At 26.9% G+C, this 57,671-nt stretch carries 59 protein-coding genes (2 of these 59 cut by a window edge); 55 read left to right on the top strand and 4 right to left on the bottom strand.

Features of this window, described 5'->3' with window-relative positions:
* Both AELL_RS11975 and AELL_RS11970 read left to right on the top strand, forming a co-directional pair.
* Window positions 1-1,786: the 3' portion of a methyl-accepting chemotaxis protein gene (locus AELL_RS11975; RefSeq protein WP_118918176.1), read on the top strand. The gene continues 89 nt to the left of window position 1, outside the view; the window shows 1,786 of its 1,875 coding nt (coding positions 90-1,875); its start codon lies beyond the left edge, outside the window; its stop codon occupies window positions 1,784-1,786.
* Between the two features lie 34 nt (window positions 1,787-1,820).
* Complete coding sequence (locus AELL_RS11970; RefSeq protein ID WP_118918175.1) at window positions 1,821-2,636, top strand: DUF2971 domain-containing protein; 816 nt, start codon at window positions 1,821-1,823, stop codon at window positions 2,634-2,636.
* A 1-nt stretch (window position 2,637) separates the two neighbouring features.
* On the opposite strand, the gene AELL_RS11965 is transcribed toward AELL_RS11970, so the two are convergent.
* Entirely contained in the window at window positions 2,638-3,789 is a 1,152-nt protein-coding gene (locus tag AELL_RS11965) for an MFS transporter (protein ID WP_118918174.1), read from the bottom strand.
* Window positions 3,790-4,027: 238 nt separating this feature from the next.
* On the opposite strand from AELL_RS11965, the gene rpsL reads away from it, so the two are divergent.
* From rpsL to rimM, 19 genes are all read left to right on the top strand, one after another.
* Window positions 4,028-4,411 (top strand): 30S ribosomal protein S12, encoded by a 384-nt coding sequence (gene rpsL / locus AELL_RS11960; RefSeq protein ID WP_014475127.1) that lies wholly within the window; start codon window positions 4,028-4,030, stop codon window positions 4,409-4,411.
* 16 nt (window positions 4,412-4,427) lie between these two features.
* Window positions 4,428-4,895 (top strand): 30S ribosomal protein S7, encoded by a 468-nt coding sequence (gene rpsG, locus AELL_RS11955; RefSeq protein ID WP_014475126.1) that lies wholly within the window; start codon window positions 4,428-4,430, stop codon window positions 4,893-4,895.
* 9 nt (window positions 4,896-4,904) lie between these two features.
* Entirely contained in the window at window positions 4,905-7,010 is a 2,106-nt protein-coding gene (fusA, locus tag AELL_RS11950) for an elongation factor G (RefSeq protein ID WP_118918173.1), read from the top strand.
* Window positions 7,011-7,150: 140 nt separating this feature from the next.
* Window positions 7,151-8,017 carry an NAD(+)/NADH kinase gene (locus tag AELL_RS11945; RefSeq protein ID WP_118918172.1) on the top strand — a complete coding sequence of 289 codons (867 nt, stop codon included), beginning with the start codon at window positions 7,151-7,153 and terminating at the stop codon, window positions 8,015-8,017.
* A 3-nt stretch (window positions 8,018-8,020) separates the two neighbouring features.
* A complete protein-coding gene (locus AELL_RS11940) occupies window positions 8,021-9,550 on the top strand; it encodes an AAA family ATPase (RefSeq protein ID WP_118918171.1) in 1,530 nt (509 codons plus the stop codon).
* A 66-nt stretch (window positions 9,551-9,616) separates the two neighbouring features.
* Window positions 9,617-12,490, top strand: coding sequence for a cache domain-containing protein (locus AELL_RS11935; RefSeq protein ID WP_118918170.1), 2,874 nt, complete (start codon window positions 9,617-9,619; stop codon window positions 12,488-12,490).
* Window positions 12,491-12,617: 127 nt separating this feature from the next.
* Complete coding sequence (locus AELL_RS11930; protein WP_118918169.1) at window positions 12,618-13,907, top strand: peptidase U32 family protein; 1,290 nt, start codon at window positions 12,618-12,620, stop codon at window positions 13,905-13,907.
* Window positions 13,908-13,920: 13 nt separating this feature from the next.
* Complete coding sequence (locus tag AELL_RS11925; RefSeq protein WP_118918168.1) at window positions 13,921-15,180, top strand: glycosyltransferase family 9 protein; 1,260 nt, start codon at window positions 13,921-13,923, stop codon at window positions 15,178-15,180.
* A gap of 39 nt (window positions 15,181-15,219) precedes the next feature.
* Window positions 15,220-15,714: a 5-(carboxyamino)imidazole ribonucleotide mutase gene (gene purE, locus AELL_RS11920; protein WP_118918167.1), complete on the top strand. Its 495-nt coding sequence runs from the start codon at window positions 15,220-15,222 to the stop codon at window positions 15,712-15,714.
* Window positions 15,714-15,944, top strand: coding sequence for a glutaredoxin domain-containing protein (locus AELL_RS11915; RefSeq protein ID WP_014475118.1), 231 nt, complete (start codon window positions 15,714-15,716; stop codon window positions 15,942-15,944). Before purE ends, AELL_RS11915 begins: the two co-directional genes overlap by 1 nt.
* A complete protein-coding gene (gene glyQ / locus AELL_RS11910; RefSeq protein WP_118918166.1) occupies window positions 15,945-16,826 on the top strand; it encodes a glycine--tRNA ligase subunit alpha in 882 nt (293 codons plus the stop codon). It begins immediately after the preceding gene.
* A 2-nt stretch (window positions 16,827-16,828) separates the two neighbouring features.
* On the top strand, window positions 16,829-17,584 hold the full coding sequence (locus AELL_RS11905; protein ID WP_118918165.1) for a Nif3-like dinuclear metal center hexameric protein: 756 nt from the start codon (window positions 16,829-16,831) through the stop codon (window positions 17,582-17,584).
* Window positions 17,577-18,296 (top strand): zinc ribbon domain-containing protein, encoded by a 720-nt coding sequence (locus tag AELL_RS11900; protein ID WP_118918164.1) that lies wholly within the window; start codon window positions 17,577-17,579, stop codon window positions 18,294-18,296. Before AELL_RS11905 ends, AELL_RS11900 begins: the two co-directional genes overlap by 8 nt.
* 1 nt (window position 18,297) lies before the next feature.
* The gene (waaA, locus tag AELL_RS11895) at window positions 18,298-19,446 is read left to right on the top strand and encodes a lipid IV(A) 3-deoxy-D-manno-octulosonic acid transferase (protein ID WP_118918163.1); all 1,149 of its coding nucleotides are present in this window, start codon (window positions 18,298-18,300) and stop codon (window positions 19,444-19,446) included.
* A complete protein-coding gene (locus AELL_RS11890; RefSeq protein WP_118918162.1) occupies window positions 19,437-20,192 on the top strand; it encodes a pseudouridine synthase family protein in 756 nt (251 codons plus the stop codon). Before waaA ends, AELL_RS11890 begins: the two co-directional genes overlap by 10 nt.
* A 154-nt stretch (window positions 20,193-20,346) precedes the next feature.
* A complete protein-coding gene (gene ffh / locus AELL_RS11885; RefSeq protein WP_118918161.1) occupies window positions 20,347-21,699 on the top strand; it encodes a signal recognition particle protein in 1,353 nt (450 codons plus the stop codon).
* Window positions 21,700-21,782: 83 nt separating this feature from the next.
* Window positions 21,783-22,010, top strand: a complete 228-nt coding sequence (gene rpsP, locus AELL_RS11880) for a 30S ribosomal protein S16 (RefSeq protein ID WP_004511333.1) — start codon at window positions 21,783-21,785, stop codon at window positions 22,008-22,010.
* An 18-nt stretch (window positions 22,011-22,028) separates the two neighbouring features.
* The gene (locus AELL_RS11875) at window positions 22,029-22,268 is read left to right on the top strand and encodes a KH domain-containing protein (RefSeq protein ID WP_118918160.1); all 240 of its coding nucleotides are present in this window, start codon (window positions 22,029-22,031) and stop codon (window positions 22,266-22,268) included.
* 4 nt (window positions 22,269-22,272) lie between these two features.
* On the top strand, window positions 22,273-22,806 hold the full coding sequence (rimM, locus tag AELL_RS11870) for a ribosome maturation factor RimM (RefSeq protein WP_118918159.1): 534 nt from the start codon (window positions 22,273-22,275) through the stop codon (window positions 22,804-22,806).
* Window positions 22,807-22,808: 2 nt separating this feature from the next.
* Here rimM and AELL_RS11865 read toward each other — a convergent pair whose 3' ends face one another.
* The 3 genes from AELL_RS11865 to flgG are packed head-to-tail and all read right to left on the bottom strand — an operon-like array spanning window position 22,809 to window position 25,005.
* The gene (locus AELL_RS11865; protein ID WP_118918158.1) at window positions 22,809-23,807 is read right to left on the bottom strand and encodes a hypothetical protein; all 999 of its coding nucleotides are present in this window, start codon (window positions 23,805-23,807) and stop codon (window positions 22,809-22,811) included.
* A 2-nt stretch (window positions 23,808-23,809) separates the two neighbouring features.
* Window positions 23,810-24,193 carry a hypothetical protein gene (locus AELL_RS11860; protein ID WP_118918157.1) on the bottom strand — a complete coding sequence of 128 codons (384 nt, stop codon included), beginning with the start codon at window positions 24,191-24,193 and terminating at the stop codon, window positions 23,810-23,812.
* A gap of 23 nt (window positions 24,194-24,216) precedes the next feature.
* On the bottom strand, window positions 24,217-25,005 hold the full coding sequence (gene flgG, locus AELL_RS11855) for a flagellar basal-body rod protein FlgG (RefSeq protein WP_118918156.1): 789 nt from the start codon (window positions 25,003-25,005) through the stop codon (window positions 24,217-24,219).
* Between the two features lie 164 nt (window positions 25,006-25,169).
* Here flgG and AELL_RS11850 point away from each other — a divergent pair, with 164 nt between their 5' ends.
* The 34 genes from AELL_RS11850 to AELL_RS11685 form a co-directional block, all read left to right on the top strand.
* Window positions 25,170-25,541, top strand: coding sequence for a response regulator (locus AELL_RS11850; RefSeq protein WP_118918155.1), 372 nt, complete (start codon window positions 25,170-25,172; stop codon window positions 25,539-25,541).
* Window positions 25,542-25,555: 14 nt separating this feature from the next.
* On the top strand, window positions 25,556-26,518 hold the full coding sequence (locus AELL_RS11845) for a hypothetical protein (protein ID WP_118918154.1): 963 nt from the start codon (window positions 25,556-25,558) through the stop codon (window positions 26,516-26,518).
* A gap of 15 nt (window positions 26,519-26,533) precedes the next feature.
* On the top strand, window positions 26,534-27,253 hold the full coding sequence (locus tag AELL_RS11840) for a flagellar hook-basal body protein (protein WP_118918153.1): 720 nt from the start codon (window positions 26,534-26,536) through the stop codon (window positions 27,251-27,253).
* On the top strand, window positions 27,253-27,660 hold the full coding sequence (gene flgB, locus AELL_RS11835) for a flagellar basal body rod protein FlgB (protein WP_118918152.1): 408 nt from the start codon (window positions 27,253-27,255) through the stop codon (window positions 27,658-27,660). Before AELL_RS11840 ends, flgB begins: the two co-directional genes overlap by 1 nt.
* A 16-nt stretch (window positions 27,661-27,676) precedes the next feature.
* On the top strand, window positions 27,677-29,395 hold the full coding sequence (gene fliF / locus AELL_RS11830) for a flagellar basal-body MS-ring/collar protein FliF (protein WP_118918151.1): 1,719 nt from the start codon (window positions 27,677-27,679) through the stop codon (window positions 29,393-29,395).
* Window positions 29,396-29,405: 10 nt separating this feature from the next.
* Window positions 29,406-30,413: a flagellar motor switch protein FliG gene (gene fliG, locus AELL_RS11825; protein WP_118918150.1), complete on the top strand. Its 1,008-nt coding sequence runs from the start codon at window positions 29,406-29,408 to the stop codon at window positions 30,411-30,413.
* Window positions 30,413-31,072, top strand: a complete 660-nt coding sequence (locus AELL_RS11820; RefSeq protein ID WP_118918149.1) for a FliH/SctL family protein — start codon at window positions 30,413-30,415, stop codon at window positions 31,070-31,072. The genes fliG and AELL_RS11820 overlap by 1 nt, the downstream gene beginning before the upstream one ends.
* Before the next feature lie 75 nt (window positions 31,073-31,147).
* On the top strand, window positions 31,148-31,435 hold the full coding sequence (locus tag AELL_RS11815) for a FliM/FliN family flagellar motor switch protein (protein WP_118918148.1): 288 nt from the start codon (window positions 31,148-31,150) through the stop codon (window positions 31,433-31,435).
* Window positions 31,436-31,444: 9 nt separating this feature from the next.
* Entirely contained in the window at window positions 31,445-32,125 is a 681-nt protein-coding gene (locus AELL_RS11810; RefSeq protein WP_118918147.1) for a flagellar hook capping FlgD N-terminal domain-containing protein, read from the top strand.
* A gap of 9 nt (window positions 32,126-32,134) precedes the next feature.
* Entirely contained in the window at window positions 32,135-33,604 is a 1,470-nt protein-coding gene (locus tag AELL_RS11805) for a flagellar hook-basal body complex protein (RefSeq protein WP_118918146.1), read from the top strand.
* 78 nt (window positions 33,605-33,682) lie between these two features.
* A complete protein-coding gene (locus AELL_RS11800) occupies window positions 33,683-35,776 on the top strand; it encodes a flagellar hook-basal body complex protein (protein WP_118918145.1) in 2,094 nt (697 codons plus the stop codon).
* A gap of 53 nt (window positions 35,777-35,829) precedes the next feature.
* A complete protein-coding gene (locus AELL_RS11795; protein ID WP_118918144.1) occupies window positions 35,830-36,159 on the top strand; it encodes a hypothetical protein in 330 nt (109 codons plus the stop codon).
* A gap of 9 nt (window positions 36,160-36,168) precedes the next feature.
* On the top strand, window positions 36,169-38,166 hold the full coding sequence (locus AELL_RS11790; RefSeq protein WP_226805987.1) for a tetratricopeptide repeat protein: 1,998 nt from the start codon (window positions 36,169-36,171) through the stop codon (window positions 38,164-38,166).
* 77 nt (window positions 38,167-38,243) lie between these two features.
* Window positions 38,244-38,558, top strand: coding sequence for a flagellin (locus AELL_RS11785; RefSeq protein ID WP_118918143.1), 315 nt, complete (start codon window positions 38,244-38,246; stop codon window positions 38,556-38,558).
* A 9-nt stretch (window positions 38,559-38,567) separates the two neighbouring features.
* The gene (locus tag AELL_RS11780) at window positions 38,568-39,443 is read left to right on the top strand and encodes a FliM/FliN family flagellar motor switch protein (RefSeq protein ID WP_118918142.1); all 876 of its coding nucleotides are present in this window, start codon (window positions 38,568-38,570) and stop codon (window positions 39,441-39,443) included.
* 3 nt (window positions 39,444-39,446) lie between these two features.
* A complete protein-coding gene (locus tag AELL_RS11775; RefSeq protein ID WP_118918141.1) occupies window positions 39,447-40,202 on the top strand; it encodes a motility protein A in 756 nt (251 codons plus the stop codon).
* A 9-nt stretch (window positions 40,203-40,211) separates the two neighbouring features.
* On the top strand, window positions 40,212-40,991 hold the full coding sequence (locus tag AELL_RS11770) for an OmpA/MotB family protein (protein ID WP_118918140.1): 780 nt from the start codon (window positions 40,212-40,214) through the stop codon (window positions 40,989-40,991).
* On the top strand, window positions 40,991-41,290 hold the full coding sequence (locus AELL_RS11765) for a hypothetical protein (RefSeq protein WP_118918139.1): 300 nt from the start codon (window positions 40,991-40,993) through the stop codon (window positions 41,288-41,290). Before AELL_RS11770 ends, AELL_RS11765 begins: the two co-directional genes overlap by 1 nt.
* 11 nt (window positions 41,291-41,301) lie before the next feature.
* Entirely contained in the window at window positions 41,302-41,679 is a 378-nt protein-coding gene (locus tag AELL_RS11760) for a hypothetical protein (RefSeq protein WP_118918138.1), read from the top strand.
* Window positions 41,663-42,058 carry a hypothetical protein gene (locus tag AELL_RS11755; RefSeq protein WP_118918137.1) on the top strand — a complete coding sequence of 132 codons (396 nt, stop codon included), beginning with the start codon at window positions 41,663-41,665 and terminating at the stop codon, window positions 42,056-42,058. The genes AELL_RS11760 and AELL_RS11755 overlap by 17 nt, the downstream gene beginning before the upstream one ends.
* The gene (gene flhF, locus AELL_RS11750; RefSeq protein WP_118918136.1) at window positions 42,055-43,206 is read left to right on the top strand and encodes a flagellar biosynthesis GTPase FlhF; all 1,152 of its coding nucleotides are present in this window, start codon (window positions 42,055-42,057) and stop codon (window positions 43,204-43,206) included. Before AELL_RS11755 ends, flhF begins: the two co-directional genes overlap by 4 nt.
* Before the next feature lie 2 nt (window positions 43,207-43,208).
* Window positions 43,209-44,027: a P-loop NTPase gene (locus AELL_RS11745; RefSeq protein WP_118918135.1), complete on the top strand. Its 819-nt coding sequence runs from the start codon at window positions 43,209-43,211 to the stop codon at window positions 44,025-44,027.
* A 63-nt stretch (window positions 44,028-44,090) separates the two neighbouring features.
* Window positions 44,091-44,426 carry a hypothetical protein gene (locus AELL_RS11740; RefSeq protein WP_118918134.1) on the top strand — a complete coding sequence of 112 codons (336 nt, stop codon included), beginning with the start codon at window positions 44,091-44,093 and terminating at the stop codon, window positions 44,424-44,426.
* A 10-nt stretch (window positions 44,427-44,436) separates the two neighbouring features.
* Window positions 44,437-44,733: a flagellar hook-basal body complex protein FliE gene (gene fliE, locus AELL_RS11735; protein ID WP_118918133.1), complete on the top strand. Its 297-nt coding sequence runs from the start codon at window positions 44,437-44,439 to the stop codon at window positions 44,731-44,733.
* A 12-nt stretch (window positions 44,734-44,745) separates the two neighbouring features.
* On the top strand, window positions 44,746-45,210 hold the full coding sequence (gene flgC / locus AELL_RS11730) for a flagellar basal body rod protein FlgC (protein WP_118918132.1): 465 nt from the start codon (window positions 44,746-44,748) through the stop codon (window positions 45,208-45,210).
* Window positions 45,211-45,216: 6 nt separating this feature from the next.
* Window positions 45,217-47,238 carry a flagellar hook-length control protein FliK gene (locus AELL_RS11725; RefSeq protein ID WP_118918131.1) on the top strand — a complete coding sequence of 674 codons (2,022 nt, stop codon included), beginning with the start codon at window positions 45,217-45,219 and terminating at the stop codon, window positions 47,236-47,238.
* Window positions 47,238-47,987, top strand: coding sequence for a flagellar biosynthetic protein FliR (locus AELL_RS11720; RefSeq protein ID WP_118918130.1), 750 nt, complete (start codon window positions 47,238-47,240; stop codon window positions 47,985-47,987). Before AELL_RS11725 ends, AELL_RS11720 begins: the two co-directional genes overlap by 1 nt.
* A 15-nt stretch (window positions 47,988-48,002) precedes the next feature.
* Window positions 48,003-49,052, top strand: a complete 1,050-nt coding sequence (gene flhB / locus AELL_RS11715; RefSeq protein ID WP_118918129.1) for a flagellar biosynthesis protein FlhB — start codon at window positions 48,003-48,005, stop codon at window positions 49,050-49,052.
* Between the two features lie 3 nt (window positions 49,053-49,055).
* Window positions 49,056-51,050, top strand: coding sequence for a tetratricopeptide repeat protein (locus AELL_RS11710; protein WP_118918128.1), 1,995 nt, complete (start codon window positions 49,056-49,058; stop codon window positions 51,048-51,050).
* Complete coding sequence (gene fliI / locus AELL_RS11705; protein WP_164967256.1) at window positions 51,050-52,354, top strand: flagellar protein export ATPase FliI; 1,305 nt, start codon at window positions 51,050-51,052, stop codon at window positions 52,352-52,354. The genes AELL_RS11710 and fliI overlap by 1 nt, the downstream gene beginning before the upstream one ends.
* Window positions 52,351-53,484, top strand: a complete 1,134-nt coding sequence (gene flgL / locus AELL_RS11700; protein WP_118918126.1) for a flagellar hook-associated protein FlgL — start codon at window positions 52,351-52,353, stop codon at window positions 53,482-53,484. Before fliI ends, flgL begins: the two co-directional genes overlap by 4 nt.
* Before the next feature lie 17 nt (window positions 53,485-53,501).
* The gene (gene flhA, locus AELL_RS11695) at window positions 53,502-55,613 is read left to right on the top strand and encodes a flagellar biosynthesis protein FlhA (protein WP_118918125.1); all 2,112 of its coding nucleotides are present in this window, start codon (window positions 53,502-53,504) and stop codon (window positions 55,611-55,613) included.
* A 2-nt stretch (window positions 55,614-55,615) separates the two neighbouring features.
* On the top strand, window positions 55,616-57,064 hold the full coding sequence (locus AELL_RS11690) for a BatD family protein (protein WP_118918124.1): 1,449 nt from the start codon (window positions 55,616-55,618) through the stop codon (window positions 57,062-57,064).
* Between the two features lie 8 nt (window positions 57,065-57,072).
* Window positions 57,073-57,671: the 5' portion of an efflux RND transporter periplasmic adaptor subunit gene (locus tag AELL_RS11685; protein ID WP_118918123.1), read on the top strand. 109 nt of this gene lie beyond the right edge of the window; only the first 599 of its 708 coding nucleotides appear in the window; it begins with the start codon at window positions 57,073-57,075; its stop codon lies beyond the right edge, outside the window.

Raw genomic sequence — 57,671 nt, 5'->3', positions numbered from 1 at the left:
TTCTAATAACGCACTAAAATCAGATAAAGAAACATTAAAAAATATTGTTGATGTAAAATTTGAACTTTATAAATCAAGTAGTAAATTATTGAGTGATATAAATCTTTTCAATTCAATTTTATACAAGATTTTTAGTTATGCAACAGATAAATATGAACAATCATTAATTGATGAACAAATTACATTGTTAAATAATCTAAAAGCAAAAATAGAAAAAGATATGGAAATATTTTTAAAAGAAGAGTATTTAACTGCTGATGATAAAAAAAGTATAGAAGCTGTTAACAAAGAGTTAAAAGAGTATAACTTAACAGTTAGAGATGCAGTTGATATGTTAAGTGTTGATTTAGGTATGGCAACACCAATGTTATCCGTTGCTGATGAGGTTTTTTTGGTTATTAATGAAAAATTAAATGCAATAAATAAAACAGCAGATGAACAAAATAAGTTAAGTTATAAAAATGCTTTAAGTAAAATTGATTCAACTTTATACACTTTATACTCTTTGATTATTATTGTTTTGATTACAGTATTTTTTGTGACAGTTCTAATTACAAACTCGATTAAAAAACCTTTGGAAAAATTTAATGAAGGTTTATTGGAATTCTTTAAATATTTAAACCAAGAGACTAAAGAATCAAAACTTATAGAGATAAATTCAACAGATGAATTGGGAATTATGGCAAATGAAGTTAATAAAAATATTTTGGTTGCAAAAAAATCTATTGAAAAAGATAAAGAGATTGTAAATAGTGCAATAAAATGTGCAAATGAAGCAAAAAAAGGTTTATTAAATACAAGAATTGAAGGTGAAACAAACAATCCTTCTTTAAATGAGTTAAAAAATGTAATAAATCAAATGTTAAGTGCTGTTGAAAATAACATCAAAAATGTAATGAAAGTTTTATCTTTATATGCAAATTATGATTATAGAGAAAAAATAAATGTTGCAGGATTAGATGGAGATTTAAAAGCTTTATGTAATGATGTAAATAAACTTGGTTTAGCAATTACATCAATGTTGCTTGAAAATAAAGAGATGGGATTGATTTTATCTTCAAATGCAGAAAGATTATCAAGAAATGTTGAAAATTTAACAACATCGGCAAATTCTCAAGCAGCTTCTTTAGAACAAACGGCTGCTGCAATAGAAGAGATTACAGCAAATATGCAAAATAGTTCACAAAATATTGTAAAAATGACCTCTTATGCAAATGAGGTTTCTGATTCAGTTATAGTTGGACAAGAGTTAGCCTCAAAAACAGCTTTATCAATGGATGAAATAAATGCCCAAACACAAGCAATTGCTGATTCAATTACAATTATTGACCAAATTGCATTTCAAACAAATATTTTATCTTTAAATGCAGCTGTTGAAGCTGCAACTGCTGGTGAAGCTGGAAAAGGATTTGCTGTTGTTGCTCAAGAGGTGCGAAATCTTGCAAGTAGGTCTGCTGATGCTGCTAAAGAGATTAAAACTTTGGTTGAAAATGCGACTTTAAAAGCAAATGAAGGTAAAGTAATTTCAGCTGAAATGATACAAGGTTATGAGAGATTAAATACAAATATTCATAATACTTTATCTTTGATAAATGAAGTTTCAAGCTCTTCAAAAGAGCAGTTTAATGCAATGGAACAAATCAACGATACAGTAAATAACTTAGACCAAGTGACACAAAAAAATGCAACATCTGCTGATGAGGCAAATAAAGTTGCACGTGAAGTAAATGATATAGCTGAAAAAGTTGTGTTAAATACCAATCAAAAAGAGTTTGAGGGGAAATAATTTTATAGTATAATGTTTTCCATAGGAGATTACTATGGGAAATATTATGTATCACTATTGTAATGTTGATGCTTTTAAAGCAATAATTCAAAATAAAACTTTATGGCTTAGTTCAGTTTATAATCTAAACGATTATAAAGAGATTCATTGGATTAAAGAAAAAGTTTTGAAAAGAATTCAAGAATTAACTACTAAAAATAACTACGAAAAATTTAATACATTTTTAAAACTTTATGAAAAAAAACAACCAAATGTTTATATCGCTTCTTTTTCAAAAGGAGAAGATTTATTAAGTCAATGGAGAGCCTATGCAAATGATGGATATGGTGTTGCTATTGGATTTAATACAGAATATTTTAAAGAGAATAAATTAATAAAAACATCAAAAGTTTTATATGATGAAGAACAACAACAAAAAGAGATTGAAGAGATATTAGAGCCTCTTTTTAAGTTTGAAGAGAAATTTGATTTTTTATCTTTTGAATTTGAAGAGTTTTGTGAAAATATAATAAATGAGATAAATTATCTTTCAGCTAAATCAAAAAATGAACTTTTTATGGAAGAACAAGAGATAAGACTCATTCATACACCTTTGATTATAGAAGATAAAGAGACAAAAAGATTTATTTTTAAAAAGAATATTTCAACAATGTTATTTAGAGCTGTTTGTGGAAGTTTAATACCATATTTTGAACTAAAATTTGATAATTTTAATGAGGAAAATGAACCAATACTAGAGATAATTAAAGGACCTAAGAATAAGTTTATAGACCAAGAAATAAGAATATTTTTGGCTAATAATGGTTTTTATAATGTAAAAATAAAAAGTTCAAAATCATCATATAGATGATTTAAAAACTTTGTTGATATTTTTTATAAAAAATAATACACAATAAAGCACCCGTTCCTGCCATAAATGCACCAACAAGAGAAGGATAACTAAAAGATAAACCAAAAAATAAAGGTATCCCTCCAAAAAATGCTCCTAAAGAGTTTGCAACATTAAACGCAGCTTGCATAAATGCAGCAGCTAACATCTCTGAATGTTTTGCACTCTTTAACATTACCATATTTATTGGTGTTCCAATTGACATAGCTAAAGCTCCACAAATAAAAGTAAGAAGAATAGAGATGATTTTATTCTCTGAAAGAAAAAATACTAAAATAAGTGAAATTACCATAAATGATAAAAGCATTATAGTTGCAGTTGCAGGATCTTTTTTATCAGCTAAATAACCACCCATTATATTTCCTACAACCATCCCAGCCCCTGCAACAATCATTAGATAAGAAACTTGTGAAGCATCAAATTGTGAAACATGAATTAAAAGTGGAGCTATATAACTAAACCAAGCAAAAAGTCCTCCAAAACCAATAGCAACAATAGTTAAAATATGCCAAGCTTTAATTGTTTTGAAAAATTCTAACTCTTCTTTAAAGGTTACAGTTTTTAGAGGTTTTAATTTTGGCAACCAAAGATATAAAGATAAAATAGTTAATAAACCAAGTAAGGAAACTATTCCAAATGCGTATCTCCAATGAAGATTATGTCCTATAAATGTAACAAATGGAACCATAAGTAAAATAGCAACAGTAAGTCCTGTAAACATTGAAGAGATAGCTTGAGCCTCTTTCCCCTTTTGAGCTAATTTTGTAGCAACAACAGTTCCTACTCCAAAAAAAGCTCCATGGGGAAGCCCTGCAAAAAATCGTGACATTAAAAGTGTATTGTAATCTGGTGCAATAATTGAAAAAGCGTTGAATATTGTAAATAAAATCATTAATACAATCAGTATAGATTTTGGAGGAAATTTTGCACTAAGAGCAACCAATGTAGGAGCTCCAATAACAACTCCAAATGCATACGCAGAGATGAGGTGTCCAGCAACAGGAATGGAAACATCTATTGAACTTGCAACATCAGGAAGTAATCCCATAATTATAAATTCAGTTGTTCCTATTGCTAAACCACCTAAAGCTAAAGGAAATAGTTGTTTAGTCATATATTTTTTACCTTTTTATTTTTTCGAATTTTAGTAAAAAAAGATAACTTCAAACTTAATGTAAGGAATAATATAACATAAGATATTTTTAATATAATTTTAAGTATAATCCTGAACTTTTTTAGAAAACTCTACCAAGTTTCCTAGAATGGGAGTATCGTTTCAACTAAATGTTGATTTGCACGAGAAGCTTGAGTAAAGCTATAATTACTCAAACCAATTTATATAAAGGAAAGAAATGCCTACAATCAATCAGCTTGTAAGAAATGAGCGAAAAAAGGTGATTAAAAAATCTAAATCACCAGCACTTAAAGAGTGTCCACAAAGAAGAGGAGTATGTACAAGAGTATATACAACAACTCCAAAAAAACCTAACTCGGCTTTAAGAAAAGTTGCAAAAGTTAGATTAACAACAGGTTTTGAAGTTATTTCATACATCGGTGGAGAAGGTCACAACTTACAAGAACACTCAATTGTTTTAGTAAGAGGAGGAAGGGTAAAAGATTTACCTGGGGTTAAATATCACATCGTTAGAGGTGCATTAGATACTGCTGGTGTTGCAAACAGAACTGTTGCAAGATCTAAATATGGTACTAAAAGACCTAAAGCCGGTAAAAAATAAGTAGAAGGATAAGAAAATGAGAAGAAGAAAAGCTCCAGTTAGAGAAATTATGGCTGATCCTATCTACAATAGTAAAGTGATCACAAAATTTGTTAATGCAATTATGTTAGATGGTAAAAAATCAACTGCTGAAAAAATTTTATACGGTGCAATCGCAAACTTAGATGCGAGAGGTGAAGAAAAAGGTTTTGATTTATTCGAAAGAGCAATTGAAAACGTTAAACCACTTTTAGAAGTAAGAAGTAGAAGAGTTGGTGGAGCTACATACCAAGTTCCTGTTGAAGTTAGAGCTGTAAGAAGACAAACTTTAGCATTAAGATGGTTAGTAGAATATGCTAGAAAAAGAAATGAAAGAACTATGGTTGAAAGATTAGCTAACGAATTATTCGAAGCTGCTAATGAAAGAGGTTCATCTTTCAAGAAGAAAGAAGATATGCATAGAATGGCAGAAGCTAATAAAGCATTTGCACACTACAGATGGTAGGATTATAATATGGCAAGAAAAACACCACTTAACAGAGTTAGAAATATCGGTATTGCTGCTCACATTGATGCAGGAAAAACAACAACTACTGAAAGAATTTTATTCTATACAGGTGTTTCACACAAAATTGGTGAGGTTCATGAAGGTGCTGCAACTATGGACTGGATGGAGCAAGAGCAAGAAAGAGGTATTACAATTACTTCTGCTGCTACTACTTGTAACTGGACTCACCCAAAAACTAAAGAACAATTAATGATTAACATCATTGACACTCCAGGTCACGTTGACTTTACTATTGAAGTTGAGAGATCTATGAGGGTTCTTGATGGTGCTGTAGCTGTATTTTGTTCAGTAGGTGGGGTTCAACCACAATCTGAAACAGTTTGGAGACAAGCTAATAAATATGGTGTTCCAAGAATTATTTATGTAAATAAAATGGATAGAACAGGTGCAAACTTTTTTAATGTTGAAAAACAAGTTGCAGAAAGATTAAAAGCAAATCCAGTTCCTATTCAAATTCCAATTGGATCTGAAGAAAAATTCAAAGGTGTTATTGATTTAGTACAAATGAAAGCTATCGTTTGGGATGAAGATGCTGCGATGGGTTCAAACTACCATGTTGAAGAAATTCCAGCAGATTTAATGGATCAAGCTACTGAATATAGAGAAAAAATGGTTGAAGCTGCTGCTGAATCATCTGAAGAATTAATGGAAAAATACCTTGAGGGTGTTGAATTAACTGAAGAAGAAATCGTTGCAGGACTTAAAAAAAGATGTTTAGCAATGGAAATTACTCCAATGGTATGTGGAACTTCATTTAAAAATAAAGGTGTTCAAACTTTATTAGATGCTGTTGCTATGTATTTACCAGCTCCAACTGAAGTTGCTGATATCAATGGAGAAACGCAAGATGGTGAAGCTGTAATCGTTCCTTCAACTGATAATGGTGAAGTTGCAGCATTAGCATTTAAAATTATGACTGACCCATTCGTTGGACAGTTAACATTTACAAGAGTTTATAGAGGGGTTTTAGAATCTGGAACTTATGTATATAACTCTACAAAAATGAAAAAAGAGAGAATCGGAAGATTACTTAAAATGCACGCTAACAATAGAGAAGAGATTAAAGAGCTTTATGCTGGAGAAATCGGTGCTGTTGTTGGTTTAAAATATACAATTACTGGAGATACATTAGCTTCTGAAAAAGATCCTGTTATCTTAGAAAGAATGGAATTCCCAGAACCAGTTATTTCTGTTGCAGTTGAGCCAAAAACTAAAGCTGACCAAGAAAAAATGGGTATTGCATTAGGTAAATTAGCAGAAGAAGATCCATCATTCAGAGTTAATACTGATGAAGAGACTGGACAAACTATTATTTCAGGAATGGGTGAGTTACACTTAGAAATTCTTGTAGATAGAATGAAAAGAGAATTCAAAGTAGAAGCTGAAGTTGGTGCTCCTCAAGTTGCTTATAGAGAAACAATTAGAAATGCTGTTAAACAAGAGTATAAATATGCAAAACAATCTGGTGGTAAAGGTCAATACGGTCACGTATTCTTAGAAATTAAACCATTAGTTGATAGCGAAGAAAACTTCAAATTTAACAATGACATTAAAGGTGGGGTAATTCCAAAAGAGTATATTCCTGCTGTTGAAAAAGGTTGTTTTGAAGCAATGCAAGGTGGTATTTTAGCTGGATATCCAATGGTTGATATTGAAGTTACTGTTTATGACGGTTCTTACCACGACGTTGACTCATCTGAAATGGCGTTTAAATTAGCTGCTTCTATGGGATTCAAACAAGCTTGTAGAAGTGCAGCTGCTCAAGCTGTTATTTTAGAGCCAATTATGAAAGTTGAAATTGAAACTCCTGAAGATTATATGGGAGATGTTATTGGGGATTGTAATAAAAGAAGAGGACAAGTTCAATCTATGGACGACAGAGCAGGTATCAAATTAGTTACTGCAATGATTCCATTATCTGAAATGTTCGGATACTCTACAGACTTAAGATCTATGTCTCAAGGTAGAGCTACATACTCAATGATTTTTGATAACTATTCAGAAGTTCCAAAAAATGTTTCTGAAGAAATTATTAAAAAGAGAAATGGTTAATTTTAACTTTTCTTAAAATAAAAAAGGGATGTGCATTAGCATATCCCTTTTTTTTTGAATTAAATTTATTTAAGTTATTTTATATTTAATTGGATAGAATAAATCAAATATTTTAAATGAATTTAAAAAATGGATAAAACTTGAGAATTGAAAAAAATGTTGAACTTTTACCAACTATTAAAACAGCAGGGGTTATTTTAAGACCTTCAAGTCCAGAATTAAAGAAGACTTTTGATGAAATTAAAAAGTTATTTGAATACTCAAATATAGAAATATTACTTGAAAATAACTCAGCAAATATGATAGGTTTAGAAGGTTTATCCCTAGAAGAGTTGTGTAAAAAAGTAGATTTTTTAATATCAGTTGGTGGAGATGGAACTTTACTTTCAGTAGTTAGAAAATCTTTTAAATATGATAAACCAGTTCTTGGAATAAATCTTGGAACATTAGGTTTTTTAACAGATATTTCAATGGAACAATTACCTAAATTTATTGAAGATTTAAAAAATAATATATATAAAATTGATAATAGAATGATGGTTGAAGGAAGTGTAAATTTAAACAAATTTGTTGCTTTTAATGATATTGTAATTTCAAGAAAATCTATCTCTTCTATGATAAAAATAAAAGGAAAAATAGATGGAAAATCTTTTAATACATATTATGGTGATGGGGTAATTATTTCTACACCAACTGGTTCAACAGCTTATAATTTATCCGTTGGTGGTCCAATTGTTTATCCTCTAACAGAGGCTTTTATAGTTACACCAGTTGCTCCTCATTCATTAACACAAAGACCACTTGTGATGCCAGCAGATTTTGAAATAGAGTTTAAAATTATGGATAATCAAGGTGCTGTTGTGATTGTGGATGGTCAAGATATTTATGAAATTGAACAAAATCAATCAATAAAAATAAAAATTGCAAATAAAAAAGCAAAAATGTTACATAGAATTCAAAGAAATTATTTTGAAGTTTTAAATGAAAAATTAAGATGGGGAAACTAAAAATTGATTACAAGAGTTTATTTAAAAGATTGTTTGTCATTTGATGAAATTGATTTAGAGTTTGATAAAGGATTAAATATTTTTACAGGACCAAGTGGTGCTGGAAAATCTATTTTAATGCAAGCAATTTTGTCATTATTTGCCCTGAGTGAAGTAAAAGCAAATATTGGTGAAGTTATTTTAAGTGATACAAATATTTGTGATGAAGCTTTTGATATTTCTATACAAGATGAAATTATTATAAAAAGTATTAAAAAAGATAAGGTTAGATATTTTTTAAATAATCAAACTATATCAAAAAAGAATCTTTTTGATTTTTCTACAAAACTAATTAAACACTTAAATTTGAAAGATACTTCTGAATTTGATAGTCCAAAATTGATTGATTTTTTAGATAAATTGACATCAAAAAATAAAGTTGAATTTAAAGAACTAAAAGATAGTTTTGATAGTTTATATAAAGAGCTAATCAAAACAAAAAAAGAGTTAGAAAAAATAAAAGAAGATGAAAAAAAACTTGAAGATTTAAAAGAGTTTGCAAAATTTGAAATTGATAAAATTGAACAAATAAATCCAAGTATTGATGAATATGAAGAGTTAAATTCTTTAAAAAAGAAATTAGCAAAAAAAGAGAAAGTTGAAGTTGCAATAAAAAAAGCATCACCAATATTTGAATTTAATCATAGTGTAATAAATGCTTTAGAACTAATGGAAGTTGATTCAAACTTTTTTGATGAAGCAATGAATGAACTAAATAATATTTTTGAAAAGTTTAGTGATTCTTTACATGAATTAGAAGATACAAATATCGAAAAAGTTTTAGATAGAATTGAAAAACTATCATCTTTACAAAAAAGATTTGGTTCAATTGAAGAGTGTTTAAAATATAAAGAAGAGAAAAAAATTGAGTTAGAATCTTATGAAAATATCTTTTTTCAAAAAGAAAAGTTAGAAAAAAAATATGAAGAATTAAATAATAAAATAGATAAATACTCTTTAGAAATATCAAAATATAGAAAAGAGACAGTTTTGATTTTAGAAGAGAAAATAAATGAGTATTTAAAATTTTTATATTTAAGTAATGCAAAAATAATTATAAAAGAAAAAAATTTGGATTTCACAGGAATAGATGAAGTTTTATTTGAACTAAATGGTGTAGCTTTAGAAACTATTAGTTCTGGTGAATATAATAGGTTAAGATTAGCACTTTTAACATCTATGAGTGAATTTGATATTGTTGATAATGGAATTTTATTTTTAGATGAGATTGATGCAAATTTAAGTGGAAAAGAGAGTGATGCAATATCAAAGGTACTTACAAAATTAAGTAACTCTTACCAAATATTTGCAATTTCACACCAACCACAATTAACTTCAAGTGCCAACCAACATTTTTTAGTAGATAAAAATAGTGGTATATCTACAGTAAAATTATTAAATGACCAAGAAAGAGTTAATGAGATTGCAAGGATGATAAGTGGTGAGAATGTAACTTCTGAAGCCATTGAATTTGCAAAAAACTTATTAAATTAATAATTACTTGACAAATTAACACTACAATAGATATTATACTCTCTAACAAAAATTATGGAGAGTTGAATGTTTTCTAACATGTCTATAAAAGGTAAGATTTTAATTCTTTCTTTAATTACAATAATAGTAATTTCTGTAGCTATTACTGTTGATTCGATATATTCTATCAAAAAGTTTTCAAAAGATAATATTGAAAAGTTTAAAGAAGAAGCTTATTTAAAAAAAGAAGCTGAATTAAAAAATTATGTATCACTAGCAATCAAAACAGTTGAAGCTTATTATGGAAGAACTGCAATTGATAAAATTAAAGTTGAAGTTCAAGAAGATTTAAAAACACAAACAAATTTTCTTTTTTCAATTTTAGAATCTGAGTATGAAAAATTAAAAGGTTCATTATCCGAAGAGGCATTAAAATATAGATTAAAAAATATTATTGATGCCACAAGATATGGAAAAACTGGATATTTTTGGGTTAATGATACTGATGCAGTTATAGTTACACATCCAATTAAACCTGCTTTAAATGGTAAAAATATGGTTGATTACAAAGATGAAGCTGGTAAAAGAATATTTTTTGAATTTGCAGAAGTTGCAAAGAAAAATTCAGAAGGTTTTGTTGATTATGTTTGGCCAAAACCAGGTTTTAATTCTCCTCAACCAAAAGTTTCATTTGTAAAACTTTTCAAACCGTATAATTGGGTAATTGGAACAGGTGAATATGTTGATGATGTAACAACAAAAATGCAAGAAGAAGCGTTAAAAACACTTTCTGAAATGAGATATGCAAATAATGATTATTTCTGGATTAATGATTCTTCTCCAAAAATGATAATGCATCCTGTTAGTAAACATTTAGATGGCAAAGATTTGTCTTCAAATGTTGATGCAAAAGGTAAAAAACTTTTTGTTGAAATGGCAAAAGTTTCAAATGAGAATAAAGCTGGTGGTTTAGTAAAATATTGGTGGGATAAACCAGGAAAGAAAAATGATCCAAAAGAAAAATTCTCTTATGTTCAAAAATTTGAACCTTGGGATTGGATAATTGGTACTGGTGCATATGTTGATGATATAGAAAATGAAGTTGCTTTAATGGAAAAAAATACAAACGAGCAAATTAATAATATCATTATTAGTATGACTATTTTTTCAATTATTTCAATCATTATTGTATATTTAATTTATAATTATTTTATAAAACAAACAATAATTAAACCTTTAGAAAATCTAAATGAAGCAGTTGTAAATATTTCAGAAGGAAATACAAATGCTGATCATATAGAAAAAAAATCAAATGATGAAATAGGAGAATTAGTAGATAGCTTTAATGGTTACATTGGAAAATTAAAAGCTGGATATGAAGAAGATGCAAAAGTAATAGAAAATGTTGATGAAGTTATTGAAAAAGTAATTAATGGTTTTTATGTTTACAAAATAGAAAAAACATCTTCAAATCCTCAAATTCAAAAATTAAGAGATTCAATTAATTCAATGATTGAAAGAACAAATCAAAATTTAGTTGGATTAAATAATATTTTAATTGAGTATGGAAATTCAAATTTCTCAATTGGTGATTCAAAAATTGATACAACAAAAGTTAATGGAATAATATCTTCATTAGCTGCAAGTACTCAATTAATTGGGGTTACTGTTTCTGAATTCTTATCTATGATTGTAACAAGTGGTAGAAAATTAAATGAAGATACAAGTGTTTTATCAAATGCTGCAAATAAACTTTCAGCATCAGCAAATGAACAAGCTGCATCATTAGAAGAAACAGCAGCAGCAGTTGAAGAGATTACTTCAATTGTAAAATCAAGTGTACAAAAAGTACATCAAATGTCAAATTTAGCAGCTGAATTACAACTTTCTTCAAAAGAGGGTGAAGTTTTAGCTTCTAAAACAAATAAAGCTATGGATGATATTGATGAACAAGTAAAATCAATTAACGATGCAATTACAGTAATTGATCAAATTGCTTTCCAAACAAATATTTTATCTTTAAATGCAGCTGTTGAAGCAGCAACTGCTGGTGAAGCTGGAAAAGGATTTGCTGTTGTTGCACAAGAGGTTAGAAATCTTGCAAGTAGAAGTGCTGAAGCTGCAAAAGAGATTAAAAATATTGTTCAAATTGCAACTGCAAAAGCAAATGAAGGTAAATCTATTGCAAATGAAATGATAGGTGGATATTCAACATTAAATACAAAAATTAATGAAACAATTAGTTTAATTGAAGATGTATCTCAAGGAAGTAAAGAGGAAGAAAAAGGAATAGTTCAAATTAATGATACTATAAATACTTTGGACCAAGCAACACAAGTAAATGCAAACTCAGCAACAATTATTAGTGGTTTAGCTTCTGAAGTTGCAAATTTATCTGAAAACTTATTAAAAATTGCAGATAGAGCAAAATTTAAAGAGATGAGTAAAAAAGAGATTGAAGATATTGATTTAGTATTTAAAATTTCAAAATTAAAAAATGACCATATAAAATTCAAATTAACAAATTTTGATAAAGTTGGAAGTTCAAAAGTTGCATGGAGTGTAACTAAATCAACAGAGTGTGATTTAGGTAAATGGATGTTAGAACAGGAAAATAGTGGAAAATCTTTTACAAAAACTGAAAATTGGAATGTACTAAAAACAAATCATGATTTAGTTCATAATAGTGTTCAAAATTATATAAATGAAGATTGTAAAATTAATTCTGATCAATCAGTTTTAAATGAATTATCACAAAAATTAGATAAAGCTACATTTGAAGTATTTAGATCACTTGACCAAATAAAAAAAGATAATTTTGTAGAAAACAAGGTTGAAAAACTTGAAAAAAAAGAGACTCAAATTAAAGTTGAAAATTCAAAACCTAAAGCAGTATTAGAAACAAAAAAAACTACACATATTACTTCATCAACGAATGATGATGAGTGGGAAAGCTTTTAAGCTTTCTCCTTCTTAGAAAAATCAAAACAAATCAGATAAATTAAGTCTTATATTTATATTTATTTAAAAATAGGTATAATATTATATTTTAAAAAGAAAATATTATTAGAATATTAAAAGGAATTTTATGAATAATCAAAAAGTAGAGTTACTTTCACCTGCTGGAAATTTAGAAAAATTAAAAATTGCTATTAAATATGGCGCTGATGCCGTTTATGCAGGAGTTAGTCACTTTAGCTTAAGAATTAGAGCTGGAAAAGAGTTTACGTTTGAAACTTTTAAAGAGGGAATTGATTATGCTCACGCTAGAGGGAAAAAAGTTTATGCAACAATAAATGGATTTCCATTTAATTCTCAAATAGATTTATTGAAAAAACATATTGCTACAATGGCAGCATTAAAGCCTGATGGATTTATCGTTGCAGCGCCAGGTGTTGTAAGACTTTGTCGTGAAATTGCTCCTGAAATTGATATTCATTTATCAACACAAGCAAATGTTTTAAACTATCTTGATGCTCAAGTTTATTGGGATATGGGAGTTAAAAGAATTGTTGTTGCAAGAGAAATTTCATTAAAAGATGTTATTGAAATTAAAAAACATTTACCTGATATGGAAATAGAGATTTTTGTTCATGGTTCTATGTGTTTTGCTTATAGTGGAAGATGTTTAGTAAGTGCTGTTCAAATGGGAAGAGTTCCAAATAGAGGAAGCTGTGCAAATGATTGTAGATTCCAATATACTTTATATGCTGCAAATGAAGACCATAATACGTTATTTAGATTAGAAGAAGAACCAGGTGTTGGAACTTATATTTTTAACTCAAAAGATATGAATTTAGCTTCTCATATAAAAGAGATTTTAGATAGTGGAGCTGTTGATAGTTTAAAAATTGAAGGAAGAACAAAATCTCCTTATTATGCAGCAGTAACTGCAAAAGCTTATAGAGAAGCAATTGATGATTATTATGAAGGTAAATTTGAACCAGAAAAATATCAAAAAGAGTTATATACAACAAAAAATAGAGGTTTTACTGATGCTTATTTAATTCATAGACCTTTTGAGAAAACAGATTCTCAAAATCATGATTATGCTTTAAGTAAAGGTTCTTATGAAGTAACTGGATTAGTGACAGAAGATGAAGAACACTTTTTATGTAAATACAAAGTTTATCCAAATGAAGATATTGAAATCTTTACTCCAATGGGTGAAGAGTTAGTTGAATGTGAAAATGAAATTGGTAAAATTTTCAAAAAAGATGGGATGTATTATATTAATTTCAAAAAGATTTTAACTGAAACAAATAAAGAGTTAGAATCGGTTCATAGTGGTAATGTAAATAAAATCAAATTACCTGGTAAACTTCCTTATTTAACAATGTTTAGAATTGAGAACGTTGAAGATAATATTGTAGAATAAGCTTTTAAAAGAAATGATTTTTTTTAGGGTTACTCAGAATATTAATATAAAAACAACTGATGGAACAATGGTTTATTATAATAAACTAAAAACTCCATCAGAACTTGAAAATGAGACAGTTTATATTACTACTTATGATGATTTTGTTGATATAAAAGAGATCTTTTCAAGAGTTGACAAAACTAAATATTTTGCAAAACAGCTAAATGAAAAAAACATAAGAAATATCCCTAATTTTCCTATTGAATTAGGAATTATAAATATTGATGAAGCAAAAAAAAGAGAAGAACAAAATAATATAGATTTTTTTGATTTTGTTGAAACTGATATTTTTAAACAATTAAAAAATATTCAAAAAGATGAAATAAATGTAGCATTAATTGGTGGAGTTGGTTCAACAATTAGTGAAATAATTTCATCTTGTACTGCTTTAAGAATTTTATATAAAAAATTAAAAGAAGTTTATAAAAATATAAAATTTGACATATATATCAATGCTTCAAATAATAGTTATTATACAAGAGATAAAGAAATTTATAAAACTCAAAAATATATTAATAATATTTTCCCTTTAAGTATAACATCAAAAAAACTTTGCGAATATGACTATTTTATAGATAATAGTATGAATATGAATAAACTATTAGATGAATTAAATAGTGTTGATGCTTGGTTATATAAATTCGGAATAAATTATAAAAAAATTGATGAAACTGAAAAATATAATGAATTAGATTTAATTAATTATAAACCCCAAGATACATTAATTCAAAAAATTGATGAAGCAAAAAGAAAAGGGAAATTGCTACTTTTTCATCCATACTCAGCAAATATAAATAAATCAATTCCTCAGGCAATTGCAATTGATTTATTAAAAGAATTATTGGCAAAAGCTGATGATTATCTCATAATTACTACTTTACAAATTGATTCAAAGATAAAAGAGGATAATTATATTGATTTATCAAAAGAGTCAAAAACAATAAGTGATTTTATTTATATTGTTTCAAATATGGATAAAATAATTACAACTGATACTTCAACTTATCATATAAGTGATGCTTTTATGATACCAACAGTTGTTTTTTTTACTGATAAAAATTTTGAAAAAAAGATAAAATATTATAAATATATAAAACCAATATTTGTAAAAGATAAAACAAAAAATTTATCAAAATTTATTTACGAAAATGAAAAACTAACAATTTATAAATCAGAATCTTGGCGAAAAGTAAAAGTAGATAAGATTATAAAACTATTAGATAATTTTTGATATAATCTTGAACTTTTAAAAAATAAAAAGGGAAAAACTATGAATTTTATATCAATATTAATGGGTAGTAAATCAGATTATGAAATTATGAAACATTGTGCTGATACATTTGAAAAATTTAATGTAAAGTATGAGCTAGTTGTATCTTCAGCACACAGAAGTCCAGAAAGAACTAAAATTTATATCAAAGAAGCAGAAGAAAAAGGTGCTGTTGCATTTATTGCTGCTGCTGGAATGGCTGCTCACTTAGCTGGTGCAGTTGCTGCAAGTACAACAAAACCTGTAATTGGTGTACCTATGAAAGGTGGAGCAATGGATGGTATGGATGCTATGCTTTCAACTGTTCAAATGCCTGCTGGAATGCCTGTTGGAACAGTAGCACTTGGAAGAAGTGGAGCTGTTAATGCTGCGTATTTAGCTATGCAAATTTTAGCTATTACAGATAAAGAGTTATCAACAAAATTAAAAGAAGATAGAATCGTTCAAGCTAAAAAAGTTGAAAGTGATTCTAAAGACGTTGAAGTAATTTTATAATGAAGCCAATTGCACTATTTACTTTACCAAATTGTAAATGGTGTGAGGAAGCAAAATTTTATTTCAAAAGCAAAAAACTAAAATATAACCTTATAGATTTATCTAAAAATAAACAAGCATTACAAGATTGTCAAAAACATTGTTCTGGTGCTCCCGTAATTTTAATAGGAAATAGATGGATTTGTGGTTTTGACAAAAATAAAATAAATAAAGAGTTAGGAATTAAATAGATGATTACATTTTCACAAATGCTATTAAAATTACAAGAATTTTGGGCAAATCAAGGTTGTAATATTGTTCAGCCTTATGATATTCCTGCTGGAGCTGGAACATTTCATCCAGCTACACTTTTAAGAAGTTTAGATTCAACTCCTTGGAGTACAGCATATGTAGCACCAAGTAGAAGACCAACTGATGGAAGATATGGAGAAAATCCAAATAGATTAGGTGCTTATTATCAATTTCAAGTTTTAATAAAACCAAGTCCAGATAATATTCAAGATTTATATCTACAATCTTTGGAATTTTTAGGTTTAGATGTTTCAAGACATGATATTAGATTTGTTGAAGATAACTGGGAATCACCAACACTTGGAGCTTGGGGACTTGGTTGGGAAGTATGGCTTGATGGAATGGAGGTTACACAATTTACATATTTCCAACAAGTTGGAGGTTTAGCTTGTGACCCTGTTGCTGTTGAAATTACTTATGGAACAGAAAGACTTGCCATGTATTTACAAGGTGTTGATTCTGTATTTGATATAGTTTGGAATGAAAATCAATTTGGTAAAACAACTTATGCTGATGTTCATAAAGAGGGAGAGTATGAGTTCTCAAAATATAATTTTGAAGTAGCGAATACTCAAATGTTATTTAGACATTTTGATGATGCTTTTGCTGAATGTAAATCTTGTTTAGAAGCAGGTCTTCCTCTTCCTGCCTATGACCAATGTATGATTGCAAGTCATGCTTTTAATACACTTGATGCAAGAAAAGCGATTTCTGTAACTGAAAGACAAAATTATATTCTGAAGGTTAGAGAATTAGCTCAAGGTTGTGCTGTTTTATATAAAGAACAAGAACCTGAAAGATTAAAAAGAATAGGAAGATAAGTTTGAAACTTCAAGAAATTTATGATGTTTTAAATGAAATTTCTCCTTTTGAGCTACAAGAAAAATGGGATAACTCAGGTTTACTTGTAGGTTCAAAAAATGATGAAATTGAGAATATTTATATTAGTATAGATTTAGATGAAGAGTTAGTAGCTAATATAAAAGAAAAATCTTTAGTTATTACTCATCATCCTTTAATTTTTTCTGGAATTAAAAGAGTAAATTTTGATACATATAGTACAAAAATTTTAAAAGAGTTAATAAAAAAAGATATAGCATTGATTTCAATGCATACAAATATTGATAAAACACATTTAAACAGATATGTAGTTGAAGAGATTTTAGGCTTTAAGATAAAAAATTCATTAGAGTTTATTTCATCTTGTGATGTAAATATGAATTTTGATGAGTTAGTAAAATACATATCAAAAAAATTGGGTTTAAAAACAATAAAAGCTGTAAAATGTAGTGATTTTATAAAAACAATTGCAATAGTTACAGGTTCTGGTATGTCTTTAATAGACCAAGTTCAAGCAGATTGTTTTTTAACAGGTGATATAAAATATCATGATGCTATGGAAGCAAAAGCTAGAGGATTATCACTTATTGACATAAGACACTATGAAAGTGAAAGATATTTTAGTACCTTGTTAGAGGGACTTTTAGAAGAATATTTGAAAAAAAATAAATTAAAAGCTATAATAACAGCTTCAAAAAATCCATTTGAGTTTTTTATAGAAGGAGAAACGGTTGAATAAGTATTTACAGGATTTAATCAAATTATCAAAATTTGATACAGCAATTAGTATGTTTGAGCCAAAAATTGAAAATGAAAAAGCTAAGTTAGCAACATTTGTTGAAACGGCAGCAACAATCAAAGCATCAATTAACTCAATTTATTTAGAAGTTGATGATGTAAAATCAAAAAGAACAAAAAACAACATTCATTTAGCAGAATTAAAAACTAAGTTAGAAAATATTGCTAAAAAAAATAAAGATGTTCATAATGAAAAAGAGTTAAAAGCTCTACAATTAGAAGAAGAGATAGCAAAAGAACAAATTGCATTTGCAAATGAAGAGATTGATAGATTAGATAATCTTGCAAAAAACAAAGAAGCAACTTTAAAAGAGTTACAAGAGAAATTAGCAGCTGAAGAAGAAGATATAAAAGAGATTCAAGTTGCAGTTGATAATACAATTGAAGAAATCAATAAAGAAAGAAATGTTGTATATCAAGAAAGAAGTGAATTATTAGAGAAATTTGATAATAAAATTTTAACTTTCTATGAAAAAATTAAAAGATGGGCTAAAGATTCAGCTGTTGTTCCTGTAAAAAAACAAGCTTGTTATGGTTGTTTTATGAAAATAAATGATAAAACTTATGCAGAAGTAATTAAAGCAGAAGAGATTATAAATTGTCCACACTGTGGAAGAATTCTTTATAAAGAAGCTGAAGAACTAGAGGCTTAATTTGAGCCTTTTTAGTATATTTTATTACTTAGTTTTAAGTGTTATTTATATACTTGCAATTCCTTATTTAATATTTAAGTCACAAAGTTCTAAATATAAAAAAGCAATTCCAGCAAAGTTTTTTTTAAAAAATAATTCAAGATTTAAAGAAAATGGTATTTGGTTTCACTCTTGTTCAATGGGTGAAACTAAAGCTATCAAACCTTTAATTGAAAATTATAAAGAACAAGCTAATATTTCTGTAATTACAAATACAGGATTTGAAGAAGCTAAATCAATAAATCAAAATGTAAAATATCTTCCCTTTGAAATTTTTTTACCTTTTTGGATAAATAGACAAAAAGTTTTAGTAGTTATGGAAGCTGAACTTTGGTATATGCTTTTTTTAATTGCAAAAAATAAAGGTGCAAAAACTTTTTTAATAAATGCAAGAATCTCAGATAAATCATATAATTCATATAAAAAATTTAGTTTTTTTTATAAAAAAATATTTGAAAATATTGATAAAGTTTTTGCACAAAGTGAAATTGATAAAGTTAGATTAGAAGAGTTAGGTGCAAAAAATATTGAAGTAATTGGAAATATTAAATTAGCACAATTACCACAAAAAAAGATAGATTTAAAAAAGCCAAGTGGGATTTTAATAACAGCTGCAAGTACTCATGAAAATGAAGAAGAGTTGATTATAAATTCATATAAAAAAGAGTTTGGGAAATTGGTAATTGTTCCCAGACATCCTGAACGTTTTTTAAAAGTTGATTTATTATTAAGGGAATTTACAAAAGAAAAAAATTTTTCTTATCATAAATATAGCCAAAAAGAGGATTTTGAATCTGATATAATATTAGTTGATAAAATGGGAATTTTAAATGATATTTATGCAATCTCTGATGTAGTGATTTTAGGTGGAGCATTTGAAAAAATAGGTGGGCATAATCCAATTGAACCTGCATTTTTTGGTTGTAAGTTGATTAGTGGAAAAAATATATTTAATCAAAAATCTCTTTTTGAGTGTATTAAAAACTATTATTTAATAGAAAAAGATGAAATTGGTGATTATTTAGGAAAAATTGGTGTGTTAGAAAAACCAGTTTTAACAAAAGCAGGTTCGATTGAACCTATAATAAAGGAGATAGATAAATGGCTGTAACATATGATAAAGCGTACAAATTATTAGCTCAGCAAGAAAAAATATCAAATTCTAAAGCAAAAGAGTTGATAGATAGAGGTGTTGTAAAAGTTGGAGATAAAAAAGTTTTAATTGCTCGTGGAGAAATTAGAAGTGATACAAAATTTACAATAAAAGAGATAAATAAAATCAAAGTAATTTTTGAAGATAAAGATATTTTAGTTGTAGATAAACCAGCATTTTTAACAGCTGATGATGTTGCTAAAAAATATGAAGGAGCAATATTATTAAACAGACTTGATAAAGAGACAAGTGGTGTAATGATGTTTGCAAAAAATGAAGAGTTTCAAAAAAAAGCTATCAAAGAGTTCCAAGCAAATAGAGTTTATAAAGAGTATGTAGCTATTGTTGAAGGAAAAGTTGTTGATGAAATTGAAATAGATAAACCAATTCTGACAACAAAAGATAGAGGAATGGCTAAATCTAAAATAGATGCAAAAAGAGGAAAACCTGCAAAGAGTACAGTTTATCCACTTTTAGTTGAAGGAAATAAATCTAAAATTAAAATTGTAATTGAATCAGGAAGAACACATCAAATTAGAGTTCATCTTAATTCTGTTGGATTACCAATTATTGGAGATGCTATTTACGGAAGAGTAAGTTCTAATGTAAATAGAGTTTTACTACATTCAAAAGTTACAAAAATATTTGACTATACATTTGAAGCAAATGAACCAAAAGAGTTCAGAGTGTATGATTTTAATTAAAAATTAAGCTTTTCGAAATTATAAATTCCCATTTTATGGGATTTTGTAAAAACAAAAAACTAAAAAAAAACTTAAATAGCTAAGTAATTTAAACTAAGTTAAAGTAAAAACTTTGTAAAATCCCAAACTTTAAATATAAATGTGGAGATATATTTTGTTTGATTCAATAACAGGCTCAATAAGAAATGCAGTAAATAAAATAAGACATCAAGATGATGTTGCGGCTTTAACAAAAGCTACAACAGAATTAAAAAAAGCTTTATTAAAAGCTGATGTTCATCATAAAACTACAAAAGAACTTATAAATGCAATTGAATTACAAACAAAAAATGCAGGAATTGGACAAGACTCTTTTTTAAGAGCTTTAAAAAGTGAATTAACTACCCTTTTAACAACATCTGGAAATCAAGGTTTTGTTTTTTCTTCAACTCCACCAACAGTAGTTTTAATGACAGGACTTCAAGGTTCAGGTAAAACTACAACAACAGGTAAATTAGCAAACTATTTAAAAACAAGAAAGAAAAAAGTTTTAGTAGCTGCTTGTGATTTACAAAGACTTGCTGCTGTTGAGCAATTAAAACAAATAGCAGCTCAAATTGATGTTGATATATATTTTGATGATGTAGAAAAAGATCCAATTAAAATTGCATTAGCAGCAAAAGAAAAAGCTACAAAAGAACACTATGATGTGCTTTTAGTTGATACTGCTGGGCGACTTGCAATTGATGAAGAGCTAATGCTTCAATTAAAAAATATAAAAGATGCAGTTAAACCAAATGAAATCTTTTATGTTGCAGATTCTTTAACTGGACATGATGCTACAAAAACAGCAACAACTTTTAAAGAAAAAATTGGAATAGATGGAGTTATTTTATCAAAATATGATGGTGATACAAAAGGTGGAGTTGCTTTATCAATTGCTCACCAAGTTGAAGTTCCATTAAGATTTATTGGTATTGGTGAAAAAATGCCAGACCTTGAAGTTTTTATTCCTGATAGAATTGTTTCAAGACTTTTAGGACTTGGAGATATTGAAGGACTTGCTGAAAAAACTTCTGCAATTATAGATGAGAAAAAAGCAAAAGAAGTAAGTAAAAAAATTAAAAAAGGTCAATTTAATTTCAATGACTTTTTAGAACAACTTTCAATGATGAGTAAATTAGGTTCTATGAAATCTATTATTGGAATGATTCCAGGTCTTTCACAAATGGCTGGACCTTTAAAAGATATGGATTTTGAAAACTCAGCTGAAATAAAAAGAATTAAAGCTCTAATTAGCTCTATGACATTAAAAGAGAGAGAAGACCCTGAACTTATGAATGCAAGTAGAAAGAAAAGAATTGCAAAAGGTTCTGGTTTATCTGAAGTCCAAATAAATAAAATTTTGAAGCAATTTAAAAATGCTTCAAAAATGGCTAAACAACTTTCTACTAAAGGTGGGATGAAAGGTTTACAAAATATGTTGTCTCAAATGGGACCTGGTGGAATGCCAAAAATTCCAAGATAAATAAATATAAATAGTATTGAGCTGTAAACTCATTTAAAAAGAGTTTAGAATTCAATACTATAATTCAAAAAAGGAAAGAAAACATGACAGTAATTAGATTAACAAGAATGGGAAGAAATAAAAAACCATTTTACAGAATCGTTGTAACAGATTCAAGAAAAAGAAGAGATTCAGGATGGATTGAATCAATTGGTTATTTCAACCCAGTAGTTGAGCCAAAAGTTTTAAAAATTGATGAAGAAAGATATAACTATTGGTTAAGTGTTGGTGCTAAACCATCTGAAAAAGTTAAAAAATTAGCTTCAAAATAATTAGATTAGAAAAATAAAATGATTACTAAATTCATAGAAAATTATGCAAAACTAATTGTTGGAGTACCAGAAGATGTTACTGTAACTAAAGAGTTAATTGATGATAATTTTGCTGAGATAACAATAAGTGTAAACAGTGTTGATATTGGAAAACTTATTGGTAAAAATGGGAATATGATTAATGCTTTAAAAACTATGGCAAATGGTTGCAAGGCAAAAGATGGTGTTTCGTATAAAATACAAGTTGTAGTAAAATAAATCTATGAATAATAGTAATGTATATGTTGCAAAACTTGGAAAAGCAGTAGGTCTGCAAGGTCATTTAAGACTTTTTATAGACTCTGATTTTCCAGAGCAATTTAAAAAGGGCGCTGTTTTTACTACAAATCGAAATCTTCAACTAAAAGTTTTAGAGTATAACTCTTCAAGGGAACTTGTAAAATTTGAAAATTATGAAGATGTTGACACTGCAAAAAAACTTACAAATCAAGAATTATATTCAACAATTGAACAAACAAAAGAGAATTGTAAACTAGGTAAAAATGAATTTTTTTGGTTTGATTTAATCTCATGTGAAGTTTTTGAAAATGATTTAAAATTAGGTAAAGTAAAAGAGATACAAAGATATCCACTAAATGATTATTTAGAAATCACAACTTATATTGAACTTGTGAATAAAGGTTATCCAAAAGTCTTTTTAATACCTCATATTTTCGATAAATTTGTTTTAAATATTGATATTGAAAACAAAAGAATTAATGTAATTAACTCTTTTGATATTTTAGAAAACTCTTAAAATTAATAATTACATCTTCTATTGAATTCATCTTTTGTGAATTCAAGTTCATAGGCTTGGTCAAATTTATTTGATAATAACTTATCAAGAAGTTCTCTTCTTTCATTTTCATCTTTAAATGGACCATAATATATCTCTATTCTATTTTTATCATCTCTACATAAAAGTATATTAGGATTTATTGCAGTAACTTTATCTAAATATTTTTTATATAAAGGACCTTTGATTTTGGCAACATTTATAAATTTTAAAAAACCATCTTCAGATAAATTTACATTCTTTTTAGAATTTGAAATCATCTCATCTGTATCATTTTGTTTTACTTCAACATTATCATTTGAAACTTGTTCTGGTTCAACACTGTTCTCATTTTGAGTTTGTTTGTTAAGTAGTTCTTCTTTGATTTTTAAAGCTTCTTCTCTTAGTGCTTCAAGTTCTGCTTTTTCTCTTTCTAAAGCACTCTTTTTTTCTTCTAATGCAATTCTTTCTTTTTCTAAGGTATCTTCATGAGCTTTTAATGCTTCTTCTTCTTTTCTTTTTTCTTCTTCTAAAATTCTTTTTTCATTAGCTAATCTTTCAGCTTCTTCATTCTTTTCTTGGTTAAGATTTTTATTTGTTAAAAAAGATAATTCTTCATTTAGTTTTTTTGAATTAATATCTTTTATATCAAATTTATATTCTTCTTTTGGTGTTTCTTGCACTATTTTTTCTTGAGGTATTTCTTGAATAACTTCTTTTTCTTCAGGTTTAAAAAAGCCTAAAAAGTAAAGAATAGCTCCTACAATAATAAATAAAAGAAGTAAAAAAACAACTCCAATTAAAATTTTTTGTAAAGGACTTTTTTTTGGTTTTTTTACAAACTCTTCTTGAATTTCTTTAATATCTGAACGATCATCTTCTTGTAAAGGAATATTTATTTGTCCAGAATCATCTTTTTTTAAAGATCCATTTTCTACTATTATTGAACCTTCACTATCTATTGCTTTTGTATCTTCTGCCATTTTTACTCTTCTTCAAGTTTATTAAGTTGTTTCTCTTTTAGCTTTTTATAATACTCTTTTCTATAAGCCTTAAGCTCTTCTTTTTTCTTTTCTCTGTACTCTTTGTTATATTCTAATCTTTTCTCTTTATTTTGCTCATAATACTCTTTTTTAGTATTTCTATAATCATTTATTTTTGTTACTATTGCTTCTTTTCTATTATCAATATACATTTTTTGTTCATGTGCAATAGCTTTTATTTTAGAAAAAAAGTTTTCATTATTTAGTTCAGCTTCATAATCAAACTCTTTTTTGGTTAATTTACTTTTTAGATAATACTCTTTTTTTTTCTTTTTATGAGCTAAAAAATTTCTTTTTCTGATTTGTTTTAATTCGTCTAAATTCATTTTAGTAAAATCAACTAGTTAAATTAATTTTTTAATCTATTCACCGTGTCAAGCATACTATCAGCAGTTGTAATTGCTTTTGAATTTGCTTCATATGCCCTTTGAGCTGTAATTAAATCAACCATTTCATTAACTAATTTTACATTAGAAAGTTCTATCATCCCTTGTTGAACACTTCCAAATTGTTCCTCTCCTGGATTTCCTTCTAAAACATCTCCTGAAGCATCACTTTGCATATATAAAGATTCACCAAGAGGAATTAATCCAGCTGGATTTATAAAATCAGCAAGGGTAATTTCTCCCAAGTCAACTGTATCACCAGTTTGAGCATCTGTTGCTGTTACAGTTCCATCTTTACCTATAGTTACATCAGTTACATTATCAGGAACAGTTATTTCAGGAGATAATAAATAACCATTTCCGTTTACAATTGAACCATCAGCATTTAATTTAAAATTACCATTTCTTGTATAAGCAGTTTCACCACTAGGTAGTGTAATTTGAAAGAATCCTTTTCCTTCTATTGCTAAGTCAAAAGTATTTGATGTTGTTTTTAAATCACCTTCTGTGAAGTTTTTTTGGATATTTGAGATTCTTACCCCTAATCCAACATCAATACCTGTAGGATTTAGTGTTGTTTGAGTTGTTCTTCCAGCTGTATAATTTAATGTTTCATACATTAAATCTTGAAATTCGGCTCTATCTTGTTTAAAAGCAGTTGTATTAACGTTTGCGATATTATTTGAAGTAACATCAATTTGATGTTGCATAGAATTCATCCCAGTTGCAGCAGTGTAAAGTCCTCTAATCATAGAAAATCCTTTATTTTTACATATTATTAATTATATTTTAAGAATAATTAAAATTTGATAAATTACTTAAATTATTTTTTATAAATATTAAGTATAAATTTAAAACAAATAATATATAATGCATATTTACTGAAAATATTTAATTAAATTACAAGGGATAGTTAATGAAAATTCTAATAGTTGATGATAGCTCAACAATGAGAAGAATTATTGGAAATGTTGTTATGCAATTAGGCTTTTCGAAAGAAAATTTTGATGAAGCTGAAGATGGGGTTAAAGCTTGGAAACTTCTTAGTGAAGCTCATTATGATGTTATCTTAACTGATTGGAATATGCCAAACATGAATGGTTTAGAACTTGTTAAAAAAGTTAGGTCAGAAGGAACTCATCAGAAAACTCCAATTATTATGATTACAACAGAAGGTGGAAAAGGTGAAGTTATTACTGCATTAAAAGCAGGAGTTAATAATTATATAGTTAAACCGTTTAATGCAGAAGTTTTGAAAGAAAAACTTGATGGGGTATTAAAAAAATAATATAAGGTCTTATCATGAGTATGAGTCAAGAAGAGATTGAAGCTTTAATGAATGGTTTGGATATTGCTGATGATGAAAGTGAAGCAGAAGAAGTATCTCAACCAGTAAAAGTAAATACAAAAGAAATAGAAGAATTATTGTCTCAAACTGAAGATATAAAAGATGAGATTGATGATAAGTCAGAAGATATAATAGATGATACTGTTGTATCTATTAATGAAATTAAGAATAATTCTGAAAATGATGCATTTATAAAAAATAGTGAAATAGAAGATTTACTTAAAGATATTGAATCTTCATCAGAACCAATAGTTGAAGAAGTTGCTGAAAAAACTCCTGAAGTAAAAATTGAAGAGATAAAAACAGAAAGCAATGAAAAAAATATAAGTCGAAGTGAAGACGATATAGTAAAAGATTGGACTTCAAATAAAATAAATGAAGGTGTATTTCCACTACCTGCTGAAAAAGATACAAAAGTTGTTAATCAGTTAACTCAAGTAGCAAATGATTCAGAGGAAAAAGTTTCTCAGATATTTGATGTTTTAAGTTTTACTTTAGACAATAATAATGAGATAAGAAAAGTTTTTAAAGATTATGATAACTTTATTAATTCTCAAGTAAATTTATTAAATTCATTGTCTACTAAATTCCCTAACATTAAAGTTTTTGATGGATATTTGAATAGTGCAAAAAATACGAAAGAGACATTAAAAAGCATAAATAATTTGTTAAATGAAGAAGATAATCAAATTTTTCAAGCAATGGAATTAATGCAATTTAATGATATCAATAGACAAAAGATAGAAAGAGTTATGGCTGTTATTAGAAAACTTTCTTTATATCTAAATAATTTATTTGAAGATGATGGGAATTCTAAAGAAATAGCAGTAGCAAAACATATTCCTGGTGATGATTCTGATGATTTAATTGGTGATGATTTAGATAAATTAATAGCAGAATTTTCAAATAACAAATAATTTAAGGGAGTAGTAATGAATCAAGGTGTTTATCCTCTTGCCGCATCAATGGTTAATCAAATTAATCGATTAGATCAAATAAGTAATAATTTAGCAAATGTTAATACTTTTGGATTTAAACAAGAAGGTACAACTGAAACTACATTTAATTATTATTTAGAAAGAATGCAGTCTGAAAATAAAGCACCAACTGTAAATAATATTGTCACAAATAATATTCCAAAAATTGATTCAAAATATATTAATCCTGAAGCTGGTCCAATTGTAATGACTGGAAATAATTTGGATTTTGCAATGAATGCACCGGATACTTTTTTTAAAGTTCAAAATCAAAATGGAGATATTGTATATACAAGGGATGGAGCTTTTAAAAATTTAGATAACTTTTTAGTGGATTCAAATGGAAATAATGTATTAAATGCAGATAATGAGCCAATTGTTATTGAAAATGGTTTTGAAGCACAAGTCGGTGTAGTAAAAATTCCTTATACAAATCTTGAAAAAATTGGTGATAATACTTATAGTGTAAAAAATCAAAATGAGATGGAAATATTTGAGAATAATGATAACATGATAGTTCAAGGTGCTGTTGAAAAATCTAATGTAAATTCAGTTACTGCAATGGTAGAATTAATTGATGCACATAGAAGATTTGACCAATCACAAAAAGCAATAAAATCTATTGATGAATTAAATGCAGGTTTAATTGAAAAAATTGGGAGTAATACTAAATAATGGAAGCAAGTAGCGTATCTAGTACACTTTTTCAACAGTTGAATTTTAGAGGCGAAAGACAAAAAGTTATTTCGAGTAATATTGCAAATATAAATACACCAAATTATAAAACTCAAGACTTAGTTTTTGAAGATGAATTGAAAAATTCAAGTTTTAATAATACTTTACAATTAAAACAAACTGATTCAAAACATATTTCAAGTATAAATTCTTTATCAAATTTCTCAAATCCAAAATTAGTTCAAGTGCAAGGTTTAGAAGAACAAAATGATGGAAATAATGTAAATTTAGATAGTCAAATGGGTGAACAATCAAAAAATAAAATTATTTTCGATGCAATACAATCATCTATAAAAAGAGATTCTAAACTATTTAGATCAGTAATTGAATCTTCGTCAAAAAATTAATTAGGATAACTATTTTATGGATCAACTTTTAAAGTTTATAAATAATTTAAACACAGCACAAAGAGCTGTTATAATAGGAGGATTTTCTTTACTATTTATATTATTAGTTGGTTTATTAATTTATTCAAGTATTAAAGCAGAAGATAAAAAATTAAACTACACTATAGCTTCAAATTTAACTAAATCACAAGTGATGTTAGCAAGCGATGAATTAGAAGCTTCAGGTATTCAGTTTGCTGTTATTGGTTCTGGAAATAATCTTACTTTAAAAACATCAAAAGAGTTTATTAATATCGCAAAAATCAAATTAGTAACAAGTGAAGCTGCAACAAGTAAACATGTTGGTTGGGAAATTTTTGAAAAATCTTCATTAGGTACAACAAATTTTGAAAATAATGTTAAGTATTTAAGAGCATTAGAAGGTGAACTTTCACGTTCTTTAGAATCATTAACAGGAGTTTTAAGAGCAAGTGTAAAAGTTGCAATTCCAAAAGATACGATTTTTACTGAGAAAAAAGCTGATACAACTGCTTCTGCAATGATATCTTTAAAACCAGGTGTATTTTTAACACAAAAACAAATTGATGGAATTAAGAATTTTATAGCTTCTGCAGTTCCTAATTTAAAAGAAGAGAATATCCAACTAATTGACCAAGATGGAAGTTTATTAGAGATGTCAGCTGATGATCTTAATAATCAAAAATCTACTACTCAAAACAAATATAAATCAGATTTAGAAGAAGAGTATTCTAAAAAAGTTGTAGCACTTTTAGAACCATTTGTTGGTGTTGGTAGAGTTGTAGCAAAAGTTACAATGTCATTGGATTTTATAAAAAAAGATATAGAAGAAGAGATTTATAATCCAGAAGGAAGTATTCGTTCTCAACAAGTTATTGAAAATACATCAAATTCTCAAGGAATGCCATCAAATAATGGTGGTGTTGCTGGTGTTGATAATAATATTCAAACACCAACAACTGGAACAGGAAATTCAAATATAGCTTCAAATAGTGAAGGTACAAATACTGTTACAAATTATGAAATTTCAAAGAAAGTTATTAGTCAAAAAGATAATAACTATATGAATATAAAAAGAATAACAGCAGCTGTAACTTTTGACTCTTCTGTTTTAAAAGATGTTCCCAATAAAGATGAGTTTATAAGTTCTTTAGAATCAATAGTACAAGATACAATTGGGTATGATAAAGCAAGGGGAGATAAGGTTACAGTTAAAGATTTCAAATTTATTGGTGTTAAACCTTTAGATCAGATAGCTCAAACTGTTGATGCAAATGGAAATGCAGTTGTAATTTCAGAGGATTCTGTTGATACAGTTACAATGGTAAGATCTCTTCTAAAAGATTTTAGTGAATATATTCAATATATTATTGCAGCAATATTGCTTTTTGTGTTTTATAAGAAATTCATTGCATCTAATGAAATTGTTATATTAGGTGATGGTACAAGACAAAAAGTTGATGGTAATGATGAAAATCTAGTTAGTGATATGTTAACTGATTATGAAAATGAATTTGATTCAAGTACAGCACAAGGAAGACTTAAATCAAAAGTTAAAAGTCAAATACTAAATAATATTGAAGGTTTAGATGAAGAATCTGCAGCAAAATATGAAGTATTTATTGAAGAATTAGACAAAGATATAAATAATAATCCAGCTGAAATTGCAAGAATGATTGAATTATTATTAAATGAAGGTAATAGTAATTTTAAATAAAGGCTAATAAATGGCAGAGAGTATAAAAGAACATGACATTCTAAAAGGAATGTCAATGTTAGAAAAAGTAGCTAGATTTTTCGTTTTAATTGGAGAAGATTCTACTGTTAAAATTTTTCAACATTTAGAAAAAGATATGGTGGAAAATATTTCTACTGCAATTACCCAGATTTCATCTATAAATAAAGAAGTATCATTAGCTATACTAGAAGAATTTCATTTATATGTGAGAACAAAAGGTTTTATTAGTTCAGGTGGATATGATTTTGCAAGAGATATTTTATATAAATCTCTTGGAAAAGCAGAAGCTGATGAAGTTTTAGCAAAACTTTCAAAAATGAAATTAGCTTCTCAAGCATTTTCTTATTTAGATGGTATTAATCCAAAACAGTTAAGTGATTTCATTAAAGATGAATCACCACACACAATCGCTGTTATTTTATCTCATATGGACCCATCAAAATCAGCAGAAGTATTAATGCAATTAGATGAAGAAATAAGAGTAAAAGTAACAATTCAAATAGCAACAATAAAAGATGTTTCACCTGATGTTGTAAGAACAATATCATTAGTTCTTGAAAAGAAACTAGAATCTTTATTATCATCTATTGTTGATGTTGGTGGTGTAAAAGTTGTTGCTGATATGTTGAATAAATTAGGACCAAAAGCACAGGATATTTTGAAAAATATCAATGGTATTGATACATCATTAGCAACAAAAATAAAAGAGAATATGTTTGTATTTGAAGATTTATTAAATTTAGAAACAGAACATATTATGAAAATTCTACAAAATGTTGAAACAAATGATGTCGTAATTGCGATGAAAAATGCAACAGAAGAGGATATGGAAAAAGTGACAAATTCTATGTCTCAAAGAGCAAGAGATAGATTTAAAGAAGAGTTTGAAATGTCAACTAAAGTTAAAATTAAAGATATCGAAGCAGCACAAAGAAAAATGCTTGATGTTGCACAAAAACTTATTGAAGATGGTTTAATTGATAGAGAGAATAACTAATGGCAGATAATGTATATTCAAGCGCAAAAATTATAGGTAAAAATGAAGAAGTTCAAAAATATGAACTAGGAAATTTTATTAATAATCAAGTAGAAACAAATAATGTAGTTAATTCAAAAGCAATTTTAGATGATAGAGAGATAAATGGTAAAGTTGATCCATTATTAATTGAAGTAAGAAATTTATCTTTAAAGTTAAATGAGATTTCAGAAAAAGTAACAAATATAGAAAATGACGGAATAAAAGGGAAAGATGTAGATGCCCAAGTAGTTCAGGCAATAAAAGATTTGAAACATTATGCAGCTTTTTTTGAACAAGCTACTTTTCAAATGGAAACAAAATTATTAAAAACCTCAATTGCAATTGCACAAAAAATAATTAATATTGAAGTTGGAGAAAATTCTGCAAAAATTGCAAAACAGACAATTTCACATTTACTTGAAAAAATAAAAACAGCATCAAAAGTACAAATCCACTTAAATCCTAAAGATTATGCCATTTTAAAATCACAACTGAATTTAGAAGCTTTTATTGAGTTGCATCAAGATCCAAATGTTGTAGCAGGTGGTGTTGTAATTGCTAGTGATTTAGGTAATTTTGATGGAAATATAGAAGCAAAAGTTGCTTCAATGTTGGAATCACTAGATTTAGTTATATAGCTAAAAGATATTATAAGGTATAAATATTTGAACTTTATGATATAATTTAGTAAAATAATTTGACAAAGTATTAATATGGAAATTAGTGAAAGAGAATATGATTTATTAGTAGATACCGAAATAGTTGTTGATGTAATGTTAGGTAATACAAATATTAGTATTTCCGAATTTCTAAGATTGGGAGATGGAGATATAATTTCTTTACATAAACCAGCAGGTTCAGGTGGTGAAATTTATGTTAACTCAAGAATTATTGGTACGGGAGATATTATCGTAATAGATGATAAGTTGGCTGTAAGAGTTCAAGATTCAATGGATTCTGATAATGTAGTTAGGTACTTCTTTGAAGAACATATGATTTAGGAGAATAAAATGGCAGAAATTTCAGTAAACTCAAATGTTGGAGTAGATGGTAATTCATATACAACTTCTATTAGTAATGATCAGTTAACAAGTAATGATTTTTTAAAATTAATGATTCAAGAACTTAAATTACAAGACCCAACAAAACCTATGGATTCTGCACAAATGTTATCTACACAGATGCAAATGTCAACAATCAATACAAATCAAGAGATGATTAAAGCTATGCAAGCAATGCAAACTGCTTATTCTCAAACAGCATTATCAAATGCTACAGGTGTTATTGGGAAAAATATAGAAGATGGAAATGTTGGAGAAGATGGTATAACAAAAGCTTATACTGTTAGATCTATAGAAAATGTTGATGGCGAAATTCAAGTAAAAGCACAACAAATATTATATCTTGAGGATAGAGTTATATTAGAAGATCCTACAGATGCAACTAAAAATCAAATAGTTAATTATAATGTAAATGGTGAAATACTTGATGAAGATGGAAATAAGACAGGTAAAAAAATAGTTTTAACTGCTCCAGGATCGCCTTTAGTAAGTGATGGTAAATTAACATTACTTGATGAAAATAATGAAATAGTTGCTGATCATAAATATACTTTAGCTGGAGTTTCAGTACCTGTTTATTCTGATAAATTAACAACTTTACCATTTTCATCAATAACAAAAATATTTTAAGGAAATAAAATGATTGGAGCATTATGGAACGGAATGACAGGTATATATACCTTTGATAAAGCAATTTCTGTTGAATCAAATAATGCTTCTAATTCAAATACTGTTGGACATAAACTTGATGATATTACTTTTGAAGATTTAATGTATAAATCAAGATATGGAAAAGGTGTAGGTACTCAAAGTATAGACAAACAATTTACACAAGGTTATATAAAACCAACAAATGTAAATTTAGATGTTGCAATAGAAGGTGATGGTTTTTTTGTTCTTAATGATAGAAAAACAGGAGAGACATTTTACACAAGAGCAGGTAATTTTCAACAAGCAGAAGATGGAATACTTGAATCACAAAATAATTTGAAAGTATTAGGATTAACTCCACAAAATAGAACTATAGTATCATCAAATGCAAATGATAGTAGTTTTTCAAATGAATTTTCAAGACAAATCACTTCTTTGGATATTAGTAATGATACAACTGTTTATAATGTAAATGCAAGAGCAACAGATTTTTATTCATCAGCAGTAAATGATTTGAATACTCAAAAAGGAAATAATTATAAAACAGCAAGTTCAAAAATAAATGATGTTGAGTTATTAAAAAGTGATTATACTGAAAAATTAAAACTTTTTCAATCAAATCCAGATGCTGCTTCTGTTCCTTCTTTAAGTCAAGTTTCTCAAGTGAATTTTTCTTCATTATTGTCACAATTAAATGATGAAAATGATTATATTTCAGTGAAAATCAATAATAGTATTATTAGAGAAAATTTTGATACAGATGTTGAAACTACTTTAAAAAATTTAGCAGATAGAATTTCTAATAGTCAAGGATTTAAGTCTAGTGTTGATACAAATACAGGTATATTAACTATTGAAGGATTAGTCGCAGGAAAAGAGTTTACTCTTATTGATGCAAATGTAAATAGTGATTTTGCACCTGTATCTAAGTTGCAAAATGCAACTTTAGGGTCAGGTTTAGCTATGGTTCAAACATCAAGGGATGCATTAAAAAATGCTATTGAAAATGCAGATGGGAAATTTTTAGAAATAACTAATGTATTAGCTTATGGCAATAATGCAGTAATTGGTACAAGTGAAATAAACTTAAGATTAAATGCTTTAGGATTAGTTCCCGATGCTAAGGGAGAAGTTTCTATTTCAAATGATGGGTTTGTTTATGTATCAAATGGTGATAACGATTTTTTAGTAGGAAAAATATCAACAGCAAACTTTAAAAATGTACAAGGTTTAGATGCTGAAGGTGGAAATTATTTTAGAGCCACAAGAGAGTCAGGAGCTGCTTATAATGCAGATAAAATGAATACCATGGTTTCAAATTCTTTAGAAAATGCAAATATTAATTTTGGAAATACACTAAGTACATTATTAATATATCAAAAAGCATTTGAAGCAAACTCAAAATCAATTACAACTTCAGATGAATTTATAAAAGCTGCTATTGAAATGAAAAGATAGTGTTTTTATATTAGTACTTTATTAAGTATTAATATATGAACATAAAAGTTCATTAAACCTTAATATAAAGGATATATCATGATAGGTGCACTTTGGACAGGAATCTCAGGATTATCAGCACAACAAAAAGCATTAGATAATGAGTCTAATAATATTGCAAACGTAAATACAATTGGATATAAAGCATCAAGAATTTCGTTTGCCGATCAAATGTATCAAGACAGAATAGGAAAAGGGTCATTAGTACTTGATTCTGAAAAGTTATATACTCAGGGTGGTACAAAATTAACTGGTGTAAATTATGATATGGCTTTAGATGGAGATGGATTTTTTACTGTAATAAATAAAAATACAATTGGAACAGCTGAAACTTTTTATACAAGAGCAGGAAATTTTAGAATGGGAGATAATGGTACCCTTCAAAATGCTGGTGGGAATGAAGTTCAAGGTTGGATGATGAGTCCAATTGATAGCCAAAATGATGTAACAAGTACAAATCCAAATACAAGTGTATTTACTTCTGATTATACAAAGCTTTTGAGTTCTAAAATAATTAGACATGGTACATATGTAGAAACTATAACAGCAAAATCAACAGATTATAGTTTAACAGCAAAATCAGATTCTACAAGTGTATTTAGTGGAGATGGAGGAAAAACAAAATCAGCTAAAGTATCAGATATAGAAGAAGCTATAAAAGATTATACAGGTTGGTTACAAAAAATAAAAGATGAACCAGATGCTTTATCTGCTACATCTATTTCTCAAATATCACAAATTAATTTTAAATCTGGTGCTGATTCTATAATAGGAAGTGATGGACATCAAATTTATGTGTATATTGATGGAAATAAATATTCACAAAATTTTTTAGTAACTTCATCAAGTCAATCATTTAGAGATGATTTATATGCTTCACTAACCCCAGCTGAACAAGCAGTATATGGAGATCCAAGTGGTGTATTAACTGATGCTCAAATGGCTATGTATGATAAAGATGCTGGAAAAATAGCTACATATAAAGCTTTAGCAGATCAAATTTCTCAAATACCTGGACTTGTTGCAACAATGGCAATAGATTCAGGAGGAGCAGATGTATTTAACACTACAGAAACTTATACATCTTCAACAAATAATATTGATATGTTAAAAGGTATTATTCAAATAAAATCATTAATACCTGGAAAAGAGTTTAAAATATCTGAAGTTGGAGAAGTTGCAAGTGGTGTAACTGTTCAGGGAAATTATCAAACAACTACAACTGCTGAAAAAGGTTCTGGAATTGCTGCACTAGAGACTTCAAGAGATGCTTTATCTAAATTAATTACAGGTAAACAACAAGATGTTTATACACCTACTCAAATATTAGATGGAACACAAAGAGACTTTACTTATGCTATTAGTATCTTTGATAAAGAATTAGGACAAAATATTCCTGTTCCAAATAATGGTGCCAACCCACCTCAAGTAGTTGATATGGTAATTGATAATGCAGATTCAATTGATGATTTTGTAGCTCAGATAAATGCTAATCCAGATTTATCAAAATATGTGGAAGCAAGAAATGTAAATGGTAATTTAGTAATACAAACTTTAGATTCTAATTATGATGTTGAATTTACAGGTTCATTGAAAGTTTCAGACGATAACACTGGTACAGCTGCAGGGATTGTTGGTAACTTAACACCAATTGATGTAAATGCAAATTATTCAGGAAGAAAAGGTGCAGGAGCTGAGTTTATAGAAATTGTAAATAAAGTTGATCAAACTTCATCAAAAGGAAGTTTACAATTAAGACTTGATACACTAGGAATTTCTGATTCAGCATTTGGAGAATTTTCTGTTGATAGTACAGGTTTAATTACAATGAAACAAGATGGGGCAGATTTTGCAATTGGACAAATTGCAATTGCAGTATTTAATAATAATAGAGGTTTAAACCCAGTAGGAAATAACTTATTAGCTAAAACTAATGAGTCAGGTGATCCTGTTTATAATCTAAATAATAATAAAACAGCACAAGTAATGGGTAAAACATTAGAATTAAGTACAGCAGATTTAAGTGAAAGTTTAGTTAATCTTATGGTATTCCAAAGAGCTTTTGAAGCAAATGCTAAGTCAATAACGACTTCAGATGATTTATTAAATACTTTAATAAACTTAAAAAGATAATTTTATAAATAGAGTAAAATTTTTACTCTATTTTATATTTTGGTAGGATAATTTTGGAAAATTTTTTATTAATTGCAGTACTTGGCGTATTATTGTTATATTTTTTCTCTAGTGCTAATGTATATAAATCATTATATAGAAAATTAAATGAAGAAAAAAATATCATAGAAGAAGATATGGCCAAATTAGAAAGTTTAATTGAAAGATATGAAAAACAAGTTAAAATAAGTGCAAATACATTAAAAAATAATCAAGGTAATCTTCAAGTTGCAAGGGATGACTTACAAGAATTAAGATTAGAAAATATGAATCTAAAAAATAGAGTTGATGATTTAGAAAAAAGAAATGAAGAATTATATGCTCAAGTTAATGCTATGGTATAGGCAGATATTTTGATAAAATTTATATACAAAATTTTTCTAGGTTTATACTTTTTTAATTCTATTTTATATGCAGATGATTTGATTGAATCTCAACCTGAAATAATTTTTCAATTTGAAAAATTAGAAAAATCACAAGAAAATTTAGCATTACAAGTTGATTTTAATAAGGCAGTTTTACATTTAAGTAAAAATGAGTATGAAGAGGCTATAGAATTATTCAAAAAAACATCTAAAATCCTTCAAATACCCTCTTTTTTAAATATGGGTATTGCCTATTATAAATTAGGCTCAATTGATAATGCTATTGTATATCTAAATAAAATATATGAAAATGAGAATAATGTTAAAGCTGATACTTTTTCTTATATGTCAGCTTGTTATTATTTATACCAAATTTCAAAAGATAATAAATATCTTGATACTATTGTTAAAGTTTCTAAAAAATACAAAAATCTTTCTGAACATACTAAAAGAATGTTAGCTGATACTTATATAATTTTAAAAGAATATGAAAATGCACTAGAAGTTTTAAATTCAATGGATTATACAATGGATTTAAAAAAGGCACTTATTTACATAAAATTAAAAGATTATGAAAAGGCTTCACTTTTATTAGGAAAAGCAAAAGAACAAAATGTTAATCCTAATACATTAGATAAAATTTTATGGATTTTAAGTTTTACGGATTTGAAATTAAATAAATTAGATAAATTAAAAGAGACATTAGATTTAATAAATGAGAGAAGAAGTACTTTTAAAGCAAATATTGAATTACCTTTAGAAATTTATTTTAATCAAAATAAATTCACTTCTAAACAATATTTAGATTCTGTTCTAAAATTTGATGAAAATAGAAAGATAGATTTTGTTTTTTATTTCGCACCTTTTATTTTCTCAGATTCTCAAGAAATTATTTATGATACTGTAAAAGGTTTTATATATAGTCAAAAAGAGAGTATTTTAAATTTAGAAGAGATGGTTGATTATAATTCAAAATTTTTAAAAATAGTTAAAGAAGATCCTATTATTAGAGTATCTGAGTTAAAAAAGATGTTAACAAAAGATACTAAATCATATATTTATTATAATTTAGCGCTTTCATGTGCTCAAATAAATGATTTTCATAATGCTTTTAAATATTTTGAAAAAGCTTATAAACTAAATCCTGGAAATAAACTCTATTCTACAATGTTTTTAATTTCTGCAAATAGAATAAATGTAAAAATAAAAGATAAAGAATATATTGAAACGACTATTAAGACAAGTAATGGTTTATACAACTATTTTGGAAAAGAGATATATAAACTATTTCTAAATCCACAGTTTACTTTTGCTGATCAACCATTAAATTATGAAAATACAATTTTTTACAAATCATTAGAGTTTTTAAAAGCTATGAATGAAAATCAACCTTTATTAAACCAGCCTTTATTGGATGAATATATAAAGGATCCTTTAACATTTTTAATTAGATTAGTTCAAAGAAGAGAAAAAGAGAGTGATTATACTTATCACTCAAGATTACAAGACTCTATACCATTAACTTTAAATAACAATTTCTTGGAAGGTCCATTAATAATCACAAGATATTATATCGATATTTTAAAAGCATTAGGAATTTTTTCAAAAGCCGATTTAAGAATAACTGGTAAAAATACACCTTCTTATCTTAGAACAAAAGCATTGAGAGATTTACATTTTGGTTTACCTGATGAAACAATAAAAACATTAGAGTATTTACAAAGTGAATATAAATTAGAAGATAAATATACAATGTATTTAATTGTTGCTGCTCTTTTAGAAGCAGGAAGATACAATGATGCTTCAATTCAAATTTCATTAATAAAAGCAATTTTAAATGATCCTGATGCAGATTTTTTAACTGCAATTCAGTTAATTCAAGAATTAAAAATTCCAAGTGCAAAACAATTTTTAACTCAACCTTATTTAGATTCTTTAATAGATTTTAAACTTGTTGGTTTTGATGAGTACCTAGAATCTCTATAGTTTAACCAAGAAATCTTAAATAATTTAATTTTTTTCTGCTATAATAATCTATATTTGTTATTTTTTAGGAGAACATCATGGAAATTGGAAGAGTTGCTGAAATTGACAATGCAAAATTAAATAACAGTGAAAAAGTTAAAAAAGTTAGTGAAGTTAATGATAAAAATAAAGTAATTCAGGATGATGAATATAAGAAATCTGTAGGAAATCAAGATTCAAGTGAAAAAAACGAAGTAATTCTTGATAATATAAGATTTGGTTATAACAAAAATTCAAGAGATTTTTTTGTAAAAGTAACAAGAGGAGATGCTGAATATAAATATCCAACTGAGGATATGATGAAAGTAAAAGCATTTATCCTACAAGAATTAGAACAAAATAGTAAAGAATAAGGTAATTAATTGGCATCAGATTTATCAAACATCTTTAAAGATGAACTTTCAAATACATTAGAGCAGTTATTATCAAAAAACTCTCAAGTAGATTCTGTTTCAAAACTTGTAAGTGAGAACTTTGACTCTACACAATTAGTTGAGTGTAATGTAAAATTTGATTTAAAAGGAATATCTTCTTCTGTATTATTTTATATACCTACTTTAACAGCAACAAAATTTGAGTATTTGATGCTAGGTGGTATGGGAGATTTAAAAGAGCATATTGATGATGAAATAACAGATGCAGTTAATGAAATAATTTCTAATATTTGTGGAAGTTTTTGTACTTCTGTAAATGCACAAGGACTTCCTGATATAGGAGCTTTGAAATCAGAAGTGAAAAATGCATCAATTGTTGAGGGATCAATTTTAACTTCTAAAAATAATGCTTTTGAATTTATAATTTCATTAGAAAATGAAAAATTACCAATTATAATCGCTTTTGATGAATTTATATTGCCGTTTTTTTCTTCAATTACTGGTGTAGTTAGTTCAACTGATACAGAAACAAAAGCACCTCAAGTTTTACCTTCAAATCCTGTTCATAGTAGTTCTTCTGTATCTTCATCTGTGCAAGTTCCAAAAAATCTTGAACTTTTATATAATGTAAAATTAAAATTAAGCGTTAGATTAGGAACAAAAGTTGTTTTATTAAAAGATATCCTAAGATGGGATGTTGGAGAGATTATAGAGTTAGAACAAATGGTAAATGAGCCTTTAGAAATTTTAGTAAATGGTGTAAAAATAGGTGAAGGTGAAGCTGTAATTGTTGAGGGAAAATTTGGCTTAAAAATTAAAAAAATTGGAAATGAAGAATTAAGATTAAATCAAATAGGATTGTAATTTATGGATAAAAGTACAGTTGGAGGTTTAGGAGCAGGTTGGGCTTTAATTGCACTTGCAATTGTTTTAGGTGGAGTTGGTTTTGGTCCATATATAGATATTCCATCTGTTGTAATTGTTTTCGGTGGAACTATTGCTGTAACAGCAGGACAATTTGAAGGTAAAGATTTAAAAAGAATTGTACCTGCAATGAAAGTTGCAATGAATGAAGTAAAAGTTGAACCTTTACCTGAATTAGTTGAAAAAATAGTATTTTATGCAACAGAGATAAAAAAGCATGGTGTTATGCAAATAGAACAAAAAGTATTACAAGAAACTAATCCATTTTTTAAAGAAGCATTCCAGTTATTAGTAGATGGAACAAAACCAGATGTTTTACAACCATTGATGGAATTAAAATTAGAACATATGGAAAAAAGACATTCTGTTATGATAGGAATATTTGGTAATATTGGTGGAACAGCAGGTGCTATGGGAATGATTGGAACACTTGTTGGACTTGTTGCAATGCTTGCGAATTTATCTGACCCAGCTTCTGTAGGACCTGCAATGGCCGTTGCCTTACTTACAACAATGTATGGAGCTTTATTAGGTACATTATTTGCAGGAATTATGGAAAGTAAACTTTCTCAAAAACATAATGTAGAAGTAACTGCATGTGAAGTTATTATTCATGGTGCAGCAATGATTGCTGCTGAAGAGTCAATTGGTAATATTAAAATGCAATTAAATGCAATATTAACTGAAGTTGTAGAATAAAGTATTATTATGGCTAAAAATAAATGTCCTGAATGCCCAAAATGTTTACCTGGTTGGTTAGTTCAATTTGGGGATCTAATGTCTTTGTTACTAACATTTTTTATTCTTTTACTTTCAATGGCTGTTATGGATAAAAAGAAAGTTGAAGAGTATTTTGATATTATGAAAAAGGCAATGGGATTTATTGATGCTTCAACAGATGTTGAAACACAAAGTGATGCTTATTCAACAAAAGATAGTAGTAGTTCAGATTCACAAGAGAGTAGTGAATCAAGTGAGAGTTCTTTTGAAAATAGTGTTCAAGAAGTTTCTCAAATGGTTGAGGAATTGAATTCAAATCAAAATATTGAGTCTCAAGAAATTAGTATAGAAAAAGGGAAAAATGAGTTTACTCTGGATATTCCTTCTACAATTATGTTTGAAGATGGGCAATATGAACTAACAAATCAGAGTGCAAAAATTTTTATTTCAAAAATTGCAAGGGTTATTAGAACGATGCCCCAAACATTTAATATAGAAATTATTGGACATACTGATACAAATAGAGTTATAAGTGATAAAATACCAAGAGATGCTTGGGATATTTCAGCATTAAGATCAATTTCTGTTGTAAAAGAATTAATTAAAAATAAAATTGATCCAGCAACTCTAAAAGTTTCGGCCTATGGTTCGTATCATCCAAAAAGTGATGTTGCAGCTGATAATAGAAGAGTTGAAATGCGATTCTTTTCTCAAGATAATCAACAAGATATATTAAATGAAGAAAATTTCTTTGATAGGTTGGAATAATGGAAATAAATAGCAATAATCTAATTAATAGTGATGTTTTACAAACAAAAAAGTTTGATAACATTAAGTCAGAAGATATTAAAGATGAAGAAACGTTAAGAAAAGTGAGTAATGATTTTGAATCATTTTTTTTAAATCAGATATTAGATGTTTCATTACGTTCTACAAATATAGCAGGTGAAGCAGCAGGGTCAGATATTATTAAAAGTATGTATGTACAATCTATTGCTGATAGTTCAAGTGGAACTTTGGGAATAAGTGATATGTTATTTGATTTTTTAAGTAAAAATAATAAATAAAAGGCTCTTAAATGGTTGAAAATATAGTAGAAAAAATGACTTCATTAGTAAATGAATTAAAAGAGTCTATAAATCAAGATATAATTGATATAAAAGCAGCTAAACATGAAGAACTTTTAAAAAGAAATGATAGAAAACATATATTAATTGAGGAAATTACAAATTTAAAAGTTCAACTAAACCAAGAATTAGTGAAAAAGATTCAAGAGGGTGTTGATGTAAATATTTATAGAGCTAATGTTGATTTTCTTGAGATTCAATTAAAAGAACTTTATGAATTAAATAAAAAATTAGCTTCAATAGTTTTGCCTGTTCAACAAATGTATAAAGAGTTGGTTTCAGAAATTACTGCTGCTAATGGAGGACGAATTTTTGATATTAAAGCTTAGTTTTCTATCTTTTTTATTAAGTGCTAATTTATTTGCAATAAGTGTATTGGTTTCAAAAGAAGCCATTAATTATGAAGAGAAATTAGATAGTAGTAAAGTTAAATTACAAAACGTATCAGAAATAAATAAATATTGTGTACCATTAAAATTGTCAGAGTTACAAAATGCAGAGTATGTTACGACACACTATATAAATCAAAATACAATAATTTGTACAAAAGATGTTAAAAAATATGAAAATGAAACTGTAATATTTAATTTTGGTGGAGTTAAAATAGAAAAAAGAGGCAAAATTATTTACGAAAATAATGAATTTATTCGTATAAAAAATATTGATGGAACAATTGAACAAATTTATAAAGATGGAAGATTAAAATGAATATGCTCTCTTTTTTAGGAGAAACACCTACTATTGCATTAAGATTAGCTCAAGAAGAGTGCGGAGAAGATGCAATTGTAATTTCAACAAAAAAAATAGCAAATGCAAAAGGTACTTCAAAAGATATGTATGAAGTTGTTGTTGCTATTGAAGATGAAGATAAAAAAAAGAATTTAATCTATACAAAATCAGCAATTAGTAAAGCATCTGAAAATTCTCAACCAATTAAAACACAAGTATATGATTTCAAAGAAGAAATTTTAAAAATGCAAAGTGTTTTAGAACAAGTTCAAAAATCAATTTGGAATCCAAAAAGTCAACTTTATGATTTAACTATTCCTCCTGAATTTGCTTCAATGTATAATATTTTTGAGCAAAATGAGTTTGATCAAGAGATGACTTATACAATTATGAAAAAAACAATAAAGCAACTTCCAATAGCTTTAAAGTCAAATCCAAAAAAGGTAAATGATTTTTTTAAATTGATTTTACGAAGAGTAATTCCAATAAAACATGAAGTTCCATTAAGAAAACATCAAAGAAAAATCATAATGATGGTAGGACCAACAGGTGTTGGAAAAACTACAACTATTTCAAAACTTGCTGCGAGATATGCTTATAAATTGGGACAAAATTATAAAGTAGGGATTGTAACTTTAGACTCTTTTAGAGTTGGAGCAATTGAGCAGTTGCAAGCATATACAAATATTATGAGATTACCTTTAGAAATAGTAAAAAAACCCGAAGGTTTATCAGAAGCACTTTTAAGATTAAAAGATTGTAATTATATTTTTATAGATACAGCAGGTTCAAGTCAATATGATATTGATAAAATTGAATTAATAAATGAGTATCAAAAAAGAGTAGAAGAGTTGCCAATAGAAAAAATATTAGTTCTTCCTGCAAATGTTAAACATAGTGATTTACTTGAGATTTATAAAAATTATTCACGATTATCAATAGATTATTTAACATTCACGAAATTAGATGAGACAAAAAGTTTTGGGAATTTAATATCTTTTGCACATAAAACAAAAAAATCTATAACATATTTTTCAATAGGCCAAAATGTTCCTGATGATTTAATTGTTTCAGACTCTTCTTTTTTAATTGATTGTTTTATGAATAATCAATGTGTTAGGAGATAATAGTGTTTGATACTATTTCTTCTCAAGCTAGTAAATTAGTAAAACTTACAAGCGGAGTAAAAAAAAACTACTCTAAAACAAAACTTCTAACAATTACTTCAGGAAAAGGTGGAGTTGGTAAGTCAACTATTACAGCAAATATGGCTTTTTTACTTGCTCGTAGAGGATTTAATGTTGCCGTGTTAGATGCAGATATAGGTCTAGCAAATATGCAAGTACTGTTTGATTTAAAACCTCAAAATACACTTTTTGAATATATAAATGGAATTAAAACATTAGATGAAGTAATTACAAAAACAGTTTATGAAAATGTATCATTAATTGCTGGGAAAAGTGGTTATCAATACACTTCTAATAAAAATAGTTTTTTATTTTCAAGAATAGTAAAAGATTTGATTGCACTAAATAGATATGATATATTATTGGTTGATACAGGTGCTGGATTAAATGATTATGTTAGAGAATTTTTAGCAGTTTCTGATAATATCTTAGCAATTACAACAACAGATCCTAGTGCTTTAACAGATGTTTATTCTTTAATGAAAATGTTATCTTTGGATAAAAATAAATTAATGTTGTGTTTTAACCATACAAGAACTCATCAAATCGGAGAAACAATTGCTAATTCTTTAGTAAATTTAGGAAAAAAAAATAGTTTAAGAGAAGATTTTATGGTAGAATATATAGGAAACGTTTCAACTTCTGCAAATATTTCAACGACAGGACGCTTGAGAAAATTGTTTGTTAATGAGTTTTCAACAGATGAAATAACTAAGCAGTTGCAGATTATTATTGATAAAATATTACTAAATATCCATTAAAGGTTTGTTCTAAGTGCTAAATTTAGCTTCAATTATTTTTATTTTTATTGTTAAAGATATTATATGATAATAGAACGATTCTCACAAACAGTAATAAATAGTGGCATCTTTAGACTTTATATTGCTACAGGTTTTTTTGCTACTTTAATATTTTTTACAATTAATGCAGAGTTATTTACTCCAACTGAGATGTTATTAGGTATAATTTTAGTAACGATAGTCTTAAAAGGCATAAGTAATATGATGCTCTCTTTAATTATAAGTTTATTTAGTCTTGATAACAAAAGAAATGAATTTGATTTTAAATATAATAAAGAAAAAATACAAGTTATGTTAGATGAATTGTCTGTAAAAGATATTATAGATACAAATGAAAAAAATTTGAAAAAAGCGAAATAAGGAGTAGATTTTGAATATATCATCGATTGCTAATTCTTTAAATGTGTTAGGAATAAATAGTAGTAGTAATGTAGATAATAGTGATGATAAGTCATTCCAAAATATGCTAAATGATGCAATTTCTGAAGTAAATGACCAACAAATTAAAGGTTATGATGCAATGGAAGGAATAGCAACAGGTAAAGTAACAAATTTACAAGAAGCTGTTCAAAGAATTGAAGAAGCTGAATTATCTATGAAATTAGCATTAGAAGTTAAGAATAAAGGTTTAAGTGCTTATAAAGAAATTATGAGAATGCAAATTTAATAAGGAGAAGTTATGGGTTTTTTTGATGGTTATAACGTAGCATCATCTGGAATGAGTGCACAAAGAACAAGAATCAATGTTGTAAGTGCAAATATTGCAAATGCAAAAACAACTCATACTGCAGAGGGTGGACCATATAAAAAGCAACAAGTTGTTTTTGAAGATATTTTAGTTGCAAACTCAAATAAAAAAACAAACTCAAATGATGTAGAAACAACAAATAATGTAAATTCAGATATTTCTTTAAGGGGAGTTGGTGTTAAATCAATAATACAATCTGATGCAAATCCTGTAATGAAATATGAACCAAGTCATCCTGATGCTAATGAACAAGGTTATGTAGCTTATCCAGATATAAATCCTGTTATAGAAATGGTAGATTTGATAGAGGCAATGAGATCTTATGAAGCAAATGTTTCTTCATTTAATACTCACAAAAATATAGATTCTAAAACTTTAGATATATTAAATGCGTAAAAAATAATGGCAAATGTTACAGATATTTTAATAAAAACTAAAACTACAACTCCTGAAGTTTCATCAACATCAGAAAAAGAGAGTGTAAAAGAACAACCATCATTATTTGATTCTTTATTAAAAGAGAGTTTTAGTAAAGAAGAGACTCTTCAAGAAAAAGTTGAACCAAATAAACTTGAATTGAATAAAGAAAAAAAATCAGTAACACAATCAGAACTAAAAGTTGATACAAAAGAAGCAGATATTGAATTAAAAACAACTTCAAATACATCATTATTAGATAGATTGATTATTGAAGCTAAAAATGAAGTAATCGAAGATGGAGCTAAAATAGTTATAGAAGATGCTTTAGCAAAAAGTTCTACAGAAGAAACTTTAAATTTAGAAAATAATGATGAAGTAAAAAATAAAGATATTAAAATTCAATCTGATTCTACAGTTGAAATTCCTCTTGAAATAATAGATAGTGAAAATCAAGAAGTTCCAGAAAATCTAGAAAATAAAAATGATACTACAACAAAAACAGATAATCTTGAAAATCCTAAAACAGAGATAAAAAATCCTTCACTTCCTATTTTAGAAAATGATACTACAAATTTAGAATCAAATGGTGAAATTAAAAAAGATTTAGAAGTTATTTTAAAAGATAATTTAGTAACTCCTGAGTCAGAAATTGATATAAAAAAAGATATAGAAATAGTTTTAGATAAAGTTTTAACTAAAGAAAATGAATTAGAAAATAGTCAAAACATAGATAAAGAAATAAAAGTATCTGATAATAAGATAGAAATAAATAATTTAGAAAACAAAATACAAGATGGAAAAGTTATTGATACTATATTAACTGAGACATTAGAAATAAAAATTGATGATAATAAAGTAGAAAAAAAAGAATCTTTAAATGGGATTGATACTAAAAATATTGATACTTTAGTTGAAAATAGTTTACCATTAGTTGGAAATGAAGTTGAGACAATTGATATAAATGAGAATATTACAGCTATTGATAACGTTTTAGAAAATGAAAATAGTACAAATCAAGTAGTATCAAAAGATATAATAAATCCACTTAATAAACCTGAAGAGAAAAAAAGTTTGATGGACATATTAATTCAAAAAAATATGGAAAAAGCAAACATTAAAGTTTTAGATGAAACAGGAACTGAGTTATTAAAAAATGAGATAAATAACAAAGAGGTTATTTCAAATATCTATTTAAGCGAACAAAAAAATTTATTAAATAATCAAGTTTTATTTAATAAAGGTGAAGCAATAAGTTTATTAAAAGATGGTACATCTGTAAAAGATATTGAAAAGAGTGCAAATATTTTAGATTTAGGTTTAGAAAATTTAGATGTTGAACAAAATGTTGAAATAGAAAATCTTGCAGTTAAAAAACAAGATGTTAATACTTTAGATAAAAAAAATATTTTAGATAGTTTACTAAATGAAAAAAATATAAGAAGTGAAGATATTAGAAATCTTATTACTAAATCAGTAGATGCAAGTGCAGCATTACTTGAAAATACTTTAAATGTTTCTGATGATACTTTAATTAATGTTAATTCTCCTTTATCATATAATATACAGTCAAAAATCATAGGTGCTAAACAACAAATGGCAACAATGATGTCAGATATAGCAAGACAGATGTATGAAAATTATAAGCCACCTGTTACAGTTTTTAGAATTAACTTAAATCCTGTAGATTTAGGAAATATTGCAATATTAATGAAAAATGATAAAAATAATGGTTTATCAATTAGTATGAATATTTCAAATCCTACAACATTAGATGCTTTAATAGATAATCAAAATGTTTTAAGAAATTCATTAAATAAAACATTTGATGAGAATACAAAATTTAATCTTGATTTTAGTTCTTCAAACCAAAATGACAACCAATCTTCAAATAGTCAATCTAATCAAAATCAAGGTAGAAGATTTGAAAGACAAATGGATACACAATCTGTATTACAATTAAAAGAAGAGAATAAAAATAGAGAAGAAAATATAGATTATATGTAATGGAAGCATTTTTATCATTATTAAATGAAGATATTTTATATCAATTCCTTCTTTTATTTGCAAGAATTCTTACTTTTGTTGCTTTTATGCCAGTTTTTGGTCATGCTGCGATTAGTCCAACTATTAGAATTGCATTTGCTTTTTATATAAGCATATTTATTTTCCCTTTAATAGATGTAGCAACAAATGTCACACAAGAAAATTTTATAATAAGTTTAATTTCTGAAATGACTTTAGGTTTAGTTGCTTCCATGTTTATAAATATAATATTTTCAGCAGTTAAAATTGTTGGTGAATTTGTGGAATATTCAACTGCTTTATCAATGGCTGCAATGTTTGACCCAACAACAGGGTCTCAAGAAGGTTTGATAGCAAAGCTACTTTTTTGGATTGCATTAATGCTTTTTTTTCAAACAGGAATGTACGAAATGACTTTAGTAATTTTAGTGAAAAGTTTTACTATGATACATTTAGGAAGTTTTGATATCTTTTCTTATAATGGAATACAATTAGCAATTGATGAAATAAAAAGAATGTTTGCATTTGCATTTGCATTTGCATTACCGCTATTTTTTATTGGACTAATAATGGATGTTTATTATGGATATGGAACAAGGTCTATGCCATCTTTTTCTCCATTTGTTATAACATTTCAATTAAAATTTGCATTTATTTTTATATTTTTAATTCTTGGAATGGAAATCTTTGCAGAAGCATTTACTCAATACTTTATAGATAAGTTACAGTAATTTAAGGAATATTATATGGCTGATGAAGAAGAAAAAACCGAAGAACCCACATCCAAAAAACTTGAAGATGCCAAGAATGAAGGTAATGTAAATAAATCTATGGAAGTAACAGGTGCAACGATTCTGTTTTTCGGATCATTGTATTTACTGTTTTTTTCATCTTTTTCATTAATTGAAATAAAAAAACTTATGATGTTTTCTTATGGTTTTATAGGTCAAGAATTAGATAGTACTATTTTTTTCACAATAACTTATACTGTAACACTTACTTTATTAAAAGCATTAGCTCCTTTATTTATTTTAGTTATTATTTTAGCAATGGCAACAAATTGGATGCAATTTGGTTTTGTAACTGTTCCTTTAAAATTTGATTTACAAAAACTTGACCCAATAAAAGGGATACAAAATATTTTTGGATTTAAAAAACTTATTGAAGCATTAAAATTGACTTTAAAATTAACAATAATTATGGTTGTTATGTTTATACTTTTTATATTAACAAATAAAGAGTTTTTGATGATGATGAATCAAGAAACAACAGCAACTATAAATACTATGTTGCAATTGTCAATATATTTTATTTTAGCAATTCTATTTATTCTTATTATTTTTGCTATAATTGATTTTTATTTTTCTAGGCACTACTATATGAAATCTTTAAGAATGAGTAAACAAGAGATTAAAGATGAGTTCAAAAATATGGAGGGAGATCCTCAAGTAAAAGGTAGAATTAGAAGAATTCAAATGCAAATGGCACAAAAAAGAATGATGAGTAATGTTCCAAATGCAGATGTTGTAATAACAAATCCAACCCATTATGCAGTTGCTTTAAAATATGATAATAAAGTTAATTCAGCTCCAGTAGTTGCTGCAAAAGGAATAGATTTTCTTGCTTTAAAAATAAAAGATATAGCAAGAGAAAATAGGATACCAATAATAGAAAATCCAGCACTTGCACGGTCTTTGTATGAACAAATAGAAGTTGATAAAGAGATACCAAGTAGTTTTTATAAAGCAATGGCAGAAATTTTCTCTTATATTTATGAGTTAAAAAGAAAAAGGTAAAAATTGAGATTCGTATTAACACTTTTTTTAATAGTAAATGTTTTAAATGCAAAAAAAGATTTTTACTATAGTTTCATTGATTCATCAGGAGCACAAATTTCAGAAGAGAGAAAACAATCTATAACTGATGGTTTTGATATTTTACAAAATGCAAGATTGCTAGCTAGAGATGATAAAATAGATGATGCTTACTCTCAAATAAAAGATTTCAAAGAAAAAAATAAAATAAAAGTTTTAACTTCTGATATTATGATTTTGTATGCAGAATTAGCTTTAAAAAAACAGTCTAAAAGATTGATTTTAGAGGCATCAACTGAACTTGAAAGTGCAATAAACTCTTCATATATTAACCAAAATGATTTATCAAAAGCTTATATGTTATTAGTTGAGTTAAAACTTGAAGTAAATAAAATGGATGATGCAAAATATTTTGCACAGGTAATAATTGATAATTTTGACGATGAATTAACAAAAACTTATGGGAAAATTTCCCTTGCAAAAGTTTATAAATATCAAAAGGATTATACAAAAGCAATAAAATATCTTTATGAAATTTTAACTGTTACAAACAATAAAGAGGTTGCAACATTGGTTGCTGATGAGTTATTTGATGTATATATTTTAGATGAAAAATATGATAAAGCAAATGAATTAATTACTCAAGTTTTAAAGAATAATATAGAGTTTTACGCAAATGATTCTTATCTTGCAAATAAAAAAGTTAATCGTTTGATAAAAGCTGGAATGCCAGAACATGCAGCTGAAATTTTAACTGAATTATTAAAAAGAACTACAAAAGATGATGCTATTGAAGATTTTAAATATAAATTAGCAAATACTTATATGCTAATGTATGATAAAACAAATTACTATTTAGAAAAAGCAAAAGATTTGTATAAAGATGTAATAAATGATTATCCTCAAGGTATTCATGCAAAAAATTCAAAAATGTTTATTGATGAAATATTAATGAGACAAGGATTTTTAACTCCAAGTGCAGTTGCAACAAAATACCAAGATGTTGAAGCTATGCAACAAAAAGCACTTTTACAAGAATTAATGAATGATAAAAATGATAGAAAATTTGAACAAGTTTTAAAAACAGAAAAAGTATATAGAAAAGTTTCAAATGAGATAGTTAAAAGATTTGGATATAACAGTATTGATGAGATATTTGATGAAGTTAATATGGATTTAATTAAAGATTATTTATCTCAAGGTAAATGTTCAGAATTAAATGATATTTTAAAAACTTCAAGAAATGAAACTTTGGAAAAATTGATAGAAGATGAAAGTGTAAAATATAATTTTTTTGAATGTTTAGTTGAAGCTCCATATGAGAGAGCTTATCATCAAATAAAAGAGACATTCAATAAAACAAGAGATGCAAATATCTATTTATACCTCGAAAAAATGGCATTTTCTTTAGGTTTAATTGATGAAGCATTTGATTTTTCTTCTAAAGTTGAAATGGTTGATGATAAAAATGTTTTAGCAAAAGAGTTTATTTATAGATATCAAATAAATAAGATTAAAGATAATCCAAATTTTATGGAGAAGTTTTTTATTTATGCATCTTTATATCCAAATTTTATAAAGTTAAATGAATCAAATCCCGTAATTATTGATTTTTATCACGATTATTATTTGTATTTATTAAAAAATGAAGATAAAAAAGAAGCAAATGAAATAATAAAAAAACTTTACGATAAACAGAAAGATTTTAAAGCTTTTATATATTCGCCTTTTGTTGAAAATGAGTTGTCAAGAATTGAAAAAGATAATAATAATTATCAAAAATCAGTTGATTATTTACTTCAAGCATTGGAAAATACAAGAAAAATTAAACCTAATGATGAGGTGAAAATTTATTATGATATATTAAATTTATATGATAATTTAGGAAATAAAGATAAAAAAGATGAGTATATTTTAAAGTGTAAAGAAGTAAAAGATACAACAGATAGTCTTTATAAAAAAATGTGTGATGAGATGTGATGAATATAGATGATATATTAAATAAAATTGATCCTACAAATTTATCAATTGCTTTTGGAAGAATTACAAATATCTCTACTACAACTTTAACAGCAACTGGACTTGAAGTTGCAGTTGGAGATATAGTTAAAATAGAATCAGTTCAACATCTATACACGGTTTTAGGAATGGTAGCTTCGATTAATGATACAAATTTTACTATTGTTCCTTTTTCTTTTATAGAAGGTTTTAGAATACATGATAAGGTTTATTTACAAAAAGATGGACTTAGTGTTAAATGTGGCTATGGTTTATTAGGAAGAGTTGTAAATGCTTTAGGTGAACCTATTGATAATAAAGGAAAAATAAGAAATCTAGAAGAAAATGCTGCTATAAATAAACTTTCAATGCCAGCTCTTGAAAGAGGAATTATAGATAAAAGATTTGGAACAGGAGTAAAAGCAATTGATTCGATGTTAACTTGTGGAAAAGGTCAAAAAATTGGTATTTTTGCAGGTTCAGGAGTTGGAAAATCTACTTTAATGGGAATGATTGTAAAAGGTTGTGAAGCTCAAATAAAAGTTGTAGCTTTAATTGGGGAAAGAGGACGTGAAATTCCTGAATTTATCCATTATAATCTAAATAATAATTTAGAAAATACTGTTATTATTACTGCAACTTCTGATGAATCAGCTTTGATGAGAAAATATGGTGCTTTTACAGCTATGAGTATTGCAGAGTTTTTTAGAGATAAAGGACATGATGTTTTACTTATGATGGATTCTGTTACAAGATTTGCAATGGCACAAAGAGAGATAGGTTTAAGTACGGGTGAACCACCAGTTAGTCGTGGTTATCCACCTTCTGTATTTTCTTTATTGCCACAATTAATGGAACGAGCAGGAAATAATCAAAAAGGTTCAATAACTGCATTTTTTACGGTTTTAGTTGATGGTGATGATATGAATGATCCAATTGCAGACCAAAGTAGGTCTATTTTGGATGGGCATATAGTTTTAACAAGAGAATTAACTGAACAAGGTTTTTATCCACCTATAAATCTTCTTAAATCTGCTTCAAGGGTAATGGATAAGGTAGTTACTAAAGAGCATTATAATGATTTTTTAAAGTTAAAAAGAGTATTATCATTAATAAAAGAGAATGAAGTTTTAGTAAGAGTTGGTGCATACAAGTCAGGTATGGACCCAGAACTTGACAATGCAATGGCAAAAAAAGAAAGAATTAGAGAGTTCTTAACACAAGATAGTCAACAAACTGTCGCTTTTGATGATACCGTTGCTAATTTTAGAAAGGTTTTACAATGATTAATCAAACAGAACAAATGATGTATAGATTAAATAATCTAGATACCTTGCAGCGAAAACTTAACTTCCAATATGGTGGAAAGCAACTTGAAAATGGTAGTGATGATTCTATTTTATATTCAAGAATTGTATCAGTTGATGATAAGATTAGAACTTATGAAGGAATAGAGACTCAAATAGAAAGAACAGTTGTACAAAATAACACAGCGGATTCAAGTATAAAAGAAATTAAAAAAATTTTAGAATACATAAATGCAGAGTTAATAAAAGCTAATACAGATACTACAGGTGAAGATGGACTTAAAGCAATTGCTATTAATATTGCAGGGATGAAAGAAAATCTTTATGATTTAGCAAACACACATGTTGAAGGAGAGTATGTATTTACTGGTTCAGATTCTTCAATTAAACCATTTGAAATGGATGCAAATGGTAAAGTAACTTATGTTGGTGATAATAAATTAAGAAGTGTAGCAGTAGAAGAGGGTTCTTATCGAGAAAGAGGTGTTAATGGTTTTGATATGATGATGTATTCTTCATCAACAGCTTATAAAGACCAATCTTTAACTTTTAGTGCAACTGATAGGATTATTGACCAAGATGGGAATGAATGGAAATTAAACAGTCCAACTAATGATACTTTAACTAAGTATGATCCAGATGGTAATGTGACTACTGATACAATGGCTGTAACTTTTGATGTTGTAACAAATACTTATTCAACACCTGTTCTTACAGCAGTTGGAACAAAGTTTGAAGCAAAAACAAATATTTTTGATTTAATTGATAATGTAGTAAATAGTTTAAACAAAGTTGATTCTGCTGGTAATCCTATCTCAGATACTCAAGCTAGAACTCTAATAGGAAAAGGTTTAGAAGAGTTAACAAAAGCTTATGATGGGGTTAATATTGCCCATGCTGAATTAGGAAGTCGAAATAAAATATTTGAAACATCTTTAGAGGGTATTGGTTCAAAATTGACTCAGTATAAAAAATTGTCACAGGATTTAAGTTCTTCTAACTTAACTGAAGTTGCACTTCAAGCAAAAGCATTAGAATTAACTTATACAGCACTTTATTCAACAATAAGTAAAACAAATCAACTGTCATTAGTTAATTTTATGAATTAACTAATAAAAATTAATATATGAACATAAAAAAGATATTTTCAAAAGACTTAATTGTCGTTGCACTTTTTGTCTCTATACTTGCAATTATAATTGTGCCTTTACCAAAAGGAATCTTGGATTTCTTTTTGGTAATATCTTTATCTTTGTCTTTATTGATTTTATTAATATCTTTATATATTCAAAAACCATCAGATTTAACAACATTTCCAACACTTATTTTAATTCTTGCTCTGTTTAGGTTATCTTTAAATATTGCAACAACTAGGTCTATTTTAAGTGAAGGGCATAATGGTCCAGATGCAGTAAGTTCTATTATTGCAGCTTTTGGTGAATTTGTTGTTGGTGGAAATATGGTTATTGGAATAATCGTATTTATTATTTTAGTGTTAATAAATTTTATGGTTGTAACAAAAGGTGCTACAAGGGTTGCTGAAGTAACAGCAAGATTTACACTTGATTCTATGCCTGGTAAACAAATGGCCATAGATGCTGATTTGAATGCTGGATTTATTGATGACAAAGAGGCTCAAGAAAGAAGAAAGATGCTTATTTCAGAGGCAAATTTTTATGGAGCAATGGATGGGTCTTCAAAGTTTGTAAAAGGTGATGCTGTTGCTGGTATTATTATTACAATGGTTAATCTAGTTGGTGGAATTTTAATAGGGCTTTTCCAACATGATATGACTGTAGCTCAATCTGGAGAAATCTATACAATTTTAACTATTGGTGATGGATTAGTTGCACAAATCCCAGCTTTAATTTTATCAACAGCAACAGCAATCATAATTACTCGTTCTAATATGGATGAAGATAAATTTGCAAGTCAATCAGTTAATCAACTTATTAAAGATAGTAAATCTTTAATTCTTGTTGGTATTGGTATGATTTTATTTGGTTTTGTACCAGGATTCCCAGCAGGAATTTTAATGGTAATGGGTTTAATGATGGTATTTATTGGATATGTAATTACTATGATTGAAGATAAACAAGATAATGCAATCACTAGATTATTTAAACCTCAAGCTGTTAAATCAAAAATTGATGAAAATGTCTCTTCTTTAAAAGAGAAGAAAAAAAGTGCTGCTGTTCCTGATGAAAATCAAACTATTGAAAATATAATGAAACTAGAAGTTTTAGAGTTAAAACTTGGAATTAGATTATTACAATTGGTTCAAGGAAATTCTGAATTATTAGATAAAATAAAAGCTATTAGAAAAACAATAGCAAGTGAATTAGGATTTATTATTCCACAAATTAGAATTTCAGATGATGCAAATTTAGGAGCAAATGAGTATCAACTCTATTTAAAAAGAATTCCATTAGCAAAAGGAAGAATAGAAGTCGATAAATTCCTTGCAATGGGTGGTTTAGGAAATGAAAAATTAGCAGGTTTAAAAGTAAAAGAGCCTGTATTTAATCTTGATGCAACTTGGATTGGTCCTGAATTAAAAGAAGAAGCTTTAATGAAAGGTTTTACAGTTGTTGATGCACCAACAATTATTTCAACACATATTTCAGAAATTATAAAAAGACATGCAGAAGATATTATTACAAGACAAGATATTGTTGATATTGTTGATAGATTGAAAAAAGATTTCCCAATAGTTATAGATGAAGCAATGAAAGTTACTTCTTATGGTGCTTTATTAAAAGTATGTAAAGATTTATTACATGAAAAAATACCTATTGTTGATATGTTAACAATAATTGAAGCAGTTGCTGATATTGCAGAATTTACAAAAGCTCCTGAAATTTTACTTGAACATGTACGTGCTAAACTTTATAGATTGATTACGCAAAAGTTTAAAGATACGGATAATGTTTTACATATTATTACAATAAAACCAGAGCTTGAGCAACAATTTATTGGAAAACTTCAAGAACATCATGGAGTTTCTCAATTAATGCTTTCAATTGCTGAGATTAATAATCTTGTAACTAAAACAAAACAACTTTTAGATACTGTTGAAGCAAAAGGTTTTTCAAAAGTTTGTATGGTTGTTGACCCAGTTCTTAGAAAAAGAATTTCTGAAATTTATGAGAAATTTGGTTTACAAGTTTCTGTATTATCACATGCAGAACTTGATTCAAAAGCAAATTTTGCAATAGAGGGAACTTTAGAGTTTTAATTATGAAACTAATTAAAATATTTTTTTTATTTCAATTTTTCATTTTGTCACTTTTGGCAAATGTAAATTTGTATCTAAATGAAAAAGTCATTTTAGGTGAACCTTTAGTTTTTACTATTGAAATTTCTGGTGAAAAAGTAAAATTCCCTGATTTATCATTAATAGATGGAAATGTTGTTCAAGAGATTTCTAGTTCAATTTCTACAAATATAATAAATGGAACAGTTTCAAAAGTTATAAAAAAAAGTTATTCTTTAATCCCTAGAAAAGATTTTATATTTCCCTCTTTAGAATTTGAGATTGATGGAGAAAAGTTTAAAACTAAAGAAAAAAATATAGTTGTAGAAAAAGTTTCAAAAACAAAATCTGATATTTTTGATTTGAGTATTAATGTAGATAAAAATGAGTTTTATGTAGGTGAAAATTTTATTTTAAAAATTTTATTTAAACATAAAAAAGATGCAAAAATAGTTGGATTGTCTTTAAATAAACCAACTTTTGATGGATTTTGGTATAAACAAATTGATGATACAAAAAAATATGAAGAAAATGACTTTAATGTTATAGAATTAAAATTTTTATTAACTCCATTAAAAGATGGAATTTTAACTATTAATCCCATTTTACTTCAAGCTCAAATAATAGATGAGAGTTTTAAATCATATTTTTCTACAACAAAAGATATAAATATTTATTCAAATGAACTAAATCTTAAAATAAAAAAGCTACCACAAGATATAAAACTTGTTGGTGATTTTGAGATTGAATCAACAATTGATAAAGAAAAAATCAAAGCAGGGGAAGCAGTTTCTTATAAATTAAAAATAACAGGAACTGGGAATTTTGATGATATTTTAGATATTAAACTTCCTTTATCTGATGTAACAATTTATGAAAATAAACCTGAAATAAAAACATATATTTCAAATGATAAATATGAAGGAACTTATGAAAAAGTATTTTCAATAGTTTCTAATAAATCTTTTATTCTTCCAAGTATAACTTTTGAATATTTTGATAAAAATGAAGAAAAAGTTGTAACTAAGACAACTAAAACTTATGAGATTAAAGTTGAAGAAAAAGAAGTAAAAGAGAGTTTTTTAGAAAAAGCGGATAAAAATGTTGAAACTAAAGAAGTTGTAAAAATAGTTGAAAAGAGTTCCCTTGAAGATAAAATATTATATTTTGTTTTAGGTATAGTTTTTTCATTATTAATAGTAAGTTTATATTTTTATGTTATAACTTCAAAAAGAAAAAATAAAGATGAAATTTATCCTTTATTAAAAAGAGTAAAAGAGTCTAAAAGTAAAAAAGAGCTAATAAAAATTCTAGCAATATATCTAAAAATTGATTCTAGATTAGATGAATTGATTTTTAGATTGGAAAAAGAAGAAGATTTTAAACTATTAAAAAAAGAGATTATTAATATTTTAAAAGAATTAAAATTATAAGGAAAAATATGAAGATTTTTTTATTATCTGTAATTATGATTACATCGATTTTTGCAAATGAATATTATGCAAAATTAGAACCAATAGAGAGTTATCAAGTAAAAGCAGCGGTTGCTGGAAAAGTTATCTTTTCAAATTCCCAAATAGAAGGTTTAAAAGCAAATAATACAACTATTGTTGAGTTGGATTCAAGTGTTGATAGAGTTGAATTGGAACAATCAAAAAATAAATTAAAATTTATTGATGAGATGTTAAAAATTGAACAAAATAATTATGATAGATTAAATCAAGTGAGTTCAAAATCAGCTTTTGAAAAAGATACACAAAAGTTAAAAGTGATAAATTTAGAGAGTTCAAAAGCTGATATGTTAATAAAAATAGAGAATCTAAAAGATACTATTTCAAATAAAAAATTGGTTGAAAAATCAAATTATGTTTTTAACATAGCTGTTAAAGAGAAAGATTATGTAACTCCTGGAACTTTACTTTATGAAGCAAAAGATTTATCAAAAGGTAAATTAGAAATTTTTGTTCCTATTGCACAAATTGAAGAGATAAAAAATAAAGAGATATATTTAGATGGAATTAAAAGTGATATAAAAATATC

Source organism: Arcobacter ellisii, assembly GCF_003544915.1.
GTDB lineage: Bacteria > Campylobacterota > Campylobacteria > Campylobacterales > Arcobacteraceae > Aliarcobacter > Aliarcobacter ellisii.
This window is presented reverse-complemented; position numbering and strand designations above follow the sequence as displayed.

What these genes read in the sequence shown, in the direction of transcription:
- AELL_RS11970 (WP_118918175.1), top strand. Translation starts at nt 1,821, where the DNA reads ATGGGAAATATTATGTATCACTATTGTAATGTTGATGCTTTTAAAGCA.
- AELL_RS11965 (WP_118918174.1), bottom strand. Translation starts at nt 3,789, where the DNA reads ATGACTAAACAACTATTTCCTTTAGCTTTAGGTGGTTTAGCAATAGGA.
- rpsL (WP_014475127.1), top strand. Translation starts at nt 4,028, where the DNA reads ATGCCTACAATCAATCAGCTTGTAAGAAATGAGCGAAAAAAGGTGATT.
- rpsG (WP_014475126.1), top strand. Translation starts at nt 4,428, where the DNA reads ATGAGAAGAAGAAAAGCTCCAGTTAGAGAAATTATGGCTGATCCTATC.
- fusA (WP_118918173.1), top strand. Translation starts at nt 4,905, where the DNA reads ATGGCAAGAAAAACACCACTTAACAGAGTTAGAAATATCGGTATTGCT.
- AELL_RS11935 (WP_118918170.1), top strand. Translation starts at nt 9,617, where the DNA reads ATGTTTTCTAACATGTCTATAAAAGGTAAGATTTTAATTCTTTCTTTA.
- AELL_RS11930 (WP_118918169.1), top strand. Translation starts at nt 12,618, where the DNA reads ATGAATAATCAAAAAGTAGAGTTACTTTCACCTGCTGGAAATTTAGAA.
- AELL_RS11925 (WP_118918168.1), top strand. Translation starts at nt 13,921, where the DNA reads ATGATTTTTTTTAGGGTTACTCAGAATATTAATATAAAAACAACTGAT.
- purE (WP_118918167.1), top strand. Translation starts at nt 15,220, where the DNA reads ATGAATTTTATATCAATATTAATGGGTAGTAAATCAGATTATGAAATT.
- AELL_RS11915 (WP_014475118.1), top strand. Translation starts at nt 15,714, where the DNA reads ATGAAGCCAATTGCACTATTTACTTTACCAAATTGTAAATGGTGTGAG.
- glyQ (WP_118918166.1), top strand. Translation starts at nt 15,945, where the DNA reads ATGATTACATTTTCACAAATGCTATTAAAATTACAAGAATTTTGGGCA.
- AELL_RS11890 (WP_118918162.1), top strand. Translation starts at nt 19,437, where the DNA reads ATGGCTGTAACATATGATAAAGCGTACAAATTATTAGCTCAGCAAGAA.
- rpsP (WP_004511333.1), top strand. Translation starts at nt 21,783, where the DNA reads ATGACAGTAATTAGATTAACAAGAATGGGAAGAAATAAAAAACCATTT.
- AELL_RS11875 (WP_118918160.1), top strand. Translation starts at nt 22,029, where the DNA reads ATGATTACTAAATTCATAGAAAATTATGCAAAACTAATTGTTGGAGTA.
- rimM (WP_118918159.1), top strand. Translation starts at nt 22,273, where the DNA reads ATGAATAATAGTAATGTATATGTTGCAAAACTTGGAAAAGCAGTAGGT.
- AELL_RS11865 (WP_118918158.1), bottom strand. Translation starts at nt 23,807, where the DNA reads ATGGCAGAAGATACAAAAGCAATAGATAGTGAAGGTTCAATAATAGTA.
- AELL_RS11860 (WP_118918157.1), bottom strand. Translation starts at nt 24,193, where the DNA reads ATGAATTTAGACGAATTAAAACAAATCAGAAAAAGAAATTTTTTAGCT.
- flgG (WP_118918156.1), bottom strand. Translation starts at nt 25,005, where the DNA reads ATGATTAGAGGACTTTACACTGCTGCAACTGGGATGAATTCTATGCAA.
- AELL_RS11850 (WP_118918155.1), top strand. Translation starts at nt 25,170, where the DNA reads ATGAAAATTCTAATAGTTGATGATAGCTCAACAATGAGAAGAATTATT.
- AELL_RS11845 (WP_118918154.1), top strand. Translation starts at nt 25,556, where the DNA reads ATGAGTATGAGTCAAGAAGAGATTGAAGCTTTAATGAATGGTTTGGAT.
- AELL_RS11840 (WP_118918153.1), top strand. Translation starts at nt 26,534, where the DNA reads ATGAATCAAGGTGTTTATCCTCTTGCCGCATCAATGGTTAATCAAATT.
- flgB (WP_118918152.1), top strand. Translation starts at nt 27,253, where the DNA reads ATGGAAGCAAGTAGCGTATCTAGTACACTTTTTCAACAGTTGAATTTT.
- fliF (WP_118918151.1), top strand. Translation starts at nt 27,677, where the DNA reads ATGGATCAACTTTTAAAGTTTATAAATAATTTAAACACAGCACAAAGA.
- fliG (WP_118918150.1), top strand. Translation starts at nt 29,406, where the DNA reads ATGGCAGAGAGTATAAAAGAACATGACATTCTAAAAGGAATGTCAATG.
- AELL_RS11820 (WP_118918149.1), top strand. Translation starts at nt 30,413, where the DNA reads ATGGCAGATAATGTATATTCAAGCGCAAAAATTATAGGTAAAAATGAA.
- AELL_RS11815 (WP_118918148.1), top strand. Translation starts at nt 31,148, where the DNA reads ATGGAAATTAGTGAAAGAGAATATGATTTATTAGTAGATACCGAAATA.
- AELL_RS11810 (WP_118918147.1), top strand. Translation starts at nt 31,445, where the DNA reads ATGGCAGAAATTTCAGTAAACTCAAATGTTGGAGTAGATGGTAATTCA.
- AELL_RS11805 (WP_118918146.1), top strand. Translation starts at nt 32,135, where the DNA reads ATGATTGGAGCATTATGGAACGGAATGACAGGTATATATACCTTTGAT.
- AELL_RS11800 (WP_118918145.1), top strand. Translation starts at nt 33,683, where the DNA reads ATGATAGGTGCACTTTGGACAGGAATCTCAGGATTATCAGCACAACAA.
- AELL_RS11785 (WP_118918143.1), top strand. Translation starts at nt 38,244, where the DNA reads ATGGAAATTGGAAGAGTTGCTGAAATTGACAATGCAAAATTAAATAAC.
- AELL_RS11775 (WP_118918141.1), top strand. Translation starts at nt 39,447, where the DNA reads ATGGATAAAAGTACAGTTGGAGGTTTAGGAGCAGGTTGGGCTTTAATT.
- AELL_RS11770 (WP_118918140.1), top strand. Translation starts at nt 40,212, where the DNA reads ATGGCTAAAAATAAATGTCCTGAATGCCCAAAATGTTTACCTGGTTGG.
- AELL_RS11765 (WP_118918139.1), top strand. Translation starts at nt 40,991, where the DNA reads ATGGAAATAAATAGCAATAATCTAATTAATAGTGATGTTTTACAAACA.
- AELL_RS11760 (WP_118918138.1), top strand. Translation starts at nt 41,302, where the DNA reads ATGGTTGAAAATATAGTAGAAAAAATGACTTCATTAGTAAATGAATTA.
- flhF (WP_118918136.1), top strand. Translation starts at nt 42,055, where the DNA reads ATGAATATGCTCTCTTTTTTAGGAGAAACACCTACTATTGCATTAAGA.
- AELL_RS11740 (WP_118918134.1), top strand. Translation starts at nt 44,091, where the DNA reads ATGATAATAGAACGATTCTCACAAACAGTAATAAATAGTGGCATCTTT.
- flgC (WP_118918132.1), top strand. Translation starts at nt 44,746, where the DNA reads ATGGGTTTTTTTGATGGTTATAACGTAGCATCATCTGGAATGAGTGCA.
- AELL_RS11725 (WP_118918131.1), top strand. Translation starts at nt 45,217, where the DNA reads ATGGCAAATGTTACAGATATTTTAATAAAAACTAAAACTACAACTCCT.
- AELL_RS11720 (WP_118918130.1), top strand. Translation starts at nt 47,238, where the DNA reads ATGGAAGCATTTTTATCATTATTAAATGAAGATATTTTATATCAATTC.
- flhB (WP_118918129.1), top strand. Translation starts at nt 48,003, where the DNA reads ATGGCTGATGAAGAAGAAAAAACCGAAGAACCCACATCCAAAAAACTT.
- fliI (WP_164967256.1), top strand. Translation starts at nt 51,050, where the DNA reads ATGAATATAGATGATATATTAAATAAAATTGATCCTACAAATTTATCA.
- flgL (WP_118918126.1), top strand. Translation starts at nt 52,351, where the DNA reads ATGATTAATCAAACAGAACAAATGATGTATAGATTAAATAATCTAGAT.
- flhA (WP_118918125.1), top strand. Translation starts at nt 53,502, where the DNA reads ATGAACATAAAAAAGATATTTTCAAAAGACTTAATTGTCGTTGCACTT.
- AELL_RS11690 (WP_118918124.1), top strand. Translation starts at nt 55,616, where the DNA reads ATGAAACTAATTAAAATATTTTTTTTATTTCAATTTTTCATTTTGTCA.